The organism is Thauera sp. (assembly GCF_035444905.1).
Classification (GTDB): domain Bacteria; phylum Pseudomonadota; class Gammaproteobacteria; order Burkholderiales; family Rhodocyclaceae; genus Thauera.
In genome coordinates this window covers 1-56,523 of record NZ_DAOMPS010000022.1, presented here as the reverse complement: position 1 = coordinate 56,523, position 56,523 = coordinate 1, and the positions used below count along the sequence as shown (strand labels likewise).

At 67.3% G+C, this 56,523-nt stretch carries 51 protein-coding genes and 1 tRNA gene (1 of these 52 only partly in view); 33 read left to right on the top strand and 19 right to left on the bottom strand.

Features of this window, described 5'->3' with window-relative positions:
• Both PLC66_RS11585 and cysQ read right to left on the bottom strand, forming a co-directional pair.
• A protein-coding gene (locus PLC66_RS11585) for an SLC13 family permease (RefSeq protein ID WP_324540509.1) crosses the window boundary here: on the bottom strand, positions 1-1,462 show its 5' portion. Its footprint begins 275 nt before the window's first position; 1,462 of the gene's 1,737 nt are visible here — the first part of the coding sequence; it begins with the start codon at positions 1,460-1,462; its stop codon lies off the left edge, out of view.
• A gap of 42 nt (positions 1,463-1,504) precedes the next feature.
• Entirely contained in the window at positions 1,505-2,275 is a 771-nt protein-coding gene (cysQ, locus tag PLC66_RS11580; protein ID WP_324540507.1) for a 3'(2'),5'-bisphosphate nucleotidase CysQ, read from the bottom strand.
• 226 nt (positions 2,276-2,501) lie between these two features.
• Here cysQ and cysD point away from each other — a divergent pair, with 226 nt between their 5' ends.
• Entirely contained in the window at positions 2,502-3,425 is a 924-nt protein-coding gene (gene cysD, locus PLC66_RS11575) for a sulfate adenylyltransferase subunit CysD (RefSeq protein ID WP_324540504.1), read from the top strand.
• Complete coding sequence (gene cysN / locus PLC66_RS11570) at positions 3,426-5,333, top strand: sulfate adenylyltransferase subunit CysN (RefSeq protein ID WP_324540502.1); 1,908 nt, start codon at positions 3,426-3,428, stop codon at positions 5,331-5,333.
• On the opposite strand, the gene PLC66_RS11565 is transcribed toward cysN, so the two are convergent.
• Positions 5,219-5,656, bottom strand: a complete 438-nt coding sequence (locus PLC66_RS11565; protein ID WP_324540500.1) for a Uma2 family endonuclease — start codon at positions 5,654-5,656, stop codon at positions 5,219-5,221. The genes cysN and PLC66_RS11565 overlap by 115 nt on opposite strands.
• 65 nt (positions 5,657-5,721) lie before the next feature.
• Positions 5,722-6,999, bottom strand: coding sequence for a cyclopropane fatty acyl phospholipid synthase (cfa, locus tag PLC66_RS11560; protein WP_324540498.1), 1,278 nt, complete (start codon positions 6,997-6,999; stop codon positions 5,722-5,724).
• 93 nt (positions 7,000-7,092) lie between these two features.
• Between cfa and dnaX the strand changes: the two genes are divergently transcribed.
• The 9 genes from dnaX (at position 7,093) to PLC66_RS11515 (ending at position 14,658) form a co-directional block, all read left to right on the top strand.
• The gene (gene dnaX, locus PLC66_RS11555) at positions 7,093-9,123 is read left to right on the top strand and encodes a DNA polymerase III subunit gamma/tau (RefSeq protein WP_324540496.1); all 2,031 of its coding nucleotides are present in this window, start codon (positions 7,093-7,095) and stop codon (positions 9,121-9,123) included.
• A 109-nt stretch (positions 9,124-9,232) separates the two neighbouring features.
• Positions 9,233-9,556, top strand: a complete 324-nt coding sequence (locus tag PLC66_RS11550; protein WP_324540494.1) for a YbaB/EbfC family nucleoid-associated protein — start codon at positions 9,233-9,235, stop codon at positions 9,554-9,556.
• 13 nt (positions 9,557-9,569) lie between these two features.
• Positions 9,570-10,163 carry a recombination mediator RecR gene (gene recR / locus PLC66_RS11545; RefSeq protein WP_324540492.1) on the top strand — a complete coding sequence of 198 codons (594 nt, stop codon included), beginning with the start codon at positions 9,570-9,572 and terminating at the stop codon, positions 10,161-10,163.
• Between the two features lie 207 nt (positions 10,164-10,370).
• Positions 10,371-10,964, top strand: coding sequence for a ubiquinol-cytochrome c reductase iron-sulfur subunit (gene petA, locus PLC66_RS11540; RefSeq protein WP_324540490.1), 594 nt, complete (start codon positions 10,371-10,373; stop codon positions 10,962-10,964).
• Between the two features lie 3 nt (positions 10,965-10,967).
• Positions 10,968-12,236: a cytochrome b gene (locus tag PLC66_RS11535; protein ID WP_324540488.1), complete on the top strand. Its 1,269-nt coding sequence runs from the start codon at positions 10,968-10,970 to the stop codon at positions 12,234-12,236.
• On the top strand, positions 12,233-12,988 hold the full coding sequence (locus tag PLC66_RS11530) for a cytochrome c1 (RefSeq protein WP_324540486.1): 756 nt from the start codon (positions 12,233-12,235) through the stop codon (positions 12,986-12,988). Before PLC66_RS11535 ends, PLC66_RS11530 begins: the two co-directional genes overlap by 4 nt.
• A 107-nt stretch (positions 12,989-13,095) precedes the next feature.
• A complete protein-coding gene (locus tag PLC66_RS11525) occupies positions 13,096-13,692 on the top strand; it encodes a glutathione S-transferase N-terminal domain-containing protein (protein WP_004377664.1) in 597 nt (198 codons plus the stop codon).
• A 28-nt stretch (positions 13,693-13,720) separates the two neighbouring features.
• Positions 13,721-14,185 (top strand): ClpXP protease specificity-enhancing factor, encoded by a 465-nt coding sequence (locus PLC66_RS11520; protein ID WP_324540483.1) that lies wholly within the window; start codon positions 13,721-13,723, stop codon positions 14,183-14,185.
• An 11-nt stretch (positions 14,186-14,196) separates the two neighbouring features.
• On the top strand, positions 14,197-14,658 hold the full coding sequence (locus tag PLC66_RS11515) for a hemerythrin domain-containing protein (RefSeq protein WP_324540481.1): 462 nt from the start codon (positions 14,197-14,199) through the stop codon (positions 14,656-14,658).
• Here the strand turns inward: PLC66_RS11515 and PLC66_RS11510 are convergent.
• Positions 14,646-15,905, bottom strand: coding sequence for a D-amino acid dehydrogenase (locus PLC66_RS11510; protein ID WP_324540479.1), 1,260 nt, complete (start codon positions 15,903-15,905; stop codon positions 14,646-14,648). The genes PLC66_RS11515 and PLC66_RS11510 overlap by 13 nt on opposite strands.
• A 180-nt stretch (positions 15,906-16,085) precedes the next feature.
• On the opposite strand from PLC66_RS11510, the gene PLC66_RS11505 reads away from it, so the two are divergent.
• From PLC66_RS11505 to PLC66_RS11490, 4 genes are all read left to right on the top strand, one after another.
• On the top strand, positions 16,086-17,087 hold the full coding sequence (locus PLC66_RS11505; RefSeq protein ID WP_324540478.1) for a class 1 fructose-bisphosphatase: 1,002 nt from the start codon (positions 16,086-16,088) through the stop codon (positions 17,085-17,087).
• Positions 17,088-17,146: 59 nt separating this feature from the next.
• The gene (locus PLC66_RS11500; protein ID WP_324540477.1) at positions 17,147-18,880 is read left to right on the top strand and encodes an autotransporter assembly complex protein TamA; all 1,734 of its coding nucleotides are present in this window, start codon (positions 17,147-17,149) and stop codon (positions 18,878-18,880) included.
• Between the two features lie 275 nt (positions 18,881-19,155).
• Complete coding sequence (locus PLC66_RS11495; RefSeq protein ID WP_324540476.1) at positions 19,156-19,722, top strand: phosphoribosyltransferase family protein; 567 nt, start codon at positions 19,156-19,158, stop codon at positions 19,720-19,722.
• 31 nt (positions 19,723-19,753) lie between these two features.
• On the top strand, positions 19,754-20,395 hold the full coding sequence (locus PLC66_RS11490) for a phosphoribosyltransferase (protein WP_324540475.1): 642 nt from the start codon (positions 19,754-19,756) through the stop codon (positions 20,393-20,395).
• Positions 20,396-20,589: 194 nt separating this feature from the next.
• On the opposite strand, the gene PLC66_RS11485 is transcribed toward PLC66_RS11490, so the two are convergent.
• The 3 genes from PLC66_RS11485 to PLC66_RS11475 form a co-directional block, all read right to left on the bottom strand.
• Entirely contained in the window at positions 20,590-20,922 is a 333-nt protein-coding gene (locus PLC66_RS11485) for a YMGG-like glycine zipper-containing protein (RefSeq protein ID WP_324540474.1), read from the bottom strand.
• A gap of 261 nt (positions 20,923-21,183) precedes the next feature.
• On the bottom strand, positions 21,184-23,616 hold the full coding sequence (locus tag PLC66_RS11480) for a Lon protease family protein (protein ID WP_324540473.1): 2,433 nt from the start codon (positions 23,614-23,616) through the stop codon (positions 21,184-21,186).
• 327 nt (positions 23,617-23,943) lie between these two features.
• Positions 23,944-25,116, bottom strand: coding sequence for a glycoside hydrolase family 2 TIM barrel-domain containing protein (locus PLC66_RS11475; RefSeq protein WP_324540530.1), 1,173 nt, complete (start codon positions 25,114-25,116; stop codon positions 23,944-23,946).
• Between the two features lie 251 nt (positions 25,117-25,367).
• On the opposite strand from PLC66_RS11475, the gene groES reads away from it, so the two are divergent.
• The 9 genes from groES (at position 25,368) to grxD (ending at position 33,838) form a co-directional block, all read left to right on the top strand.
• Positions 25,368-25,658: a co-chaperone GroES gene (gene groES, locus PLC66_RS11470; protein WP_002926786.1), complete on the top strand. Its 291-nt coding sequence runs from the start codon at positions 25,368-25,370 to the stop codon at positions 25,656-25,658.
• A gap of 53 nt (positions 25,659-25,711) precedes the next feature.
• The gene (groL, locus tag PLC66_RS11465; protein ID WP_324540469.1) at positions 25,712-27,361 is read left to right on the top strand and encodes a chaperonin GroEL; all 1,650 of its coding nucleotides are present in this window, start codon (positions 25,712-25,714) and stop codon (positions 27,359-27,361) included.
• Between the two features lie 312 nt (positions 27,362-27,673).
• Positions 27,674-28,360 carry a response regulator transcription factor gene (locus PLC66_RS11460; protein ID WP_324540467.1) on the top strand — a complete coding sequence of 229 codons (687 nt, stop codon included), beginning with the start codon at positions 27,674-27,676 and terminating at the stop codon, positions 28,358-28,360.
• Positions 28,335-29,831: a sensor histidine kinase N-terminal domain-containing protein gene (locus PLC66_RS11455; protein WP_324540465.1), complete on the top strand. Its 1,497-nt coding sequence runs from the start codon at positions 28,335-28,337 to the stop codon at positions 29,829-29,831. Before PLC66_RS11460 ends, PLC66_RS11455 begins: the two co-directional genes overlap by 26 nt.
• A 108-nt stretch (positions 29,832-29,939) precedes the next feature.
• Positions 29,940-30,015: transfer RNA gene (locus tag PLC66_RS11450), tRNA-Phe, on the top strand.
• 144 nt (positions 30,016-30,159) lie between these two features.
• A complete protein-coding gene (gene hemA / locus PLC66_RS11445) occupies positions 30,160-31,416 on the top strand; it encodes a glutamyl-tRNA reductase (protein ID WP_324540463.1) in 1,257 nt (418 codons plus the stop codon).
• A gap of 58 nt (positions 31,417-31,474) precedes the next feature.
• Positions 31,475-32,554, top strand: coding sequence for a peptide chain release factor 1 (gene prfA, locus PLC66_RS11440; RefSeq protein WP_324540528.1), 1,080 nt, complete (start codon positions 31,475-31,477; stop codon positions 32,552-32,554).
• The gene (gene prmC / locus PLC66_RS11435; RefSeq protein ID WP_324540461.1) at positions 32,554-33,426 is read left to right on the top strand and encodes a peptide chain release factor N(5)-glutamine methyltransferase; all 873 of its coding nucleotides are present in this window, start codon (positions 32,554-32,556) and stop codon (positions 33,424-33,426) included. Before prfA ends, prmC begins: the two co-directional genes overlap by 1 nt.
• A gap of 88 nt (positions 33,427-33,514) precedes the next feature.
• Positions 33,515-33,838 (top strand): Grx4 family monothiol glutaredoxin, encoded by a 324-nt coding sequence (gene grxD / locus PLC66_RS11430; protein ID WP_324540459.1) that lies wholly within the window; start codon positions 33,515-33,517, stop codon positions 33,836-33,838.
• An 11-nt stretch (positions 33,839-33,849) separates the two neighbouring features.
• On the opposite strand, the gene PLC66_RS11425 is transcribed toward grxD, so the two are convergent.
• From PLC66_RS11425 to PLC66_RS11385, 9 genes are all read right to left on the bottom strand, one after another.
• On the bottom strand, positions 33,850-34,965 hold the full coding sequence (locus tag PLC66_RS11425; RefSeq protein ID WP_324540457.1) for a nucleotidyltransferase domain-containing protein: 1,116 nt from the start codon (positions 34,963-34,965) through the stop codon (positions 33,850-33,852).
• Positions 34,962-35,831: an HprK-related kinase A gene (locus PLC66_RS11420; RefSeq protein ID WP_324540455.1), complete on the bottom strand. Its 870-nt coding sequence runs from the start codon at positions 35,829-35,831 to the stop codon at positions 34,962-34,964. The genes PLC66_RS11425 and PLC66_RS11420 overlap by 4 nt, the downstream gene beginning before the upstream one ends.
• 2 nt (positions 35,832-35,833) lie before the next feature.
• A complete protein-coding gene (locus PLC66_RS11415; RefSeq protein ID WP_324540453.1) occupies positions 35,834-36,157 on the bottom strand; it encodes a hypothetical protein in 324 nt (107 codons plus the stop codon).
• Between the two features lie 15 nt (positions 36,158-36,172).
• Positions 36,173-36,880, bottom strand: coding sequence for a hypothetical protein (locus PLC66_RS11410; RefSeq protein WP_324540451.1), 708 nt, complete (start codon positions 36,878-36,880; stop codon positions 36,173-36,175).
• Positions 36,881-37,147: 267 nt separating this feature from the next.
• The gene (locus PLC66_RS11405; protein ID WP_324540449.1) at positions 37,148-38,113 is read right to left on the bottom strand and encodes a fructosamine kinase family protein; all 966 of its coding nucleotides are present in this window, start codon (positions 38,111-38,113) and stop codon (positions 37,148-37,150) included.
• Positions 38,110-39,420, bottom strand: coding sequence for a protein kinase domain-containing protein (locus tag PLC66_RS11400; protein WP_324540447.1), 1,311 nt, complete (start codon positions 39,418-39,420; stop codon positions 38,110-38,112). The genes PLC66_RS11405 and PLC66_RS11400 overlap by 4 nt, the downstream gene beginning before the upstream one ends.
• Positions 39,421-39,473: 53 nt before the next feature.
• Positions 39,474-40,892 (bottom strand): argininosuccinate lyase, encoded by a 1,419-nt coding sequence (gene argH, locus PLC66_RS11395; protein WP_324540445.1) that lies wholly within the window; start codon positions 40,890-40,892, stop codon positions 39,474-39,476.
• A 97-nt stretch (positions 40,893-40,989) separates the two neighbouring features.
• Positions 40,990-41,712, bottom strand: a complete 723-nt coding sequence (locus tag PLC66_RS11390; protein WP_324540443.1) for a LytR/AlgR family response regulator transcription factor — start codon at positions 41,710-41,712, stop codon at positions 40,990-40,992.
• Positions 41,713-41,716: 4 nt separating this feature from the next.
• Positions 41,717-42,712, bottom strand: coding sequence for a sensor histidine kinase (locus tag PLC66_RS11385; protein WP_324540440.1), 996 nt, complete (start codon positions 42,710-42,712; stop codon positions 41,717-41,719).
• Positions 42,713-42,811: 99 nt separating this feature from the next.
• Between PLC66_RS11385 and PLC66_RS11380 the strand changes: the two genes are divergently transcribed.
• Genes PLC66_RS11380 through PLC66_RS11355 form a run of 6 tightly spaced genes read left to right on the top strand, consistent with a single transcriptional unit; the run spans position 42,812 to position 50,042 of the window.
• On the top strand, positions 42,812-43,348 hold the full coding sequence (locus PLC66_RS11380) for a GspH/FimT family pseudopilin (RefSeq protein ID WP_324540438.1): 537 nt from the start codon (positions 42,812-42,814) through the stop codon (positions 43,346-43,348).
• The gene (gene pilV / locus PLC66_RS11375) at positions 43,338-43,802 is read left to right on the top strand and encodes a type IV pilus modification protein PilV (RefSeq protein WP_324540436.1); all 465 of its coding nucleotides are present in this window, start codon (positions 43,338-43,340) and stop codon (positions 43,800-43,802) included. The genes PLC66_RS11380 and pilV overlap by 11 nt, the downstream gene beginning before the upstream one ends.
• Entirely contained in the window at positions 43,799-44,788 is a 990-nt protein-coding gene (locus tag PLC66_RS11370) for a PilW family protein (RefSeq protein WP_324540434.1), read from the top strand. The genes pilV and PLC66_RS11370 overlap by 4 nt, the downstream gene beginning before the upstream one ends.
• Entirely contained in the window at positions 44,785-45,357 is a 573-nt protein-coding gene (locus PLC66_RS11365) for a pilus assembly PilX family protein (protein ID WP_324540432.1), read from the top strand. Before PLC66_RS11370 ends, PLC66_RS11365 begins: the two co-directional genes overlap by 4 nt.
• A 10-nt stretch (positions 45,358-45,367) precedes the next feature.
• A complete protein-coding gene (locus PLC66_RS11360; protein ID WP_324540429.1) occupies positions 45,368-49,645 on the top strand; it encodes a pilus assembly protein in 4,278 nt (1,425 codons plus the stop codon).
• A gap of 1 nt (position 49,646) precedes the next feature.
• Complete coding sequence (locus PLC66_RS11355) at positions 49,647-50,042, top strand: type IV pilin protein (protein ID WP_324540427.1); 396 nt, start codon at positions 49,647-49,649, stop codon at positions 50,040-50,042.
• A 59-nt stretch (positions 50,043-50,101) separates the two neighbouring features.
• Here PLC66_RS11355 and ppc read toward each other — a convergent pair whose 3' ends face one another.
• Both ppc and PLC66_RS11345 read right to left on the bottom strand, forming a co-directional pair.
• A complete protein-coding gene (gene ppc / locus PLC66_RS11350) occupies positions 50,102-52,855 on the bottom strand; it encodes a phosphoenolpyruvate carboxylase (protein WP_324540425.1) in 2,754 nt (917 codons plus the stop codon).
• Between the two features lie 85 nt (positions 52,856-52,940).
• Positions 52,941-53,375, bottom strand: coding sequence for a thioredoxin fold domain-containing protein (locus PLC66_RS11345; RefSeq protein WP_324540423.1), 435 nt, complete (start codon positions 53,373-53,375; stop codon positions 52,941-52,943).
• 114 nt (positions 53,376-53,489) lie between these two features.
• Between PLC66_RS11345 and hemC the strand changes: the two genes are divergently transcribed.
• The 3 genes from hemC to PLC66_RS11330 form a co-directional block, all read left to right on the top strand.
• A complete protein-coding gene (hemC, locus tag PLC66_RS11340) occupies positions 53,490-54,422 on the top strand; it encodes a hydroxymethylbilane synthase (RefSeq protein WP_324540421.1) in 933 nt (310 codons plus the stop codon).
• Positions 54,423-54,538: 116 nt separating this feature from the next.
• The gene (locus tag PLC66_RS11335; RefSeq protein ID WP_324540526.1) at positions 54,539-55,273 is read left to right on the top strand and encodes a uroporphyrinogen-III synthase; all 735 of its coding nucleotides are present in this window, start codon (positions 54,539-54,541) and stop codon (positions 55,271-55,273) included.
• Between the two features lie 9 nt (positions 55,274-55,282).
• Positions 55,283-56,523: uroporphyrinogen-III C-methyltransferase (locus tag PLC66_RS11330; protein WP_324540419.1), on the top strand; the 1,241-nt coding region annotated here is incomplete at its 3' end.

The window sequence follows — 56,523 nt, the reverse complement described above, 5'->3', positions numbered from 1 at the left end:
CCAGCTCGGTCAGCACCAGGGTGATCAGATAGACCCCGACCAGCGCGGCATGCACGCCGTAGCCATCGAACAGGGCGCGCATCCAGCCCGCCATCAGCGCCGCCGCGCCCGAGCGCTCGACCACGCCGGCGATGGTGAGGGCCGAGCCGATCACGACCAGCAGCTCGAACGGGAAGCGCCGGCGCATCTCGCTCAGCGTCAGCAGGCCGGAGGCGAGCAGGCCGGCCAGCAGCAGCAGCAGCCCGGCAAACAGGGGTAGCCAGCCGAGCGCGGCGAGCAGGATGACGAGGCCGAAGGCCGACAGCGACGCGGTGCTCTGCGGCGTGGACATCCTGGGCCGTACCCCGGAGCCGTTGAGGACGTGGAAGTTGCGGTCGAGATTGCGGTGCTGGAAGAAGTCCGGCCCCGCCGCCAGCAGCAGGCTGTCGCCGACGTGCAGCGGGATGCGGCCCAATTGACCGGTGAGGCGCTTGTCGCCACGGCGGATGCCGACCACGCCGGCGTCGAACATGGTGCGGAAGTCGACCTCGCGCAAGGTGCGGTTGGCAATATCCGACTCGTTCGACAGCACGACTTCGACCAGGTTGGACTTGAGCAGCGCATCGGCACCGGCGCCAAACACCTCGAGGCCGGCGAAGCGCTGCAGCGCCTGGACCTTGCCGACCTCGCCGGTGAACACGAGCACGTCGCCCGCGCGCAGCACCTCGGCGGGGCCGACGGGCGAGATCAGCCGGCCCTCGCGCTCGATCTCGAGCAGGAACAGGCCGTCGAGGCTGCGCAGGCGGTTGTCCTCGATGCTGCGCCCGATCATGGGCGAGCCGGGCATGACGCGCGCTTCGAGGAAGTAGGTGGAGCGCGCCTCGCTGTCGGTCGAGCGGTTGGCCGGCAGCAGGCGCGAGCTGAGCGCCAGCACGACGATGCAGGCGAGCGCCACCGGCAGCCCGACCAGGGTGAACTGGAACATGTGCAGCGCCGGCAGGCCGGCCTCGACCGCGAAGGAGTTGACCACGAGGTTGGTGGACGTGCCCACCAGCGTGGTGATGCCGCCCAGGATCGAGGCGTAGGAGAGCGGAATCAGCAGCTTGGAAGCCGGGTGGCGGCGCTGGCGGGTGACCGTGCCGAGCAGCGCGCCCACCACGGCGGTGTTGTTCATGAAGGCCGAGGCGAGGCAGGTGAAGCTGGCGAGCTTGAGGGTGGCGAAGGCGGTGCGACCCTTGAGCAGCAGGTCGGACAGATGGTCAAGGAAGGGCGAGCGCTCGAGCGCGAGCGACACCAGCAGGAGCAGGATCAGCGTGGCCAGCGCCGGGTTGGAGAAGCTCGACAGCACCGCTTGCTGGCTGGCCAGGCCGAGCAGGTGGTAGGCCCCCGCCCAGCTCGCGAACAGGATCGCGGGGCTGATGCGGCCATGGATGAGCAGGGCGAGCAGCAGCCCGATCGAGCCGAGGACGAGGTAGGCCGTCATGCGCGGGGCGGTGGCTTGAGACCTGAGACCGGCGGCCGGCGCTCAGGCCGCCCCGCTGGCGACGAAATGCGGGTTGTCCAGCCCGGGCTTACCGTAGCGCAGGGCTTCGCCGGCGAGGGTGCGCACCTGGCCACCGGCGGCGGCGAGCACCGCATGGCCGGCGGCGATGTCCCACTCCATGGTGCGCCCCAGGCGCGGGTAGAGGTCGGCGTCGCCGCTGGCGACCAGGCACAGTTTGAGCGATGAGCCGGCGTTCTTGAGCGCGGCCACGGTGCGACCAGCGAGGAAGGCGTCGAGCGCGGCGGCGTCGCCGTGCGAGCGGCTGGCGACCACGGTGAGGCCTTCGGCGGGGACCGGGCGACAACGGATGGGCTTGCGCACCTGGCCCTGTTCGACGAAGGCGCCGACGCCGCGGGCGCCGAGGAAGAGGCGGTCGATGGCCGGTGCCAGCACGGCGCCGAGCACTGGCGCGCCGTCCTCGACGAGGGCGATATTGACGGTGAACTCGCCGTTGCGGCTGATGAACTCCTTGGTGCCGTCGAGCGGATCGACGAGCCAGAACAGGCGGCCGATCTCGGGCAGGCGGCCGGCGGCGACGGCCTCTTCGGCGATCACCGGCACGCCTGGCAGCAGGCGCTCGAGGGCGGGCACGATCAGCGCTTCGGCGCCCTCGTCGGCGGCGGTGACGGGCGAGGCGTCGTCCTTGCCGCGGACGCTGAAGTTGGTCCGGTAGATGTCCATGACCACCTCGCCCGCGGCGCGGATGACGGGAACGAGATCTTCGAGCAGCGCGGCGAGGGGAAGAGCGGGCACGAGGTGGATTCCTTGCTTGAGGCCGGGGTGGGCGTGGGACCGGACGCCACGGGGGCGCATGTTGCCATGACGAGTGGCGTAGTTTAGCGGTCGCCTATATATTGCGTCGTCCTCGCGCGGGGTGAATTTGCTGCCGACCGCGCATTTTTTCCGCCCGCGGCCGCGAATGCGCGCACAAGGCCGTGGCGAACGCGCGATCATTCGTCTCCATGTCCCTGTCCTTGCGATGCCCATGTCCAGTTCCGCTCCGATCAGTTTGACCCACCTGCAACGGCTCGAGGCCGAAAGCATCCACATCCTGCGCGAAGTCGTGGCCGAGGCCGACAACCCGGTCATGCTGTACTCGATCGGCAAGGACAGCGCGGTGATGCTGCATCTGGCGATGAAGGCCTTCTACCCGGCCGTGCCGCCGTTTCCGCTGCTGCATGTGGATACGCGCTGGAAGTTCCGCGACATGTATGTGTTTCGCGACCGCATGGCCAAGGAAAGCGGCATGGACCTGCTGGTGCACATCAACCCGGATGGCATCGAGAAGGACATCAACCCGTTCACCCACGGCTCCGCGATCCATACCGACATCATGAAGACCGAGGGCCTGAAACAGGCGCTGGACAAGTACGGTTTCGACGTCGCCTTCGGCGGCGCGCGCCGCGACGAGGAGAAGTCGCGCGCCAAAGAGCGCGTGTTCTCGTTCCGCACCGGGCAGCACCGCTGGGACCCCAAGAACCAGCGCCCCGAGCTGTGGAAGCTGTACAACGCCAGAAAGCACAAGGGCGAGTCGATCCGCGTGTTTCCGCTGTCGAACTGGACCGAGCTCGACATCTGGCAATACATCTACCTCGAGAACATCCCCATCGTGCCCCTGTATTACTCCGCCGTGCGTCCGGTGGTGGAGCGCGACGGCACGCTGATCATGGTCGATGACGAGCGCATGCCGCTGCATCCGGGCGAGGTGCCGATGCTGCGCAGCGTGCGTTTCCGCACCCTGGGCTGCTATCCGCTGACCGGGGCGATCGAGTCCACCGCCGCGACGCTGCCGGCGATCATCCAGGAGATGCTGCTGACGCGCACGTCCGAGCGCCAGGGGCGGGTCATCGACCACGATTCGGCGGGCTCGATGGAGAAGAAGAAGCAGGAGGGGTACTTCTAAATGGCACACGTTTCCGATCTCATCGCCAGCGACATCGAGCAGTATCTGAAGACGCACGAGAAGAAGGGCCTGCTGCGCTTCATCACCTGCGGCAGCGTGGACGACGGCAAGAGTACGCTGATTGGCCGCCTGCTCTATGAATCGAAAATGCTGTTCGAGGACCAGCTCGCCGCGGTCGAGGCCGATTCGAAGAAGTGGGGCACACAGGGCGAGGAGATCGACTTCGCGCTGCTGGTCGACGGGCTGGCGGCCGAGCGCGAGCAGGGCATCACGATCGACGTGGCCTACCGCTTCTTCTCCACCGACAAGCGCAAGTTCATCGTCGCCGACACCCCGGGCCACGAGCAGTACACCCGCAACATGGTCACCGGCGCCTCGACCGCCGACGTCGCGGTGGTGATGGTCGATGCACGCAAGGGCGTGCTGACGCAAACCCGGCGCCACAGCTACCTGGTGTCCCTGCTCGGCATCCGCCGCATCGTGGTGGCGATCAACAAGATGGACCTCGTCGGCTATGCGGAAGGCGTGTATCGCCGCATCGTCGACGACTACAGCGCGTTCGCGCAGCAGATCGGCCTGGAGGGCGTCACCTTCATCCCGATGTCGGCCTTCAAGGGCGACAACATCACCGCGCCGAGCGACGCCATGCCGTGGTACCACGGCACCACGCTGATGGGCTATCTGGAGACGGTCGAGGTCGATGACACGGTGATGCAGCGCGCGCCCTTCCGGCTGCCGGTGCAGTGGGTGAATCGGCCCAACCTGGATTTCCGCGGTTTTGCCGGCGCGGTTGCGAGCGGGGTGGTCCGGCCCGGTGATCGCGTGCGGGTGCAGCCCTCCGGGCGCGAGAGCACGGTGGCGCGCATCGTCACCCGCGATGGCGACCTGGCGCAGGCGGTGGCCGGGCAGTCGGTGACGCTGACCCTGACCGACGAGATCGACATCTCGCGCGGCGACGTGATCTCGACCGTGGCGGCGCCGGCCGAGGTGGCCGACCAGTTCGAATGCACGGTCATCTGGATGCACGACGAGCCGATGCTCGCCGGGCGGCCCTACCTGCTCAAGATCGGTGCGCGCACGGTGACGGCGACGGTGACCGACATCAAGTACCAGGTGAACGTGAATACGCTCGAGCATGTGGCGGCGAAGAAGCTCGAGCTCAACGCCATCGCCGTGTGCAACCTGAGCATGGATCGCGCCGTCGCCTTCGATCCCTACCGCGTCAATCGCGACACCGGCGGCTTCATCCTCATCGACCGCCTGTCCAACAACACGGTCGGCGCCGGCCTGCTGCACTTTGCACTGCGCCGCGCGCACAACATCCACGTGCAGCATGTGGATGTGAACAAGCAGGCGCGCGCCGCGCTCAAGCACCAGCGCGGCTGCGTGGTGTGGTTCACCGGCCTGTCGGGCGCGGGCAAGTCCTCGATCGCCAACCTGGTCGAGAAGAAGCTGCACGCGATGGGCCACCATACCTACCTGCTCGACGGCGACAACGTGCGCCATGGGCTGAACAAGGATCTGGGCTTCACCGATGCCGACCGCGTCGAGAACATCCGCCGCGTGGCCGAGGTCGCGAAGCTGATGGTCGATGCCGGCCTGATCGTGCTCACCGCCTTCATCTCGCCGTTCAAGTCCGAGCGGCGCATGGCGCGTGCCCTGGTCGAGGGCGGCGAGTTCGTCGAGGTCTTCGTCGATACGCCGCTCGAGGTGGCCGAGGCGCGCGACGTGAAGGGGCTCTACAAGAAGGCCCGCCGCGGCGAGCTGAAGAACTTCACCGGCATCGACTCGCCTTACGAAGCTCCGGAGGAGCCTGAGCTGCGCCTGGACACCACCCAGCTGGATCTCGACGCCGCAGCCAACGCGGTGCTCGGCTGGCTCGAAGCCAAGGGCATGATCGAGCGTTGAGCCGACGGAGGGTGCGCCGCCGGGCGGTGAGGTGCGGCCCGGCGGTCACGCTCGTCGCAGGTGACCATCACGTCGGGGTAGAAATAGGCGTCGGCCGCGGCGACGAAGAGCTTCATGTCCGCCACATAGGTGTGGCAGCGGCTGCCCTTTAGGTGCGATCGCAGGCGTGCGTATAGAGCGCCGCCGACCAGCGCATGCTCACGGCGTACCCCGACCATCGCGAACACTTCGCCGGCGATGTACTCGTGCTTGTCGGGTTGCTCCGCTTCCCAGTCGAGATAGGCCTGGCGGGCGATCGACGCGGCTTCCTGTGCGTGTCCCATCGAGAGGCTCCTGGTGGCGTGCCGGTATTGTGGGCGAGCCGGGAGCATCCATCAATCCGGGGAGCTCACGCCGGCCGCCGGTATCCGCCCGCCACGCCGCGTGGCGACAGCACGATCTGCCACAGCTGGTTGGTGCGCGCGCGGAAGGTGCCGGCGCAGGCGAGCAGGTAGTAGCGCCACATGCGGTAGAAGCGCTCGCCGTAGCGTGCGGCGAACTGCGGCCAGGCGGTCTCGAAGCGGGCATGCCAGGCCATCAGCGTGCGGTCGTAGTCGGCGCCGAAGTTGTGCACGTCCTCGACGATGAAGCAGTCCTCCGCCGCGTCGGCGATCTGGCCGAGCGCGGGCAGGTCGCCGTTGGGGAAGATGTAGCGGTCGATCCAGGGGTCGGTAGGGGTGCGACGCAGGTTCTTGCCGATGGTGTGGAGCAGGAACAGGCCGCCCTCGTCGAGGCTGCGCCGCGCCATCTCGAAGAAGGCGCCGTGGTTCTTGGCGCCGACGTGCTCGAACATGCCGACCGAGGCGATGCGCTCGAAGCGCTCGCTGCCGTCACGGTTGAACTGGCGGTAGTCCTGCAGGCGGAAGCTCACCGGCAGCCCGGCGCAGCGGGCCTGGCCGTGCTCGGCCTGTTCGCGCGAGATGGTGAGGCCGACGCATTCGACGCCGTAGTGCTCGGCGGCGAACTTCATCAGGCTGCCCCAGCCGCAACCGATGTCGAGCAGGCGCATGCCCGGTTCGAGCCCGAGCTTGCGGCAGATGAGGTCGAGCTTGGCGGTCTGCGCGTCGTCCAGGTTGTCGGCCTGCGCCCAATAGCCGCAGGTGTAGGCGAGGTGGCCGTCGAGCATGGCCTCGAAGAAGTCGTTGCCGAGGTCGTAGTGCATCTCGCCGACCTGCCAGGTGCGGCGCAGGTTCTGCAGGTTGAAGAGCCGGGCGCGCAGGCCTTGCACCACCAGCGCGCTGGTGCCGACCTTCTCGTCGAGGCGGGCGGTCAGGATGCGGGCGATGAATTCATCGAGCTGCGCACAATCCCACCAGCCCTCCATGTAGCTCTCGCCCAGCCCGAGGCTGCCACGGGCGAGGATGCGGTCGGCGGTCTGGCGCTCGTGGATCACCATGTCCCAGGGCCGCTCGCCATTGAGCTCGATGTCTGCCTCGGCCAGCAGTTGCCCCAGCGCCCGCAGCGACGGGTCCTGCAGCGACGCGCTCGGCAGCGGACGCAGGCTGCGCCGACCGCCTTGATGGCGGGGGCTGCGCTGCAGTGCGTGCGGCGCAGAGCTGCGCGCAAGCCCGGGCACGGACGGGGCGCTGCGGTCGTCGGGCGAGGGGCTTTCGGCTGGGGTCTCCATGCTGTACTCCGCTGTCGATGGCGCAGATTAAAGCAGTCTGACCGCATTGATTCGTTCCGGGGGGCGGAGTTCGCTCTGCTAGAATCGCCCGCCATGAGCTATCAGGTCCTTGCGCGCAAGTGGCGGCCGAAGTCCTTCGGTACGCTGGTCGGTCAGGAGCACGTCGTGCGGGCGTTGTCGCACGCGCTGGCGACCGGCCGGCTGCACCATGCGTGGCTGTTTACCGGCACGCGCGGGGTGGGCAAGACGACGATCAGCCGCATCCTGGCCAAGGCCCTCAACTGCGAGACCGGGGTCACGCCCGAGCCCTGCAACGTGTGCGATGCCTGCCGCGCGATCGATGCCGACCGCTTCCCCGATTATGTCGAGATGGACGCGGCGTCCAACCGCGGTGTCGACGACATGGCGGCGCTGCTCGACAAGGCGGTGTATGCGCCGGTGCAGGGGCGCTACAAGGTCTACATGATCGACGAAGTGCACATGCTCACCGGGCACGCCTTCAACGCCATGCTGAAGACGCTGGAAGAGCCGCCCGAGCACGTCAAGTTCATCCTCGCCACCACCGATCCGCAGAAGATCCCGGTGACGGTGCTGTCGCGCTGCCTGCAGTTCAACCTCAAACAGATGCCGCAGGGCCACATCGTCGAGCACCTGACGCGCATCCTGCAGGCCGAGGACGTGGCCTTCGAGCCGGGCGCGCTGCGCCACCTGGCCAAGGCGGCGAGCGGGTCGATGCGCGACGCGCTGTCGCTGCTCGATCAGGCGATCGCGCACGGCGCCGGCAAGGTCGAGGAGGAGCAGGTCACCCACATGCTGGGTACGGTGGGCGACGACCACCTGTATGCGGTGCTCGATGCGCTGGCCGCGGGCGACGTGCGCGGGCTGCTGATGGTGGCCGACGCGATGGAGGCGCGCAGCCTGGCCTTCGATGCCGCGCTGCAGTCGCTCGCGACCCTGGTGCACCGCATCGCGCTGGCGCAGTTTGCGCCCGAGGCGATCGCCGACGAGGCCGAGCGCGCGCGCATCGCCGCCTACGTGGGCGCCTTCGACGCCGAATACCTGCAGCTTGCCTACCAGATCGCCATCCACGGTCGGGACGAGCTGCCGCTGGCGCCGGACGAGTACACCGGATTCACGATGACGCTGCTGCGCCTGCACGCGTTCCGCCCCGAGCAGCCCGCCGCGCTGGGTGGCGCGGGCGTGGCGCCGGCGGCGGGCGGTCGTGCGCGCGCGGTGGGTGAGGCGCCGGCGGTGCCGGCTCGCGCCGCGGCCGAATCGCGTGCGGCGCCGTCGCCGGGGGCCGCTGCCGGGCCTGCAGCCGGGGTCACGCCGGGTACGGTGCCGCGCGTCGGGCGCCCCGCCGACTCCGTTCCGCCCGCGCCGCCGGTCCCGTCTGCGCCGCCAGCTCGGCCCGCCCCGCCTGCCTCGGCGGCAGCTGCCCCCGCGCCTGTTGCGACCGCAGCGGCGGCGTCCGAGCCATCTACCGTCAGCGGGTACGACGTGCCGCCCTGGGAGGACCTGCCGCCCGAGGCTTACGCCGACCAGGAGGTGGCACCCGCGCGGCGGGCCGCGCCGCCGCCGGCCGCGCTAGAGCCGAGCCCGGTTGCACAGGGTGCGGCTGCACCGAACACGGCCGCACGGAGTTCCGTCGCACCGAATCCGGTCGCACCGGCGTCGGGCAGGGCCGAGCCGCAGCCGGATCCCGTCGCATCGCCGCGCGGTGACGCCGCCGCCTTGCTCGCGCTGGGCGACTGGCGCGGCCTCATCCGCTCGCTCGAGCTCGGCGGTCTCGTGCGCGAGCTGGCGCAGCATTGCGAATGGGTCGACTGCAGCGCGGACGGCCTCAAGTTGCGCCTGTCGCTCGCGCACCGGCATCTGCTGGACATGAACCCGGGTGCAATCGACCGCCTGCAGGATCAGCTTGCGGCGGCGCTCGGGCGCCCGCTGAAGGTGCGCATCGACGTCGGCGACATTGCCGGCGAGACGCCCGCCCAGCGCGATGCGATCGAGCGTCGCGCGCGCCATGCCGAGGCGGTGGCCGCGCTCGAGGCGGATCCTTTCGTGCGCGAGCTGATCGAACGTTTCGATGCCACGCTGGTGGAGAGCAGCGTCAGGCCCCTGTGAGCGGGCGACGGGCGCGGTCGGCCCTCAGCCCAGTTGCCACGCCGGTCGCCATCCCTGTAGCCAAACTTTTCCCCATCCCTTGTTCTAGAGACTCAACGGAGCGCACACCATGATGAAAGGCGGTATTGCCGGCCTGATGAAGCAGGCCCAGCAGATGCAGGAAAACATGAAGAAGATGCAGGACCAGCTGGCCGCGGTCGAGGTCGAGGGCCAGGCCGGTGCCGGCATGGTCAAGGTGCAGATGACCTGCAAGTACGACGTGCGCCGGGTGTCGATCGACGACTCGGTGATGGACGACAAGGAAATGCTCGAGGACCTGGTCGCCGCCGCGCTCAACGACGCGGTGCGCAAGGTCGAGACGGCGACGCAGGAGAAGATGGCCAGCGTCACCGCCGGGCTCAACCTGCCGCCGGGCATGAAGCTGCCGTTCTGAGCGCGGTGCGACGATGTCGCCGTCCAGCCTCGACGAGCTGATCGAGGCCTTGCGCTGCCTGCCCGGCGTGGGGCCGAAGTCCGCCCAGCGCATGGCCTACCACCTGCTGCAACGCGATCAGCGTGGCGCGGCGCGGCTGGGCCGTGCGCTCACGCATGCGCTCGAGGCGCTGCGTCCGTGTGCGCGCTGCAACAGCTTCACCGAGGACGAGATCTGCCAGCGCTGCGCCAACCCGCGTCGCGATGCCTCGCTGCTGTGCGTGGTGGAGATGCCGGCGGACCTGGCGATGATCGAGCAGACGCAGTCCTACAACGGCCTGTACTACGTGCTGATGGGCCGCTTGTCGCCGCTGGACGGAATCGGCCCGCGCGAGCTCAGGTTCGACAAGCTGATTGCGCGCGCGACCGAGGAGGGGGTGCGCGAGGTGATCCTCGCCACCAACTTCACCAACGAGGGCGAGGCCACCGCGCACACGGTCGCCACCCTGCTGGCGGCGCGCGGCGTGAAGGTGACGCGCCTGTCGCGCGGCGTGCCGGTCGGTGGCGAGCTCGAACATACCGATACCGGCACCATCGCGCAGGCCCTGGTGGAGCGGCGCGCCCTCTGAGCATGGACGGGGCAAACCGGCCGACGGGCTTGCTGCAGTGCGGCAATTTTGCGCTTCCGACGGCCCTCCGCGAGTGCGGTTTTGGCGTTGAAAGCCTTGTTCCAGAAGGCGATCCGAGCTTTGCGCTTTCTCTGCTGCAGCGTCTCCGGTATAATTCGCGGGTTATTTGTATCCAGGTCTTTCGTTTTCCTTTCTGGGAAGAGGGTCATGAGCGTTGATCAAAAGATGGACAGCAGCCGCCGCACCCTGCTGCTGGCAACGTCCGCCGCTGGCGGCGTGGCCGCAGTGGCGACCGCGGTGCCGTTTGTTGCCAGCCTCACGCCGTCCGAGCGTGCCAAGGCAGCCGGTGCGCCGGTCGAAGTCGATGTGAGCAAGCTCGCTCCGGGCGAGATGATGACGGTGGAGTGGCGCGGCAAGCCCGTGTGGGTGCTGCGTCGCACGCCCGAGATGCTCGCGTCGCTGGACACCACCGACAGCCGGGTCAGCGATCCGGAGTCGAACAAGCCGATGCAGCCGGACTACGCCAGGAACAAGCACCGCTCGATCAAGCCCGAGTACCTCGTCGCCGTCGGCATCTGCACCCACCTCGGCTGTTCGCCGTCCGAGAAGTTCAAGATGGGCGCCGAGAGCGGCATGGGCGCCGACTGGCCGGGTGGCTTCCTGTGCCCCTGCCATGGCTCGCTCTTCGATCTGGCTGGTCGTGTCTACAGCAGCATGCCGGCGCCGGACAATCTCGAAGTGCCACCGCACCAGTACCTCGCGGATTCCACCATTCTTGTTGGCGAAGACGGGAAGGCCTAAGCGATGACGACCAAATCACAAGCCCTGCTCAACTGGATCGACGAGCGCTTCCCGCTCACGTCGTCGATCAAGGGGCACCTCACCGAGTACTACGCGCCGAAGAACTTCAACTTCTGGTACTTCTTCGGTTCGCTGGCGCTGATGGTGCTGGTGATCCAGATCCTGACCGGCATCTTCCTGGTCATGCACTACAAGCCCGACGCCTCGCTCAACGCTTCTGGCGTGCCCGTGGCCTTCGCCAGCGTCGAGTACATCATGCGTGAGGTGCCGGGTGGCTGGCTGATCCGCTATCTGCACTCGACCGGCGCCTCGGCCTTCTTCGTCGTGGTCTACCTGCACATGTTCCGTGGCCTGCTCTACGGTTCCTACCGCAAGCCGCGCGAACTCATCTGGATCTTCGGCACCCTGATCTTCCTGGTGCTGATGGCTGAAGCCTTCATGGGCTACCTGCTGCCATGGGGCCAGATGTCGTTCTGGGGCGCGCAGGTGATCGTGAACCTGTTCTCGGCGATCCCGATCATCGGGCCGGACCTGTCGCTGGTCATCCGTGGTGACTACGTCGTGTCCGACGCCACGCTGAACCGCTTCTTCTCCTTCCACGTCATCGCCGTGCCGCTGGTGCTGATCGGCCTCGTCGCCGCGCACATCATCGCGCTGCACGAAGTCGGCTCGAACAACCCCGACGGCGTCGAGATCAAGAAGCGCAAGGACGCGTCGGGCAAGCCGCTCGATGGCATCCCCTTCCATCCGTACTACACGGTGAAGGACATCGTCGGCGTGGTGGTCTTCCTGTTCTTCTTCAGCGCGGTGGTGTTCTTCGCGCCTGAAGGCGGCGGCTACTTCCTCGAGTTCAACAACTTCCTGCCGGCCGACCCGCTGACCACGCCGCCGCACATCGCGCCGGTCTGGTACTTCACCCCGTTCTATTCGGTGCTGCGCGCGGTGACCTATCCGCTGTTCGGCCTCGATGCCAAGTTCTGGGGCGTGGTGGCGATGGGAGCGTCGGTGGTGATCATCGCCTTCCTGCCCTGGCTGGACCGCAGCCCGGTGAAGTCGATCCGCTACAAGGGTCCGATCTTCAAGACCGCGCTGGTGATCTTCGTGATCTCCTTCTTCATCCTGGGCTACCTGGGCGTGCTGCCCCCGACCCCGGGTCGTACGCTGGTGTCGCAGATCTGCTCGGTGCTGTACTTCGCCTTCTTCCTGCTGATGCCGTGGTACAGCAAGCTCGACAAGTGCAAAGCCGAACCGGAAAGGGTGAACTTCAAATGACAATGCGCGTGATCAACCTCATCAAGCGGGCGGCAGCGGTGCTGCTGTTCGCGCCGGCCGTGGCGATGGCGGCAGCCGCCTCGGTGCAGCTCGACAAGGCGCCGGTCAGCACGGACCCGGCTGCGTTGCAGCACGGCGCCAAACTGTTCGTCAATTACTGCCTGAACTGCCACAGCGCCAGCTTCACGCGCTACAACCAGCTGCAGAACATCGGGCTGTCCGAGCAGTCGATCCGTGACAACCTGATGTTCACCGGCGAGCGCGTCGGCGACCTGATGAAGATCGCCATGCGCCCGGCGGAGTCCAAGATCTGGTTCGGCAAGGCGCCGCCCGATCTGACCCTGGTTGCACGTGCGCGCTCCTCCGGCGACGGCAGCGGTGCAGACTGGCTCTATACCTACATGCGCCAGTTCTACCGCGATACCGAGCGCCCCTCGGGCTGGAACAACGTCGTCTTCGCCAACGTCGGCATGCCGCACGTATTCTGGGAGCTGCAGGGCGAGCAGGTGGCCAACATCACCGAGAACGCCGATGGCACGAGCAAGGTCGAATTGTCGCTGGCCAAGCCGGGCAAGCTGAGCGTCCAGGAGTACGACAAGGCGGTGGCCGATCTGGTCTCCTTCCTGGTCTGGATGGGCGAGCCGGTGGCCGAAAAGCGCAAGACGATCGGCACCTTCGTGCTGATCTTCCTGGCCGGCATGTTCGTGCTCACCTATGCGTTGAAAAAGAACTACTGGAAGGACATTCATTGACCCCAGTCGCGGCAGGCCGCAAGGCCGGTTAGCGCGGTCCGACCCCAGACGCACCACGCGCTGTCGCGTGGTGCGCTTTTGCTTTTGAATTCCGGAGTGGCAACACCATGATGAACCTTTATTCCGGCACGACCGATCCCTTCAGTCACCGCTGCCGGATCGTCTTGTTCGAGAAGGGCATGGATTTCGAAGTCATCGACGTCGATCTCTACAACAAGCCCGAAGACATCGCCGTCATCAACCCCTACAACCGCGTGCCGGTGCTGGTGGATCGCGACCTCGTGCTGTACGAGGCCAACATCATCAACGAGTACATCGACGAGCGCTTCCCGCATCCGCAGCTGATGCCGCCTGACCCGATCATGCGTGCGCGCGCCCGCCAGCTGCTGCACACCTTCGAGCAGGAGCTGTTCACCCACCTCGAGGCCCTCGAGGCTGCGCAGAAGGGCGTGGACAAGGTGCGCGCGCACGTGCGCGACCACCTGACCCAGCTCGCGCCGGTGTTCACCAAGCAGAAGTACATGCTGGGCGACGAGTTCTCCATGCTCGACGTCGCCATCGCGCCGCTGCTGTGGCGCCTCGAGCACTACGGCATCGAGCTGCCCAAGGCGGCTGCGCCGTTGATGAAGTACGCCGAGCGCATCTTCAGTCGCCAGGGCTTCATCGACGCCCTGACCCCGTCCGAAAAGGTCATGCGCCGCTGAGCGCGCCGACCACTGCGCAGGAGCATCGATGAGCGCCGTCTCGACCAAGCCTTACCTGCTGCGCGCCATCTGGCAATGGTGCATCGACCAGGGCTTCACGCCTTATCTTGCGACCCTGGTCGATGACCAGACACGGGTGCCGCCGGGCTATGCGCGGGACGGCCAGATCGTGCTCAACCTGTCGCCCGATGCCACCGGGCAGCTGCAGATGGACAACGACTACATCAGCTTCCAGGCCCGCTTCGGCGGCGCTGCGCATTCGCTGGTGATCCCGGTGGTGAACGTGGTCGCGATCTACGCGCGCGAGAACGGGCAGGGCATGGCCTTCGAGCCCGAGTTCGACGAGACCGAGGCGGGCGCGGAAGACAGCGAGGATGCGTCGGTCGACGACCTGGCCGCCACCCATGCCGAACCGCTCGCCCCGCGCGGCGACGCGCCGGCCGATGCGCCGCCGCGTCCGCCGCGCGGCAGCCACCTCAAGGTCGTCAAGTAAGGAAGCCCCTCATGTCCGGTCTGGTCTGGAGCGATGCGCTCGCCAACGACCTCGCGCCGATGGATGAAACCCATCGCGAGTTCGTGGATTGTTACAACGCAGTGGCCTCGGCGACGGCCGATCAGTTGCTGCCTGCCTTCGATGCACTGATTGCGCACACCGAGGCCCACTTTGGCCTGGAGAACCGCTGGATGGAAGCGGTGGATTTTCCTGGCTGCCATCGTGCCGAGCATGACCGCGTGCTGGCCGTGATGCACGACATTCGGCGTCGCGTGGCGGCGGGCGACACCTTCTTCTGCAAGCGTCTGGTCGAGGAGTTGCCGGCCTGGTTCCGCAACCACGTCGATGGCATGGACGCCGCGCTCGCCTTTCACCTGCAGAGCATCGGCTTCGATTTCGATACCGGCACGCTACCCGCGGCGACCGACGGTCGCACGCCGGCGCCGGCTGCCGCCTGCACTCACGCCGGCTGACGGAAGGGAAACGCGATCGGCGGCGGCTGGCCGCTCATCAGTTGCGCCAGGGCAGCGGCCGAGCCGCAGGCGAGCGTCCATCCCAGCGTGCCGTGCCCGGTGTTGAACCACAGCCCGGGTGTGCGGCCGCGGCCGATGACCGGGACGTTGCCGGGCGTCGCCGGTCGCAGACCGGCCCAGGCTTCGACGCTGCTCACGTCGATCGCACCGGGAAAGCGGCTGCACGCCCATTCGAGGATGGCCGCGACCCGCTCCGGCCGCACCCGGGTGTCGAAGCCGTTGAGCTCCGCCGTGCCGGCGATGCGCAGACGCTCGCCGAGGCGGGAGCAGACGATGCGGCGTGACTCGTCGGTGAGACTGACGCTCGGCGCGCGACTGGCGTCGATGACCCGTGCGGTGATCGAGTAGCCCTTGACCGGGTAGATCGGCAAGTCCTCGCCCAGCGCTGACACCAGACGCGGCCCATAGCTGCCGAGGCAGACGACGAAGGCATCGGCCTGCAGCCACTGGTGCTGCCCTTGGGCATCGCGCACCTCCACCGCCTCCACCCCACTCGCGCCGCGGCGCAGCCGCTGTATCGCCTGCTGCCAGTGAAAGCACACGCCCTCGTCCTGCAGGCGCGTGGCCAGGGCCTGGGTGAAGCGATGGGCATCGCCCGACTCGTCGGTCGGCGCATACAGGCCGCCTGCCAGGGTCGCTGCCTGGGCGGCGAGCGCGGGCTCGATGCGCAGGCACGCGTCCACGTCGCACACCTGCGCGGCGATGCCGAATCCGCCCAGTTGCCGCGCGCGCGCCGGGGCGTGGGCGAACTCGGCGCGGCTGTGGAACAGGTGCAGGATGCCGCGCTCGAGTTGGTCGTAGTGCAGGCCGGTCGCGCTGCGCAGGGCGCGCAACTGCTCGCCGCTCCAGCGCCCGAGCGCGGCGATGGCGGCGGTGTTGCGCTGCGTGCGCGAGGGCAGGCATTCGAGCAGGAAGCGCGCACCCCAGCGCCATTGTGCGGGGTCGCGCGTGGGGCGGAACTTGAGCGGCGCGTCGTCGCGGCCGAGCCAGCGCAGCACCTGCAAGGGCGCGGCCGGATTGGCCCAGGGCTCGGGATGGCTGATCGAGATCTGGCCGCCGTTGGCGAAACTGGTCTCGAGCCCGGCGGCGGGCTGGCGGTCGACGACGCTGACGTCGAACCCGGCCCGGTGCAGATACCAGGCGGTCGTGACGCCGGACAGGCCGGCGCCGAGAACCAGAACGTGCATGTGAGGGCGTTGCGCGAGGGTGAGGGTGGAGGGGCGGGAGCCGTCGATGATAACCGCGCACGCGCCGCACCGGGAAACGGCGCCACCGCGGCGCGCGCTCGGCGCATAGTCCGTGCGCTGGCGGCGCGGAACCGCGATAATCGCGGCTTGTCCGTAATCTTCGTCGATTGGAGTGCCTTCATGCGCCGTGTCACCCTTACCCAATTCCTCATCGAGCAGCAGCGGGCGGGCCGCATCAGTGCCGATCTGCGCCTGCTGATCGAGGTCGTCGCGCGCGCGGTCAAGGCGATCGGCGTGAATGTGTCGAAAGGGGCGCTGGCCGGCGTGCTGGGCGAGGCGGGTACCGACAACGTGCAGGGCGAGGCGCAGAAGAAGCTCGACGTGATCGCCAACGAGATCCTGCTGCAGGCCAACGAATGGGGCGGGCACCTGGCGGCGATGGCCTCGGAAGAGGTCGAGACGGTGCATCAGATCCCCTTCGACTATCCCAAGGGCGGCTTCCTGCTGCTGTTCGATCCGCTCGACGGCTCCTCGAACATCGACGTCAATATCTCGGTGGGCACCATCTTCTCGGTGCTGCGCAATCCGCCCGACCACACCGAGCCGACCGAAGAGGACTTCCTGCAGCCCGGTCGCGACCAGGTCGCTGCCGGCTATGCGGTGTATGGGCCCTCGACCCAGTTCGTGCTGACGGTGGGCAAGGGCGTGCATGCCTTCACCCTCGACCGCGAAATGGGCAGCTTCATCTACACCCAGCCCTATATGACGATTCCGGTCGATACCCAGGAGTTCGCGATCAATGCTTCCAACGCGCGCTTCTGGGAGGCGCCGGTGAAGCGCTATGTCGACGAGATGCAGATGGGCAAGGGCGGTCCGCTGGGCAAGGACTACAACATGCGCTGGGTGGCGTCGATGGTGGCGGACGTGCACCGCATCCTCACCCGTGGGGGCATCTTCATGTATCCGATGGACGAGAAGTGCCGCGCCATGGGCGGCAAGCTGCGGCTGATGTACGAGGCCAACCCGATGGCCATGCTGGTCGAGCAGGCCGGCGGGGCGGCCTCGACCGGGCGCGAGCGCATCCTCGATATGCAGCCCACCAAGCTGCATCAGCGCGTGCCGGTGATCCTGGGCTCGAAGAACGAAGTGGAGCGGGTGGTCTCGTACCACCTCGAGGGCTGAGGCGGGTGCTGGGAACGGGCCCGCGCCGACACGCCACGACCCGCAGGCGCGCCTGGGTTGTGCGCCTGGCGGCGCTGGCGGGCGGTGTCGTGGCGCTGGCGAGCGCGCCGCTCGCGGCCCAGCAGCCGCTCGAGGTTCGGCTGGAGGCCCCCGATGCGGTGCGTCCGGTGCTCGAGCGCCATGTGCGCCTGCTGCGGCGCGAGAACCTGGTCCTGCCCGAGGAGGCGGCCGACCGTGCCGCGATGACGCGGCGGACGCGGCGCGAGATCGCCGATCTGCTCGCCACCGAGGGCTACTTCACGCCGCGCGTGCGCTTCGACCGTGCGGACGCGGGGCGCTGGGTGATTGAGGTCGAGCCGGGGCCGCGCACCACGATCAGTGCGGTCAGCATCGAGTTCGAGGGCGAGCTGAGCAGCCCCGCCAGCGACGGCGGCGCCGAACACCTCGAGCTGCTGCGCGCGGGCTGGCGCCTGCCGGTGGGCGAGCCCTTCAGCCAGGCGGGCTGGGATGGCGCCAAGCAGCAGCTGCTCGATGCGGTCAGCGCGCGCCGCTACGCAGCCGCCCGCATCGCGCGCAGCCGCGCCGAGATCGACCCCGAGACGGCGACCGCGACGCTCAGCGTGACGCTCGACAGCGGCCCCGCCTTTTATCTTGGCGAGCTGCAGGTCGAAGGCCTGGAGCATCTGCCCGCGGATCTCGTGCAGCGCTACAGCCTGCTGCGGCCGGGTTCGCCCTATGACCGCGAGGAGCTGCTCGCCTTCCAGACCGGGCTGCAGAACACGCCGCATTTTGGCTCGGTGATCGTCGACGTCGATCGCGACCCGGCGCTCGCGGCCGCGGTGCCGGTGCGGGTGCAGGTGACCGAGGCCCTGCCCAAGTACCTGGGATTCGGCGTCGGTTTCTCGACCAACACCGGTGCCCGCGTCGAGACCACCTACCGCGACTCCAACCTGCGCGGCCGCGGCTGGGAGTTCGCCACCGGGCTGCGCCTGGAGCAGCGTCGCCAGGCCCTCTACGCCGACATCTTCCTGCCGCCGAAGGGCAGGCATCGCGACAGCTTCGGCGCGCTGATCGACCGCAGCGACCTCGAGGGCCTCAAGGTCACCTCTCAGGCGCTGGGGGCCACGCGCAGCGCGGTGCGCGGTGACATCGAGACCCAGCTCGCGCTGCGCCTGCAGCATGAAAAGATCGAGCCCTCGGGTGCCGAATCACGCACGAGCAACACGCTGACGGCCAACTGGACCTGGGTCAAGCGCGCGGTGGACGACCTGCTCGACCCGACCCGGGGCTACGTCTTCGAGTACCAGGTCGGCGGTGGTGCGGCGGTGGCGCTGGCCGAGCGCGATTTCCTGCGCCTGTACTCGCGCTTCGTGCGCTACCAGCCGGTGCGCAGCACCGACGTCTTCATCCTGCGCGCCGAGGGGGGCGTCACCCTGGCCGACAGCCGCGAGGGCATTCCGCAGGACTTCCTGTTCCGCACCGGCGGCGCGCAGACGGTGCGCGGCTACGACTATCAGAGCCTGGGCGTCAAGGAAGGCAATGCCACGGTCGGCGGCCGCTATCTCGCGGTGGCAAGCGCGGAGTACGTACGCTGGTTCCAGCCGCAGTGGGGCGCGGCCTTCTTCGTCGATGCCGGCGATGCGGCCGACACGCGCGACGATTTCGATCTGCGCGTGGGCTATGGCATCGGGGCGCGCTGGCGCAGCCCGGCGGGCCCGCTCGCGCTCGACCTTGCCTGGGGGCATCAGGAACGCAGCCTGCGCCTGCACTTCGGCGTGGCGATCGCGTTCTGAGCGAGCGCGGGCTTCGGGCATCGGGCGCATCCCCTGGGGCGGCGCTGCGACGCGCCTTCGATGCGACGGACGGTCGAGCCGGGCAGCGAGCGCATCGTGCAGCCGCCACACCTGCCTGGCGTCTCGCCCGCAGCCGCGCCCATCGAGGGCTGGCCGGCGCCGGGTGACAGGAGTAACGTCTGGCTGCGCCGATCGCCATGCTGTTATCAGGGTAGTCCGATCGGCGCTTCCCGGTGACGACCAAGGCCCCGCGCTGCGGGGCAGGCGAGGCGAACATGGATCGACCGCCCGGCATGCGAACCTGCCTGTACGAGGGCGATGCCCTCGACGGCGTGATCGACGACATGGCCTGCCGCGCGGCGGCGCTCCTCGCCGGTCGCGCGCGCGTCGCAGTGATCGGCATCCTTCGCCGCGGCGCGCCGCTCGCCGACCGCCTGTGCGAACGCCTGGTGCGCCGGCATGGGCTGGCGCCGCCGCTGCGCCTCGACCTGCAGGTCAAGCGCTACGCGGACGACCTCACCCTGCTGCACCCCGAGACCCGGCTCACCGAGGACGTCGCCCACGCCGCGCTCGACCTCGAAGGCCGCAGCCTGCTGGTGGTGGACGACGTGCTCTACAGCGGGCATTCGCTGCTGCGCGTGCTCGAATACCTCGCGCGCCGGCAGCCGACGGAGATCCGCGTGGCGATGCTGGTCGATCGCGGCGTGTGCACCCTGCCGGTCCATGCGGACGTCGTGGGGCGTCGGCTGGAGATCGCGGCGGGCGACATCATCGAGTGCAACGTGCCGCCCTACGAACCCGACTTTCGCATCGAACTGCTGCGGCCGCTGCGCGGGGCTTGAGCGCGGCCGCCGCCGACCATGGAGGTGCATGATGTTTCGTGATCGACTGGATGCCGCTGCGCAACTTGCGAAGGCGCTCGACCCCTGGCGCGGCAAGAACCCGCTGGTGCTGGCGATTCCGCGCGGCGCGGTACCGATGGGCGCGGCGCTGGCCGAGGCGCTGGGCGGCGAGCTCGACGTGGTGCTGGTGCACAAGCTCAGCTCGCGCTGGAATCCGGAGTACGCGATCGGCGCGGTCGACGAGGGCGGCTGGTCCTTCGTGTCCGACGCCTCCGAGGACGACGAGGCCTGGGTCGAGGCGGAGAAGGCGCGCCGCGTGCAGCAGCTGCGCGAGCGCCGCGCGCTGTATTCGCCCGAACGGCCGCCGGTCGATGCGCGCGGGCGGGTAGTGATCGTCGTCGATGACGGGCTGGCCACCGGCGCGACCATGGTCGCCGCGCTGCATGCGGTGCGTGCGCAGTCGCCGCAGCGATTGATTTGCGCGCTGCCGGTCGCCGCGCCCGACAGCCTGGCCCGCGTCGAGCCTTACGCCGATGAAATCGTGTGCCTGGACAAGCCCTTTGGCTTTCGTGCCGTCGGCCAGTTCTACCAGCACTTCGACCAGGTCGAGGACGAGGAGGTGGTCGACTGCCTGCGCCGCTTCGTCAGGCGTCCTGGGAGCGGTGGCGCATGATCGGCGGCGCAGAGGGGCGCGATGCTGCGCGGCAGACCGCCGGGCTTGCGCGCAAGGTGGCGCGGCTGCGGCCGCGGGTCCGCATCAAGGGGTGAGGACGGGCGCGGCAGAAGGCTTGCGCGAGGGCGGCCGGGGCAGGCCGCGAGGTTGGTGAGGAGCACGGCGCGCGGCGCGCGGCCGCGGACCGGTCGTGCTCAGCAGCGGCCCTTCTTGGCCTGGCCCGGCGGGCAGAAGTCGCTCTCGCGGTGGTAACGGCGGCCGTCCTCGTGATGGTAGCCGCGCTCTTCGTAACGCACGCCGTCGCGGTGGCGGCGGCCATCGCGCTCATTGTCGTAGCCGACTGCGGCACCGACGCCACCGCCGAGGGCGCCGCCGATGATCGCGCCTTCGCGGCCGCCGACGGCTTCACCGATCAATGCACCGGCGGCGCCACCCACGCCTCCGCCGAGGGCGGTCGAGCCGCCGGCGTGCGCGGCACCGGCGAAGGAAAGGGCGAGGAGGGCAGAGGCGAGGAGTCGGGTCTTCATGGGGAGTGGTTCCGTTCTTGTTGGATGGCAGCGATCTTAAACGTCGCTCCGCGCGACTGTCGAATGCGACTTGTCAGAGAATGTTGCCCCTTGAATGGCGCCGGGGCGCGCCGCTTGACGAGGGTGGGAGCGGGCTTGCCCGCGGAATGAGCCTGCCTGTGCCAGACGCGATGCGCCGCCTCGCCCGCGCCCCGGCGATGGCTCGGTGCCGCTAGCGATTGCCGTGGCCAGCGAAGGCCTCCGCGATCATTCATCTCCTGATTACGACGTTGCGCTGCCGGCGCCCTCGCTGCGGTCTTTGTGGTCTCTGCCGAAGGCGCGGCGCAGCTGTGCGAGCCTCTTCAGCCCGGCGATCGCCCGCCCGTTGACCGAGTCCTCCGCCATCGTCCCGTCGGCGGCCGGCGTGCCGGCGGGCAGGCCGGTGAGCAGCTCGAGCGCTTCGTCCACATCGGCCACTGCCCAGATGGTGAAGCGGCCGGCCCGCACGGCGTCTGCCACTTCCTGGCGCAGCATCAGGTTGCACACGTTGGCCTGCGGGATCAGTACGCCTTGTTCGCCGTCCAGTCCGCGTGCCTCGCACAGCTCGAAGAAGCCCTCGATCTTCTCGTTGATGCCGCCGACCGGCTGCACCACGCCGAACTGGTTGACCGAGCCCGTCACCGCGCGCGCCTGTGACAGCGGTACGCGCGCCAACGCCGACAGCAGGGCGCACAGTTCGGCGAGCGAGGCGCTGTCGCCCTCGACGCCGCCGTAGGACTGCTCGAACACCAGGCTCGCCTTCAGCGACAGCGGCATCAGCCAGCCGAAGCGCGCGGCGAGGAAGGCCGACAGGATCAGCACGCCCTTGGAGTGGATCGGCCCGGCCAGTTTGACCTCGCGCTCGATGTCGATGATCTCGCCTTCGCCGACGCGCACCGTGGCGGTGATGCGCACCGGATGGGCGAAGCTGCCGTCGCCCAGCGGCACCACGGCAAGCCCATTGACCTGGCCGACGTGGCTGCCGCTGCTGTCGACCAGCCACTGGCCGCGCAGGATGGCGTCCTGGTGGGCAAGGCGCAGGCGCTCGTGGCGGCGGCGATGGGCGGCGAGCGCAGCCTCGACATGCTCGCGCTCGATCAGCGCCGACCCGGCCGCGGCGGCGAAGTGCTCGGCTTCGTGCATGCGATCGTCGAGCGGCTGGGTCTGGGTGCTGAGGCGCTCGGCATCCCCAGCCAGGCGCGCGGCGTGCTCGATGAGGCGCGCCACCGCGCCGGCTGACAAGGGGCGCAGCCCCTCGCGGCGGGCAAGGGTGGCGAACAGGCGGGCGTAGCGTGCGGTGCTGTCGGGCGTGCGCACGATCTCGCTGTCCATGTCGGCGTTGATCTTGAACAGGGCCGCAAACTCGGGGTCGAGACGCGACAGCAGGTAGTAGAGCAGGCGCTCGCCGATCAGCACCACCTTGAGCTCGAGCGGCATCGGCTCGGGTTCGAGCTGCACCGTGCCGGTGACGCCGATGAGTTCGGCGAGTGACTCCACGCGCAGCTTGCCCGCCATCAGCGCGCGCTTGAGGCCCTCCCAGGCGAAGGGCTGGGCGAGCAGCTTGAGCGCGTCGAGCACCAGGAAACCGCCATTGGCGCGGTGCAGGGCGCCCGCGCGAATCAGCGTGAAATTGCTGACCAGGGTGCCCATGTGCACCACGTGGTCGATGCGCCCGACCAGGTTCTGCAGTGTCGGGTGGTCCTCGTACACCATCGGCCGCGTGCCGTCGGCGGGGTTCTCCACCAGCAGGTTGATCTGGTAGCGCTGCACCGCGAGCGTGCCGGAGAAGGTGATGCCCTCGCTGTCCTCGTCGGCGTGCGGCGCGGCACGCAGCGACTCGCCGCTGGCGAGGATGTCGCGATGCACCGCGTCGAGGTGATCGAGCACGGCGGGCAGGTCGGCATGGCGCGCCTTGAGCTCGTCGATCATGTGCGCGACGGTGGCGCCGAGCGCGTCTTGGCCGGCTTCGCGGATGCGGTTCTGCAGCTCGCGACGCCAGCGTGGAAACTCCGCCATCAGGTGCTGCATGCGATCGTGCAGCGCTCGGATGTGCTCGCCGAGTTCCTTCTGGCGCGCCTCCGGGAGCTGGTCGAACTCCTCCTTGGTGAGGGTGTCGTCCTCGCCCTTCATCGGCACGAAGGCGAAGCCATGCGGGGTGCGCAACAGGGCGACGCCGCGCGCGCGGGCCTCGTCGCCGAGTTCGCGCAACGCATGCTCCTCGCGCTGCTTGGCCTCGTCCTGCAGCGCTTCGAGCCGGGCGCGGTAGTCGTCGCTCTCGAACACCGCGCCGATGGCGGGGATCAGCTCCTCGACGAAGCGGTTCATGTCGTCGCGCAGACCGGGCCCGCGGCCGCAGGGCAGGCGCAGGATGCGGGGCTGCGAAGGGTGGCCGAAGTTCCACACATAGCACCAGTCGGACGCCGCGCCGCCCTGGCCGCGCTCGGCCTCGAGCAGGTGGCTGACGATGGCGTGGCGTCCGCTGCCCGTGTCGCCGAGCACGAACAGGTTGTAGCCCTCGTGCGGGATGTCGAGCGCCAGGCGGATCGCTTCTACCGCGCGCGGATGCAGCAGCTCGGTGTCGGCGTCGGCAAGCTCGGCGGTGGTCGCGAAGCCCAGTTCGGCCGGGTCGCAGGGGCTGTGGAGCCGCTCGGGCGGCAATGCGGGGACGGGGCACATCGGCGTGGCCTCTTCGGTCTTGTAGGCAGAGGATGAATGTCGAGCCGCACTGAGTTCTGATGAGCCCAGCCCAGCAAATCAAGCCTTGACAAACGACTGGGTCAAGGTGTTCTGACCCGCTGAATCGTTCACTTCTGAATTATCGGTACTTTGACGCACTCAGTTCAGAGTTTTCCGGCGGTCATCATCCTTGGCGTCGGGCCTGGCGAAGCGCGCGGCCAGGACCGCCCTCGGGTCGGCTGCAATTCGCGGCATGCGGAGGCATCTTGCAGCGCCGACCGAGGACGTGCCCGATAGCGAGGCGCGCCGTGCAAGCCACGGTTGCGGCTAGCGGACCTTGAAGGGCAGATTGGCAGTCGCCGCCTTGCCGTCTTGGTCGCGTGTCGTGATGAACAGGCGGTAGGCACCGGGCACGGTCGGCGCCACGAAGCGCACCGTGGCCGCGTCCGCATGCAGCACGCGCACGTCGACACGCGGCGGCGGCGTCTCGGCGTCGCCGCCCTTGCGCAGGTCGGTTGCCTCGGCGCGGACCGTCCATTCGGTCGTCAGCTCAGAGCCGTCATGGGCGACGGCGTCGATGCCGGCGGAGATCTCCGCGCCGGGCGCGAATTCGTCCGCGCCGATGCCGATGCCGCGGATGACTGGCGCTGGCTTGGCCACCGGACGCCCCCAGGCCGCGGCGAGGGCGTCGGTCATCGCGGTCTGACTGCGGTCGGCGAGGAGCAGGCCGTGCCAGGTCGCGGTCTGCTCCTGCTTGGCGCCCCACAAGAAGGGGAAGGCGCCGCGGATCTGTGGCTGGTCCTTCAGGAAGGCCAGCGCCTCGGTGAAGAAGCGTGCTTTCTCGGTACTGGTGAGTTCCACCGGTGCGCCCCAGGGCTTGCGGCCGGCTTGCCACTGGCCTAGCGGGCCGAGCTCGGCGACCACCACCGGCTTGGTGATGCCGGCTTCGCGCAGCCGCTGCGGCAGGTCGAAGATTGCGCCGGCGTAGACGTTGATGCCGAGCAGGTCCACGTTCGGGCAGCACCCGGCCAGCGTGCGGAAAGCGTCCATGCCGGTGTCGGCCACCACCATCAGGGTCGGATGGTTGGGGTCGAGTTGCTCGATGAGGCCGGCGAGGCGATCGACCTCGCGCCACAGCGGCAGCGGGTCGGCGACACCGGTTTCGATCTCGTTGCCGACGCCCCAGGCGAGCAGTGCGGGGTGGTCGCGGTAGCGCACGACGGTTTCCAGCACTGCCTCCTCCTGAGCGCGCAGCGCCGCGGCGTCCGCGTAATCGAAGCCGTGGCGCGGATGCTCCAGCCACAGGCCCATTACCACCTTCATGCCTAGCTGCTGCGCTTCATCGAGCACCCAGGCGTCGCTCGCGCGATAGGTGCGGACGACCTTAGCCCCGGCTTCGGCCAGGCGAGCGAGGCTCGCGCGGTCGCCCTCGAAAGCTGCGCCCCGCCAGGTTTCGCTTGCCGTGGCAGCAGCGTGGCCCAGGAGGATGAGCGCGGAGATGAGCAACCTGGGGATGGCGCGGCGCAAGAGAGGGGAGAACGGCACGAGGCACCAAATGCAGTCGACGAAAAAATCGCCCCTTGAAATCCCCGAGGGGCGTCCCTATTATTAGCACTCGTTGGCAGTGAGTGCTAACAAGCTTCCAGACCGCCTTCGATCGGGTCGCGGAAGCGCACTGCGAATTTGTCCCGCGGGCCGTGCCCGCAAGTCAATCAACCCAAGCAGTTGAATCCTGGATAGGAGAGAACTCAATGAAGATTCGTCCCCTGCACGATCGCGTGATCGTCAAGCGTCTGGAAGCCGAGCGCAAGACCGCCAGCGGCATCGTGATCCCGGACAGCGCCGGCGAGAAGCCCGATCAGGGCGAGGTCCTGGCTGTCGGTAACGGCAAGATCCTGGACGACGGCAAGGTCCGTCCGATGGCCGTCAAGGTGGGCGACAAGGTGCTGTTCGGCAAGTATGCCGGCCAGACCGTGAAGGTCGAAGGCGAAGAGCTCCTCGTGATGCGCGAGGAAGACATCATGGGCGTGGTCGAGGCCTGAGCCTCCTGCAAGCCCCTGCAACGCTAATCGAAACAATTCAGGAGTTCTGAAGAATGGCAGCTAAAGAAGTCAAGTTTGGTGATTCCGCCCGCGAGCGCATGGTCGCCGGCATCAACATCCTCGCCAACGCGGTCAAGGTGACCCTGGGCCCGAAGGGCCGCAACGTGGTGCTCGAGCGCTCCTTCGGCGCCCCCACCGTGACCAAGGACGGGGTCTCGGTCGCCAAGGAAATCGAGCTGAAGGACAAGTTCGAGAACATGGGCGCGCAGATGGTCAAGGAAGTCGCTTCCAAGACCTCGGACATCGCCGGTGACGGTACCACCACCGCCACCGTGCTGGCGCAGTCGATCGTGCGTGAAGGCATGAAGTACGTCGCCGCCGGCATGAACCCGATGGACCTCAAGCGCGGCATCGACAAGGCCGTCATCGCCACCATCGAAGAGCTGAAGAAGCTGTCCAAGCCCTGCTCGACCAACAAGGAAATCGCCCAGGTCGGCTCGATCTCGGCCAACTCCGACAGCGACATCGGCGACATCATCGCCCGTGCCATGGACAAGGTCGGCAAGGAAGGCGTGATCACCGTCGAAGACGGCAAGTCGCTGCAGAACGAGCTCGACGTCGTCGAGGGCATGCAGTTCGACCGCGGCTACCTGTCGCCCTACTTCATCAACAACCCGGACAAGCAGGTCGCCATCCTCGAGCAGCCCTTCGTCCTGCTGTTCGACAAGAAGATCTCGAACATCCGTGACCTGCTGCCGGTGCTCGAGCAGGTCGCCAAGGCCGGCCGTCCGCTGCTGATCATCGCCGAGGACGTCGAAGGCGAGGCCCTGGCCACCCTGGTGGTGAACAACATCCGCGGCATCCTCAAGACCTGCGCCGTCAAGGCCCCGGGCTTCGGCGACCGTCGCAAGGCCATGCTGGAAGACATCGCCATCCTGACCGGTGGCCAGGTCATCGCCGAAGAAGTCGGCCTGACCCTCGAGAAGGCTACCCTGGACGACCTCGGCCAGGCTGCCCGCATCGAGATCGGCAAGGAAAACACCATCATCATCGACGGTGCTGGCCAGGGCGATCGCATCGAAGCCCGCGTCAAGCAGATCCGCGTGCAGATCGAGGAAGCCACCTCCGACTACGACCGCGAGAAGCTGCAGGAGCGCGTGGCCAAGCTGGCTGGCGGTGTTGCGGTGATCAAGGTCGGCGCCGCCACCGAAGTCGAGATGAAGGAGAAGAAGGCCCGTGTCGAAGACGCCCTGCACGCCACCCGCGCTGCAGTGGAAGAGGGCATCGTCCCCGGCGGCGGTGTTGCGCTGCTGCGCGCCCGTGCTGCACTGGGCGAGCTGAAGGGCGACAACCACGACCAGGACGCCGGCATCAAGATCGTGCTGCGCGCGATGGAGCAGCCGCTGCGCGAGATCGTCGCCAACGCCGGTGACGAGCCGAGCGTGGTGGTGAACAAGGTTGTCGAGGGTTCCGGCAACTACGGCTTCAACGCCGCCACCGGCGAGTACGGTGACATGGTCGAGATGGGCGTGCTGGATCCGACCAAGGTCACCCGCACCGCGCTGCAGAACGCCGCGTCCGTCGCCGGCCTGATGCTGACCACCGACTGCATGGTCGGCGAGCTGGCCGAAGACAAGCCGGCCGGTGGTATGCCCGACATGGGCGGCATGGGTGGCATGGGCGGCATGGGCATGGGCATGTAATTCGCCCGCCCGTGATCCGGCGGCGCCGGATCACGGCTGCTGCATCGTCAATCGGCCCCGCTTCGGCGGGGCCGATTGCGTTCACGGCGTTGGCGCGTGCGTGTGCATCGCCCTGCGCGAAGCGTGGCGAAGCGTGGGATAATCCAGTCGGTTCGTGGGGAAGAAAAGTCGGCGGGGAGCGTGCGCGCGTTGGTCACAGCCTCCCCGGAACGGTGCCGCGCGAGCGGCAGCATTCCCCGGGGCCGAGCAAAAGGAGAACAGCGGCTCCACTCTAGGCAGGCTCGCTTACATTTCACTTACATCCTCGACCCTATGCGTATTCTGTTGGCGGAAGACGATCCGGTGATTGCCGACGGCATCTGCCGGGCCCTGAGACGTGGCGGCTATGCGGTGGATCACGTGGCCGACGGCGCAGAGGCCGATGCCGCGCTGGCGACCCAGTCCTACGACCTGCTCATCCTCGATCTGGGCCTGCCGCGCATGAACGGCATCGACGTGCTCAAGCGCCTGCGCGCGCGCAAGTCGGTGCAGCCGGTGCTGATCCTGACCGCGCAGGACGGCGTGGACGACCGCGTGCGCGGCCTCGATGCCGGTGCCGACGACTACCTGACCAAGCCCTTCGCGTTGCCCGAGCTCGAGGCTCGCGTGCGTGCGCTCACCCGCCGCGGCACCGGCCAGCCGCGCTGCATCGAGATCGGCCAGCTCAGCTACGATCAGGCCGACCGCGTGGTCAAGATCGGTGGCCAGCTGGTCGATCTGTCGGCGCGCGAGATCGGCCTGCTCGAGGTCTTCCTGCTGCGGGTCGGGCGACTGGTGAGCAAGGACCAGCTGGTGGATCACCTGTGCGGCTGGGGCGAGGAGGTGTCGAGCAATGCGATCGAGGTGTACGTGCACCGCCTGCGCAAGAAGCTCGAGGACAGCGGCGTGCGCATCGTGACCGTGCGCGGCCTGGGGTACTGCCTGGAAAACCCAGATGCTGCCCCTGCGGCGAAAGTCTGAGAAGGCGAGTTCGCCGCGCAAGGCTTCGTCGCGCAAGTCCGGGCCGCCAAATTCGCTGTTCGGCGAGATCCTCGACTGGATGCTCGCGCCCCTGCTGTTCCTGTGGCCGATCTCGATCATCGTCACCCACAACGTTGCCGACAACATCGCCAACCAGCCCTATGACCTGGCGCTGGCAGACAGCGTGCGTGCGCTGGCGCGCCTGGTATCGGTGCAGGAGGGCGAGGTGGTGGTGCACTTTCCGGCGCCGCCGCGGGCCCTGTTCCGCGCCGACCAGGACGATGCGGTGTACTTCCAGGTCGCCGACGCCAAGGGCGTCATCGTCACCGGCGACGCCGAGATCCTGCCCGCGCCGATGCCGGCGTCCCTGCTGGGCGAGGAGGTCCTGTTCCGCGACGAGCTGATCCATGGCGAGGATGTGCGGGTGGCCTACCGCTTCCTGCGCCCCGAGCCGTCGATGCCCGACCTGCTGGTGCAGGTGCAGGTGGCGGAGACGCGCAACAAGCGCACCGATCTGGCCTCGCGCGTCGTCACCGGCGTGCTGCTGCCGCAGTTCGCCATCATTCCGCTGGCGGTCATTCTGGTATGGGTGGGGTTGAGCCGCGGCATTGCGCCGCTCAACCGGCTGCAGAGCCTGATCCGCCGCCGCCGCCCCACCGACCTGTCGCCGGTCGCCCCGGCGAGCGTGCCCGAGGAGGTGCGGCCGCTGATCGTCGCCTTCAACGACATGATGGTGCGCCTGGAAGAGAACCTGCAGGCGCAGCAGCGCTTCATTGCCGACGCCGCCCATCAGATGCGCACCCCGCTCACCGGCCTGAAGATGCAGACCGACCTGGCGATGCACGAGACGGATCCCGAGCAGTTGCGCGAATCGCTGGCGCGCATCGCCGAGAGCACCGACCGCGCCGCGCACCTGATCAACCAGCTGCTGTCGCTGGCGCGCGCCGAGGCGAGCTTCGAGAAGCTGTACACCGTCGAGCCGATCAGCCTCGACGCGGTAGTGCGCGAGGTGGCGCTCGAACTTTATCCGCGCGCCCAGGCCAAGCAGATCGACCTCGGTGTCGAGGCCGGCGAGACCGAGCTGATGATCGAAGGCAATCCAGTGCTGCTGCGCGAGATGATCAAGAACCTGGTCGACAACGCGGTGAAGTACACCCCGCGCGGCGGCAGCGTGACCGCCCGCACGCGCTTTGCCGGCTCGCCCATCCTGGAGGTGGAGGACACCGGCCCCGGCATCCCCGATGCAGACCGCGAGCGCGTGTTCGAGCGCTTCTACCGCGTACTGGGCAGCGGTGTCGACGGCTCCGGCCTCGGCCTGCCGATCGTGCGCGAGATTGCCGAGCTGCATCGCGCCACGGTCACCCTCGACGCCAACCCGGCCGGCCAGGGCACGCTTGCGCGCGTGGTCTTTCCGCGCAGCAATCTGCAGCCGCCGCCCATCGTGCAGGGCGATCATTACCCGCTGGGCTGAAGCGGGCGCGGATGATCGCTGCGGGGCGGGCGGCGAAGAGGTCTGAATGCCAGTGCCTTGAATTTCTTTTGACACGCTCGAGGTTTTCACTATAATGGCGACCTCGTTGGCCAGTTAGCTCAGTTGGTAGAGCAGCGGATTGAAAATCCGCGTGTCCGTGGTTCGATTCCGCGACTGGCCACCAAAGCACACCCAGACGGGCCGACCTTGTGTCGGCCCGTTTGCTTTCGGGGCCTCGGTTCTGGTCAGAAGTGGCTGATTCTGCTCAAGTTTTGACGCTGTTTCGCGATGCTATAATGCGCCACGCCCAGAAGGACCCGTCTTCCGCATGCAACTCTTCGCCCTTGGCCTGAACCACCACACCGCGCCGCTCGCGATCCGCGAGCGTGTGGCGTTCCAGCCCGAGCGGCTGGATCAGGCCCTGCACGACCTGGCGCATGCCGATTCGGTGCGCGAAGCGGCGATCCTGTCCACCTGTAACCGCACCGAGCTCTACTTCGCGGCCGAGCAGCCGCAGCATGCGGCCGACTGGCTGGCGCGCTTCCACCGCCTGCCGCTGACCGAGGTGTCGCCCTACCTGTATTCCTACCCGCAGCGCGACGCCATCCGCCATGTCTTCCGCGTCGCCAGCGGGCTCGACTCGATGGTCATCGGCGAGCCGCAGATCCTCGGCCAGGTCAAGGATGCGGTGCGCCACGCCGAAGAGGCGGGCACGATGGGTGTGCTGCTGCACAAGCTGTTCCAGAACACCTTCGCGGTGGCCAAGGAAGTGCGCTCGACCACCGCCATCGGCGCCAACACGGTGTCGATGGCCGCAGCGGCGGTGCATCTGACGGCGCGCATCTTCGAGCGCGTGTCCGACCAGCATGTGCTGTTCATAGGTGCCGGCGAGATGATCGAGCTCTGTGCCGCGCACTTCGGTGGCGCCAAACCAAAGTCGATGACCGTGGCCAACCGGACCGAGGAGCGCGCCCGGGCGCTCGCCAACCGCTTCGGCGCGAGCACCATGCGCATCGACCAGATCGGCGAGGCGCTGCCGCGCTTCGACGTGGTCGTGTCCTGTACCGCCGCGCCGCTGCCGATCGTGGGCCTGGGCATGGTCGAACGCGCGGTCAAGGCCCGCCGCCACCGCCCGATGGTGATGGTCGATCTCGCCGTGCCGCGCGACATCGAACCCGAGATTTCCGAGCTCGACGACATCTTCCTGTACACCGTCGACGATCTCGCCCAGGTCGTCGAGGCCGGCATGGAGTCGCGCCAGCAGGCCGTGGTCGAGGCCGAGCAGATCATCGACACGCGGGTCGACGGCTTCCTGCACTGGATGTCGGCGCGCGAGGCGGTGCCGGCGATCCGCGCCCTGCGCGAGCATGCCGAAGCGCTGCGCCAGGCCGAGCTCGAACGCGCGGTGCGCCTGCTCGCCAAGGGCGAGGACCCGCAGCGCGTGCTCGATGCCTTGTCGCACGGCCTCACCAACAAGCTGATGCACGGCCCCACCCGCTTCCTCAACCAGGCTGAAGGCGAGCACAAGGCCGAAGCCGGCCGGGTGGTGCGCGAGCTCTTCAACCTGTCCCGCGACCACCACTAGGCCCCTGGCGTGCGTCCGGCCGCCCGCGCGGGCGGCGCGTGCGCATCCGCCCATGACGATGAAGCAGAGCATCCGCGACAAACTCGAACACCTCGCCAACCGGCTCGAAGAGCTCGATCGCGCGCTCGCGGCCGAGGACGCGGCGCGCGACATGAATGCCTTTCGCGAGCTGTCGCGCGAGCGTGCCGAGATCGAGCCGGTGGTAGGCCTGTATCGCGACTTCCGCCAGGCCGAGGCCGACTGCGCGACCGCGCGCGAGCTGATCGCCGAGCCGGAGATGCGCGAACTGGGCGAGATGGAGCTCGCGGCGGGCGAGGCGCGCATCGGCGAACTCGACGCCGAGCTGCAGCACGCCCTGCTGCCGCGCGACCCCAAGGACGAGCGCAACCTCTTCCTCGAGATCCGCGCCGGCACCGGCGGCGACGAGGCGGCGCTGTTCGCCGGCGACCTGCTGCGCATGTATACCCGCTACGCCGAGCGCCAGCGCTGGAAGGTGGAGATCGTGTCGGCGAGCGAGTCCGACCTCGGCGGCTACAAGGAAGTCATCGCCCGCGTGGTCGGCAATGGCGCCTATTCGAAGCTCAAGTTCGAGTCCGGCGGCCACCGCGTGCAGCGCATCCCGGTCACCGAGACCCAGGGCCGCATCCACACCTCGGCCTGTACGGTGGCCGTGCTGCCGGAGGCCGACGAGGTCGAGGCGGTGGACATCAACCCCGCCGATCTGCGCATCGACACCTACCGCGCCTCGGGCGCCGGCGGCCAGCACATCAACAAGACCGACTCCGCGGTGCGCATCACACACATCCCCACCGGCATCGTCGTCGAATGCCAGGACGACCGCTCGCAGCACCGCAACAAGGCGCAGGCGATGGCGGTGCTCGCCGCGCGCCTGTACGACGCCAAGGTGCGCGCGCAGCAGAGCGCCGAGGCCGCGCAGCGCAAGAGCCTGGTCGGCAGCGGCGACCGCTCGGAACGCATCCGCACCTACAACTTCCCGCAGGGTCGCATCACCGACCATCGCATCAACCTCACGCTGTACAAGCTCGATGCGGTGATGCAGGGCGAGCTCGACGAGCTGGTCGCGGCGCTGACGCTCGAGCACCAGGCCAGCCTGCTCGCCGCCCTGGCCGACGACTGATGAAGCCGCACGCGCAACCGCCCGCGGGCGAGGTCGACATCGCCGGTGCGCTCGCCTGGGCGCGTGCGCGCATCGACCAGATGGACGCGCGCGTGCTGCTGCGTCATGTGCTGCAATGCCCGGCGGCGCGCCTGGTGGCCTGGCCCGAGCAGCGCCTCGATGGCGCGGACTGGGCCAGCTATCGCGCCCTCGTCGAGCGCCGCGTCGCCGGCGAGCCGGTCGCCTACCTCACCGGCAGCCGCGAGTTCTTCGGTCGCGAGTTCATGGTCACGCCCGCGGTGCTGATCCCGCGGCCCGACACCGAGCTGCTGGTCGAGCTGGCGCTGGCGCACTTCGCCGGCCAGCGCGCCGTGCGCGTGCTCGACATGGGCACGGGCAGCGGCGCCCTTGCCGTGACCCTCGCGCTCGAGCTGGAGGCGGCCGACGTGGTGGCGCTCGACCGTTCGCGCGAGGCCCTGTGGGTGGCGATGGCCAATGCCGCGCGCCTGGGCGCGAGCGTTTCTTTCGTGCAGAGTGACTGGTTTGACACGCTGGGCGACGAGCGCTTCCAGCTCATCGTCGCCAATCCGCCCTATATCGCCGCGGCCGATCCGCACCTGGAGCAGGGCGACGTGCGCTTCGAACCGCGCGCCGCGCTGGCCTCCGGCCCCCAGGGGCTGGACGATCTGGCCGAGATCATCACCGGCGCGCCGACCCGCCTGGAGTCGGGCGGCTGGCTCTTTCTCGAGCATGGCTACGACCAGGCCTCGGCTGCGCGCGGCCTGCTCGCCGACGCCGGATTTGCGCAGATCGCGTCGTGGAAGGACCTTGCCGGCATCGAGCGCGTATCGGGCGGGCGCTGGCTCGGGCGGGGCCCCGGTCGGGGCGCCTGAACGGACACTTGAAGGCGGTGCTTGACGCTGTTCGTGGGCATCCCTAGAATTCTCCGACTGTTTTACTCAACTTTTATCGGGCTTCACTATGGACATCCAGGACGTCATCCGCGAACAGGTCAGCACCAACGACGTGGTGCTCTACATGAAGGGCTCGCCGCAGTTCCCGCAGTGCGGCTTTTCCTCGACTGCGGTGCAGATCCTCAAGGCCTGTGGCGTACGTGAGGTGCTGGCGGTCAACGTGCTCGCGGACGCCGAAATCCGCCAGGGCATCAAGGACTTCTCGAGCTGGCCCACCATCCCGCAGCTCTACATCAAGGGCGAGTTCGTCGGCGGCAGCGACATCATGCGCGAGATGTACGAGAGCGGCGAGCTGCTGCAGATGCTGAAGGATGCGGGGCTGGTCGAGTAAGCTGCAGCGCCTCAGGCCACTCGATCGTCGGCAGGATCGGGCGGGCTTTGCGAGATCCTGGCCTGCCTGCGCATCAACATCTTGCGGCTGAGGTGCCTGATGAGCTGCCCAACAGGCATGCGAAGCGCATGAGCGCGCACATATAGAAGCTGGCGAGCAAGCCAGCTCTGGCCGAAGGCTGTGGGCTGCTCGGGGGTAAGTGCGTTCGCATAAGCCCAATTCAGGACGGGCGAGAGGGCAGCCTTGCTGTCGTGGTGCTGGAGTGAGGCGACGACAGCCGCCGGCACGGGGGTCGAAAACACCGATGAGCTCAGTGCAAGCCCTTGCGCGACGGGAACGGCGAGGTCATGGCCGATCGCATACTTGACCAGCCTCTCCCAGAACCCGGCGCGGACGCCGAAGTGCCGCAACAGCCCGTCGATGTCGTGCAGGTCGCGCAAGCCGTTGTCCATTTCACCTTCATGCATGAAATGGGTGATGCAGTGAATCGCAAGGTCTTCCGGTGAGGGAATGCGAAATGGCGCGAACCCTTCCAGAACGCCGGCCCGTTCGAGGATGGCGGTCGGGTCGGGGCGCCGCAGGGCAGTAAGGGGAAGGATGCTATGGTGAATGTCCAGCACCGTTCCGCGGCGGACATGCGTCATGGGCGGTAGCTCGTGCATCCATTTCCGGTAGTACTCCTGGTCGTAAGGGTCCGTCTTGGCCGAGATCCAACCCTTGAGCATCAGTTGCATCTCGATGCGACCAAGTTCTTCACGCGGCACCAGGATATCGATGTCCCCAAACAGGCGCCCGTGGCTGATCGGCAGGTCCGCCAGGGCATAGGCAGCGCCCTTGAGCAAGGTCACGGCGACACCGAGTGGTGCCAGCGCGCGCCTGAGTTCGTGTGCCTCCCACCGCACTGATTGTCTCTGCCGTTGGCTAAGCTGGCGGGCGCCAAGCAGGTGTCGCGCTGCTTCCGGGTTGGGGCAGGCGGTGCCGGCGTGGTCTAGCCTTTCTGCAAGTGCGCCCAGTAGATTTGCGGATCGGGCTGTCCTGATGAGCGCCGACCATTCGGCTGCTGAGCATCTGAGGGTGATGCTTGGTTCCCTCAGCGCAAGGATCAGACGCGCCTGCGCGGCGCTCACGACGGGTCTCCGCAGATTGCCCGGATCAACTCGACTCCGTCATTCGTGGTTCCGAAGTCGATTTCGTGGCAGGTGGCGCCATCGAGCATTCGACAAAGGCCGTGAAATCCAGCCTCGCCCATGCGTTCCTTGTTGAAGGACTGCTCGGAGATGAGCATGAAGGCCTCGGCACGGCTGATGGCCTCGCGGCGTGGCAGCGCGCCGGCCTCGAATCGAGGAAAGACGATCCAGCGGCAGCGTGCCGTCTCTTCGGCGGCGAGGCGGGACCTGGGCGTCACTTCCGCGTGTGAGATCGTGCCCTTTCGTGTGTCCCGGTAGCTCGGCCCCAGGCGTGCGCCTGCGAACTGCCCCACCACGTCGATCGAGGCGTTCTTCAGGCTGATGGGCCGTGGGTTTGGAAGCAGTCTGGCGCTTTCGGGCTGCAGGATCGCGAGCTCGTCCGAGAGCAATCGCCAGTCGTCCAGCAACATCAGCGAGGCGCAAAGTGTGCTTTTCCCTGCGCCAGGAAAGCCCGGCAACACGATGGCCTGGTCGTCCTTGGCCAATACTGCTGCGTGCAAGACGAGGTAACCGAGCGAACGGCTTGCGATGCTCCAGTTGAGACCCCACTCGAACAAGGGCGCAGCCTGATTCGCAGGCAAGGGCAAAAAGGGTTCGACGCCGTCCAGCAGGAACCTTGCCTGCGGACGCAGCCACCGGCGGGAGCCTTCGCCGGGCAGGACCTGGATATCGAAATCCACGAACATGTTGTCCGCATTGCCGCCCAGGTTGCCGGCGTAGAAGCGTTCGACGTGCTCCCGGACGCCGGCATAAGGGGAACGCAGTCTGATGTTGAACGGGGCAATGCGCAGAACGACGTCGAGCACAGTCAGTCGGCTTGGGTGGTTGTGAGGCGGGTCGGCGTTGCCTCGGCGTCGCCTCGGCCCTCCAGCAGCCCTGCTTGCTCGAGGCTTCGGATCAGGGCGCTTGAATCATCGTCATCGGACTCGGCCGCCCGCATCGGCACGCCGTTCGGGTTGTCCGCGACGGCCTGCAGGAGCGCACGAGCCTGCTTCGTCACAATCCAGAAATCCCCTGAGTTGCGATCGAACACAACGGAACCATGCCCGTCGTCCCAGGCAGGTGAGAAGCAGAGCGAACGACCGTCAAGCAGTTTGAGGGCGCATTCACCCTGTGGGGGCAACGGGTCCACGCTACGAATCGGCGGTCAGTCTTTGACTTTGCAGAGGTTGGGGACCTCGGCGTTGTAGTCGTACATGCCTTCGATGTATGCGATGACTTGCTGTTCGGTCCAGCCGTCCGAACCGCAGTTCTGCGTCGGGCAGTACCGTCCGGTGAATCTCAGGTCGTTCCACATGGCCAGGATCTGGGTCCGGCTGAGGGGGTAGTACTCGAAATATCCGGCGTTGAGCCAGGCTGCCGAGAGGTGTCTCAGAAGCTGCTGCTTGTCCCCAAACAGCGGCTCGTTCGGGAAGGCGATGACGGCCCACAGGCCGTAATCGACCGTCACGGCGTTAGGGAACACGTTGTTGATGAGCGTTCCGGGGTTGGTGATGTCCTCGAGCTTCAGCTTGCCCTTGCCGCTCGTGCAATCGACGACCAATCCATTGAACTCCGGCGGCATCTCACCCGCTTGGCGCCAGTGGGGGAACTTCTGCGGCTGCGCCCAGAAACCGGGGGAGAGCCCCCCTGTGCAGTTGCCGTCGTTGGGCCGCGGGCTCGCGTTGCCGCTCATCATCGCCGAAGGGCTTTGGCAATGCGTGGCGCCGAGGGCGGTCCGCGATGTGACGGTGAGCAGCACCCCGCCGCTCGCCGCGGTGATGAGGCGACGTCGGGTGTTGCTGGAGGAGCTGGCCGGGGTCGTTTCGCTGTGCTCCAGTGAAGCGGCCCCGCGTTCTTGATCGGAACTTTTCATGTCGATTCTCAATGATGGCTCGAGTTTAAACTAGCCCTCGGTGCCAAGCTTTATAAGCAAAATTCATGCCGCTGTCTATTGAGCTGTAAATGCATGAAAAACATGAAGTTCTTTGCGGCGGCTTGCGAGCGGGCTCTCGAGGTGTAAAAAAAACCGACAGACTCATTCGAAATCCGGTCGCGGCCTACTACGCGGCAGCCTAGCACTGGTCCGCGCTCGCCGGGCCTCGATGCTACCTTGAACGTGACCTAGTTCGCGAATGCAGGCTCAGGCCCTTCGGGCCGCCAGCTCCTCATTCAGCTTCGTCACCAGCCGCAGCGCCTCGCCCAGATACCCGCGGCCGAACAGGTTCAGGTGGTTGAGCACGTGGTACAGGCTGTACAGCAGCTTGCGCTGCTCGTAGTCCTCGTGCAGCGGCCAGGCCTTGCGGTAGGCGGCGTAGAAACTCGCCGGAAAACCGCCGAACAGTTCGCTCATGGCGAGATCGGATTCGCGGTCGCCGTGGTGGATCGCGGGGTCGAACAGCACCGGCGTGCCGTCGCCGAGCATGGCCGCGTTGCCGTGCCACAGGTCGCCATGCACCAGGCTCTCGCGCGGGCGGTAGTCGAGGAACATCGCGGGGATGCGCGGCAGCAGGCGCTCGCCCTGTTTGTGCAGCTCGCCGCCGAAGCCCTTGTCGCGCGCCAGCGCGAGTTGCGGGCGCAGGCGGTGTTCGGCAAAGAAATGTGCCCAGTTGGCATGCGGGGTGTTGTGCTGCGGGCTGCGGCCGATGAAGTTGTCGCGCGGCCAGCCGAAGGTCTCGCCGGTGCGGCGGTGCATCGCGACCAGGGCCTCGGCAAAGCGGGCGCCGTCGGTGGCGGACTGCACCGGATGCAGCTCGAGGTGCTCGAGCACCAGGAAGGCGTGGCCGCCGGGCTCGCTGGCTGCGTCCTGCTCGCCCTCCACGCCGAGGGCGACTACCGCGGGGGTGCGGAAGCTGTCGCTGGCGGCGATCGCGGCCAGGCCGTCGGCTTCGGCGGCGAACATCGGCGCGCAGTGTGCCGGGCCGAGCTTGACGAAGTAGCGCGTGCCGGCGGCGTCGCTTACCGTCATCGCGGTGTGGATGCAGCCGCCGCTGGCCGGCGCGGTGTGCGTGATGCGGAAGGCGTTGCCGTGGTGGGCGCGGATCGCGTCCTCGACGGCGGGCAGGGCAGGGTGGGCCGGGTGGGCGGCGGGCGGGCGGGGTGTGCTCATAGGTTGGCGATGCGGGCGCTGGCCTGCGACAGGCGGGTGGCCAGCACTTCGAGGAAGGCCTGGTAGAAGTGCATGCGGCAGGTGTCGCTGGCGCGTTTCAGGGCGGCGGCGCGGATGGTGATGAGCGCGGTGTCGGTGGCCGCTTCGACCGAGGCCGAGCGCACGCCGGCCGCGGCCGAGAACACCGCGACCTCGCCAAAGCATTCGCCGGTGCTCATCACGTTGAGCAGGCGGCCGTGCTTCTTGACGCGCGCCTCGCCCTCGAGCACGAAGCACACCGCGTCGCCGCGTTCGCCTTCCTTCATGATCACCGTGCCGGCGCGGGCGCGGCTGAAGCGCGACAGGCCGATCACCTCCCACAGCTCGGCGTCGGAGAAGCGGCGGAAAAAGCGCATCGCGCGCAAGGCCTCGAACTTCTCGGCGTCGGGCACGGTGTCGGCCGCCGGGCGGATGCTCTCGTTGCGAAACGCCAGCGCCAGGTCGTGCGAGAACGCGCTCCAGTCCTGGTAGCGGCGGTCGATGTCTTTCTCGGTGGCGCGCCGCACGATGGCGTCTAGCGCCTCGGGCACCTCGGGGCGCAGCTCGGAGGGCGGCGGCGGGGTGTCGTGGGCGATGCTGTAGAGCAGGCTGTAGTTGTTGTCGTGCTCGAAGGGCAGGTGGCCGGTGAGCAGCTGGAACATCACCACGCCCAGCGAGTAGATGTCGGTGCGGTGGTCCAGCGGCACTTCGCGCACCTGCTGCGGCGACATGTAGGCCGGCGAGCCCACGCCGGCGATCTGCGTGGTCTCGCGCGCGGTATGCAGCGCGGCGCCGAAGTCGGTGAGGCGGATGTCGCTGCCGCCCGGCTCCATCAGCAGGATGTTGGCGGGCTTGATGTCGCGGTGGGTGATGCCCTGGTGGAAGGCGTAGTCGAGCGCGCGCGTGGCCTTGAAGATGATCTCGATGACGCGCTCGAAGGGCGCCAGCGTGTCGGGCCGGCCGATGTCGTCGAGCGTGCCGCCGGGCACGTAATCCATCACCAGCCAGGCGTCCTCGTCATCGACCATGGCATCGTGGATGCGCACGATGTGCGGGTGGCTGAGCTTGCCGGCGAAGGCGGCCTCGTTGAGGAAGAGCTGGCGCAGCAGCCGGCCGCGCTGCGGATCGCGCACGATCTCGCGGCGCAGGCGCTTGATCGCGACCTCGGTCTGGCGGAACGGGTCCCAAGCGAGGTAGACGCTGCTCGTGGCACCCTGGCCGATCAGGCGGCGAAGCTCGTACTTGCCGATGCGTTCGGTGCCGATGCCGTCGGCCGCCTTCGTGTTCATGGTCGCCGGCCTAGCATCGTCGTACCGGGTTCATCGGGGTGCGCGCATCCGCTTCAGCCGAGCCGGCTGCGGGCGCGCGCAACCGCGGCGCGCACCTGCTCGGGGGCGGTGCCGCCCACGTGCTGGCGCGAGGCGAGCGAGCCTTCGACCGTGAGCACGCCGAACACGTCCTCGCCCACGCGCTCGGCCGCGCCCGGCACGTGGGCCATGGCGATGCGCAGCTCATCCAGCGAGAACTGCGGCAGGTCGCAGCCCTTGACGTCGGCCGCGCGCACCGCCAGCGCCACCGCCTCGTGCGCATCGCGGAAGGGCAGGCCCTTCTTGACCAGGTAGTCGGCCAGATCGGTGGCGGTGGCGTAGCCCTGGCTCAGCGCGCCGCGCATCGCCTCGGCCTTCACCTTGATGCCGGTGATCATGTCGGCGTAGATGCGCAGGGTGTCGATCACCGTGTCGGCGGTGTCGAACAAGGGCTCCTTGTCTTCCTGGTTGTCCTTGTTGTAGGCCAGCGGCTGGCCCTTCATCAGGGTCAGCAGCGCGATCAGGCTGCCGTTGACGCGGCCGGTCTTGCCGCGCACCAGCTCGGGCACGTCGGGGTTCTTCTTCTGCGGCATGATCGAACTGCCGGTGCAGAAGCGGTCGGCGAGGTCGATGAAGCCCACGCGCGGGCTCATCCACAAGATCAGCTCTTCGGACAGGCGCGACAGGTGCGTCATCAGCAGCGCGCTGGCGGCGCAGAATTCGATCGCGAAGTCGCGGTCGCTGACCGCATCGAGCGAGTTGTAGCAGACCTCGTCGAAGCCGAGTTCAGAAGCGACGAACTCGCGGTCGATCGGGTAACTGGTGCCGGCGAGCGCCGCCGAGCCGAGCGGCAGGCGGTTGACGCGGCGGCGGCAGTCGGCAAAGCGCTCGGCGTCGCGCCGGCTCATCTCGTAATAGGCCATCAGGTGGTGGCCGAAGGTGACCGGCTGCGCCACCTGCAGGTGGGTGAAGCCGGGCATCGGCGTGTCGGCGTTGGCCTCGGCCACATCCAGCAGGTTGCGCTGGAACTCGGTGATCAGCGCCAGGATCTGGTCGATCGCGTCGCGCAGCCACAGGCGGATGTCGGTGGCGACCTGGTCGTTGCGGCTGCGGCCGGTGTGCAGGCGCTTGCCCGCGTCGCCCACCAGCGCCGTGAGGCGCTTTTCGATGTTGAGGTGCACGTCCTCGTCGTCGAGGCTCCAGGCGAACTCGCCGCGCTCGATCTCGCCGGCGATCTGCGCCATGCCGCGCTCGATGTCGGCCAGATCCTGGGCGCCGATGATGCCCTGCCTGGCCAGCATCTTCGCGTGGGCGAGCGAGCCGCGGATGTCCTGCTTCGCCATGCGCTGGTCGAAGAACACGCTGGCGGTATAGCGCTTGACGAGCTCGGAGACGGGTTCGGTAAAGCGGCCGGACCAGGCTTTGGCGGGCTGCGGGGAAGAAGAGGCGGTCATGGTGGCGGCAGGGGCGTGCAGGGGGGCTGAAGAGAGGCTGGCGACGAGCCTGAGTCAGGCTCTGCCCAGGACGCGCCAGTATAAAGGAAGGCCGCCCTCAGCGCCGCAGCCGGGCCTGAACGCGGCCGAGCTGGCGCCGGCTCACCGGCACCGGCTCGGCCAGCCCGCGCAGGTTCAGCCAATGGTGGCCGATGGCGTCGCGCTCGATCGAGCCGATGCCCGCCTGCGCCACCAACCACGCGCGGTGCACCCGCACAAAGCCCGCCGGCTCGAAGCGCAACTCGAGCTCCTTCAGGCTGCCGTCCACAAAGAACTGCTCGCCGCGCACGAACACCGTCACCCCCTTGTCCTCGGCGCGAAAGGCCAGGATCTCGCTGGCCGCCAGCAGGCGCTCGCGCCGCCCGGCGCTCACCTTCAGCAGCGGCTGCGGCCTCGGCTCCTGGGACAGGCGGGCCGCCCGCGTCGGTCGCCGCGCCGCCTCGATCGCCTCGCCCAGTTGCTCGGCACTCACCGGCTTCAACAGGTAGCCGTCGGCGTGGGCCGAGAAGGCCTCCAGCGCAAACTGCGGGTGGGCGGTGACAAAGATCAGCGCCGGCGGGTTGGGCTGCTCGGCCAGCCAGCGCCCCACCGACAGGCCGTCCTCGCCCTGCATCTCGATGTCCAGGATCACCAGGTGGGGCACCTGGCGCTCGAGCAGATCGCGCAGCGCGGCCGCGCTGGCGGCCTCGCCCGTCACCCGGGCCTCCGGGTGGGCGGCGAGCAGGCGGCGCAGGCGTGCGCGCGCAAGCGGTTCGTCGTCGACGATCACGATGTCGAGCATGGTTTCAACCTTGTTTGGGCAGGGGCAGGCTCAGGCGCGCCAGATAGCGGCCCTGGCTGCGTGCGGTCTCGAGGCTGGCGTTGAGGCCGAACTGGTCGCGCAGCCGGGCACGGGTGCTGGCAAGGCCCACGCCCGCGCCGTCGCTCTTCGGGTCATCGTCGCCCGGCGGCAGGTCGTTGGCAACCGTCAGCGCCAGGCGCAGCCCCTCTTCGCGCACGGTGATGCACAGCTCGCCGCCGCCGGGGCAGCGGGCAATGCCGTGGCGCACCGCATTTTCCACCAGGGTCTGCAGGCACAGCGCCGGCACCGTCAGCGGCGGCAGCGGCTCGGCCATCTCCCAGCGGATGCGCAGGCGGCTGTCCAGGCGCATCGACTCCAGCGCCAGGTAGTCGCGCACCAGCGCCAGCTCGCTGCTCAGCGGCACGCTCGCCTCGGCCCGCATCGACGCCCGCAGGATGCGCGACAAGGCCTCGATCATGCGCTCGGCGCGCGCCGCGTCGGTGGCCACCAGCTCGCTGATGCCATTGAGGCTGTTGAACAGGAAGTGCGGCTGCAGGCGCGCGGTCCACGCCTCGGCCTCGGCCGCCGACGAGCGGCTGCGCCAGTGCCACAGCCGCGACGCCTGCCAGCCCGCCAGGCTCAGCGAGCCGACGAGGATGCCGCCCACCATGGCGATGTCGAGCAGGAACTCGCCGCGCGCCACATCGATCACGCCCAGCGGCGCCATCAGCTCGAAGGCGATCCGCCCCACCGCCAGCGACCAGCCGAACAGCAACAGCAGCGCCAGCGCCGCCTTCGCCCGCGCCCGCATCTGCCACCGCCGCAGCACCCCGCACACCAGCAAAAACCACGGCAGCACGATCCACAGGGCGAAAAAACCGAACAGCCCGAAGCGTTCCCAGCGGCTGCCCGGTGCGCCGGGCGCGACCGCCAGCAGGGCGGCGACGCCGATGGCGAGGGCGATGCAGATGAGCAGGCCCTCCACGCGGCATCCGGTCATCCAGATCGACCCCTGCCGCTCATCGTACGAATCTGACCGTCCATCCATTGGGTGTTTGCCTGTGTCCACACGCCCGCGCTAACGTGAGGGCAAGGTGCCATGGTAGATCGAACCCTAATGTCAGCAAAATCCATTCTGGGCAACGGCCCACGCAGTGAGCGGCGCAGCGGCCCCAGGGGCGTGCGCGGCATCACCCTCATCGAGGCGATGGTCGTCGTGGCGATCATCGCAATTCTGGCCGGGATTGCCGCGCCATCCTTCCAGGGCATGATGGCGAACAGCCGCCTGAATACGGCTGCCAATGACGTGTTCTCGGGCCTGCATCTGGCAAAGAGCGAGGCAATCCGTCAAAACACCTCGATCCGTTTTTGCGTCAATTCCACCTCGCGCGCCTGGATGGTCGAAAACACGGCAGGGACGGACATCCGCGTGGGTCAGTTGAACGCAACGGTCGGGCTTGTGTTCGCAGGCGTTGATACGACCACAGTCGCAGGTCATGGCTGTGTGCGCTTCCGGCCCGATGGGGTTTCCTATGGCTCTGGCGGTGGGCTCATCTCCGCAGGGAGCATCACGCTGAACCTCGGCGGAAGCACGCGGGTGATCAATATCAGGACGGGAGCGATTCATGCTGGCTAGTCGAGGCAATTCGCGCGCGTCGAAACGGAATCAGACCGGTTTCAGCCTGCTTGAAGTTCTGATTGCCGTGCTGGTGCTGTCTGTTGGTTTGCTGGGAATGGCCGCACTCCAGATCAATGCGATGAAGAACAATCAGAGTAGCTACCAGCGCACTCAGGCCGTCATGCTCAGCTACTTCATGCTCGATGCGATGCGCACCAATCGCGGTGACGTCGCAGACGGCAACTACGACATGGCCAAGACCTGTGCCGTGCCCGTGGCCGGCGGTTCCCTGGTGTCGGGTGATCAGCATTTCTGGATGCAGGCACTCAAGGACAATCTCGGTAATGACAATGCCACCTGTGGCGAGATTGATTGCACCGGCATGACATGCACGGTGCGAATCTACTGGCGTGACGACCGCGGCACGGGCGGCGCGGCCGAGCAAATGTTCGAGACGGCGAGCGGGCTATGAAACAGTTCTTGAGGCCGAAAGGAAAGGGCCAGGGCGGGGTCACGTTGATCGAGCTCATGATCGCCATGGTGCTCGGGCTGCTCCTGATCCTGGGTTTGAGCAATGTCTATCTCGCCCAACGTCAGTCCTTCCGCGTGAACGATAACCTTGCACGCATGCAGGACAATGCGCGTATTGCTTTCGAGTTGATGGCGCGTGAACTGCGCGAGGCGGGGGGGAATGCCTGTGGCACGCCGGTGGTCAAGGACTTGATCAGCGGGCCTGGTGGTACGCACATATCCGAATGGAACGTTGGTGGTGTTCAGGGCTACGGCCCTAACAGTACACTCCCAGGCGTCGCTACGGGAAATGCAACGGCTCAACGTGTCGCGAATACGGATGCCTTGATGATTCGGACGGGGTCGCTTGGCACGCAATTGATCATCAGCAGTTATGACCCGTCGACGGCGGAGTTCAAGCTCAGCGCTCCTCCTGTCAGCGTTGACGTTGGGGATGTCTTGATGGCCTGTGATTACCGGCAGGCGGCGATTCTCGAGGTGGCTAGCAAGTCAGACGTTAACAGCTCGATCGTGCATACAACAACGGCCGGAGAAGTCGTCAATTTGGAAGGTAACGGCTTCCTGAGTCCTATGCTGGTTACGAGGTGGTACATCGGAAATAACGCTCGAGGAGGACGATCGCTTTTCCGGGCCCAAAATGGGAAGCCGCCACAAGAGGTGGCTGAGGGGGTTGTCGCCATGGAGCTTAGGTATCTGACGCGAACCGGTACAAGCCCAGATAGCTATAGGTCTGCCTCTGATATTGAGAGTCTCGGGACTACTGCCCCGTGGGGCAATGCCGCTACACGATTGGTGATTGCGGTGCGCGTGGTATTGGGACTGGAGTCGCTTGCTGCGGTCGGAACGGACGCGGCGAATTCCAGTGCAGTCCTCAAACGGCAATTGGTTCATCTTGTTAGCCTCAGACATCGGGAGGCCCTGCAATGAGCAATGCCTCTCCCTGGACGCAGCAAAGCGGCGCAGCTCTTATCGTGGCCCTAATTCTGCTGGTGATAATGACATTGCTTGGTTTGTCGAGCGTGCGTACGGTTGCGCTCGAGGAGCGGATGACGGCAAACACCTACGACCGCAGCCTGGCCTTCCAGGCTGCTGAGGCCGGACTGCGCGCGGGAGAAATCGTAGCGCAGGCCCAGGCGAACAGTGGTAATGCTGGATTCAACAATGGGGGGCTATACAGTGACACCGATGCGACTTGCCCCGATCCGGCTTCAGCTTCACCCTGTCAAAATGGGCTTTGCTCTATTCCGGATAAGGATTGCCCTGTGCGCTGGGAGATTCCCGATCCCGGCGTTTGGGAGGACGCGACAGGCTTAGGGCTTGGGGCGCTAGCGACTACGCCTCAATACATCGTTGAGTTTCTGGGTGCAAACTTTCCATGCAGAATCGAAGATCCATCGACAATGGGGTGCAAACGCTATCGCGTAACTTCACGCAGTAATGATGGTACTGAAGGTCGTGCGATGGTAATCCTACAGTCAGTTTATGCTGCGGATTGAGAGGTGTACGATGACTTTTCAAAGGGCGGTCGGTCCGATCGCAGATACACTAAGATCTGCGTGGCGTGCGTTTGCGGTGGGCGTCGCTTGTTCTTTCGCGTACATCCCTGCCAACGCAGCGCCAGCCATTCCTGAAACGCCACTTGTTGCGACGCAGGCGGCGGTTCCGCTGAGTATGTTGACCGTCGGGCGCGATCACACGCTCTTCTACGAGGCTTACAACGATGCGAGTGATATCGATGGCGACGGCACGCTGGATGTGCGCTTCAAGCCGGAGATTACCTATTACGGTTTATTCGACTCCACCGTCTGTTATTCCTATTCCGGCACGCATGGGCGCGGAGATAATACGGGATTGTTCTCACCCGCGGCGGCGGCAGATGCGCGGGGGCGGTGCGCGGGAAGTGGGTGGTCGGGCAACTGGCTCAATTATGTGACGACAAGTCGCATAGATGCGTTGCGAAAGGTTTTCTACGGTGGGCATCGCGAGGTCGATACCGATGCGCAGACCATTCTGCGTCGTAGCTACATTCCGCAGGATGCGCACTCTTGGGCCAAGGAATATACCAGCATAGATCATGACGGCTATGACATTCGCGAGTTCACGACGCTGTCACTCCCAAGCGCTGACAGACGCCATTTCTTCGGCAACCTTACCGACACTGTAGGGAGGAATTGCAGCACCTTGAGCGACTGCAGCAATCGTCCACCCTTGATGCGGGTAATTGTGGACAGCCAGGGTACACGCGTATGGCAGTGGGCCTCTTCAGAGCGCCCAGTCTTGCATCATAATGACAATCACAATGGTAGTCGCACTGATTACACCGTCCGCGTATTGGTTTGTGCGCCGCAATACACGAGTGGCTGCAAGCGCTACCCTAATGGGAATCTGAAGCCTTACGGTTTATTGCACGAGTATGGCGAGAACGAATCGATGTATTTTGGGTTGCTGACGGGCAGTTACAACAAGAACATGTCGGGCGGCGTATTGCGTAGGGTCGTCTCGTCCTTCAAGGCGGAGGTTGACCAAACGACGGGGCGATTCACCGCTAATGCCACGATCGTTAATGCGCTCAACAGTTTGCGTATTCGCGACTTCAACAACGGCAACACCTCAGATCAGTACCGTGGCGGATGGGTGACGACGCGGCCGATGACTGAAGGCGAGTTTGTCGATTGGGGTAATCCGATCGGCGAGATCATGTACGAGGCGCTGCGCTATTTTGCGGGCAAGAAGGCGGCAACGTCCGCGTTCCAGACCTCGGGTGGCCACGATGAGCATCTCGGCTTACCGGTGGCGACCTGGGACGACCCCTACGAGGCGGGGAGTGCGGCCAGCGCGCAATGGTGTGCGCGGCCGAACATGCTGGTCGTGTCAGGTATCAACCCGTCGTTCGATTCGGATCAACTGCCGGGCTCTGCCTTTGGCTCTTTCTCCGGGGATCTGAGTGGTCTCAATGTGGCGGATATTGCCCAGACCATTACGTCTCATGAGCCCAACATCGTGGGGCCTCGTTACATCGGGCAGGTGGGCACCGATTATGACGGTGCGCCCACTGCGAAGAATGTGACTTCGCTGGGCAACATTCGGGGCCTGGCACCTGAAGAGCCGACGAAGCAGGGCAGTTTCTACTCGGCCTCAGTGGCCCATTTCGGCAAGACCACAGATTTGCGACCGAGCCTGACCGGACAGCAGTCGGTCGATACTTACGCCGTGGTGTTGAGTTCGCCCCTGCCTCGGATCGAGGTGCCGGTGGGTGGCCGCACCATCACCGTGGTGCCGTTCGCCAAGTCCATCGGCGGCTCCAGCATCAGTAATGCCAAAGGCGATTTCCAGCCGACCAACCAGATCGTGGACTTCTACGTCGACACGATCGCCAATTCGTCTAAGGCAGATGAGGACTCGACGGTCAATGGCGGACGCTACTATGCACGTTTCCGCATCAACTTCGAAGACGTAGAGCAAGGCGCCGACCATGACATGGACGCGATCGTGGTCTACGAGGTGGCGGCGACAGCAAACAACACCTTGCGTGTGCGCCTGACGCCGGAATATCAGGCTGGTGGCATCCAGCACAGTATGGGTTATGTGATTTCCGGTACCACCAGCGACGGCATCTATTTGGTGGTGCAGGACGAGAATGTCGAGCGGCACTATCACCTCAATGTGCCGCCGGGCCTCAATCCGGGCGCATGCGACGTCACGAACCCCCCGACAGCGTGCAGGAAGCTGCCTTACACCAACGGTCCCCTCAATCCGACGAATCTGCGCTATAGCGAACGTTTATTCTCCCCGGGTGCATCGTCGGCGAGCCTCCTCAGGGACCCGTTGTGGTACGCCGCGAAGTGGGGCGGATTTGTCGATCGCAATGGCAACAATCGCCCGGACTTGCCACTGGAATGGGATGCGAACGGCGATGGCGTTCCCGATACCTATTTCCTTGTGCAGAACCCCCTCAAGTTGCGCCAGGCGCTCAAGCGAAGTTTCGACACGATTGTGGATCGCAGCGCCAGTGCCGGCAACATTACGTCCAACGGCCAGCAGTTGCAGGCAGAGAGCCGCATCTTCCAGACCCAATTCAGCAGCGCAAACTGGGACGGCGAGCTTTTCTCTTACGCTGTGACTTCGTCCGGCGTCAGTGCTATTCCGACATGGCGTGCTTCGACGATGATCCCCGCTTTCGCGTCACGCAAGATACTCACTTGGGATGCTGAAAACGGCGGCGGCGTGAGTTTCGTGTGGAGTGACTTGCCAACCCTGCAGAAGGCGACACTGGGGCAATCGGCAGTGCTTGACTACCTGCGCGGAGACCGGAGCAATGAAATCTTGCAAGGGGGAACGTTCCGGACGCGCAGTCGCTTGCTGGGAGACGTCGTGCATTCCTCGCCCTACTTCGTGAAAGACAACAACACGGTTTTCGTCGGTGCGAACGACGGCATGCTCCACGCTTTTTCCGCGAACACGGGGGCGGAGCTGTTTGCCTACATACCGGGGCTGGTGTTTAACAAGCTGCCCGCTTTGGCGTCGCCGGCCTATGCCCATACCTTCTTCGTCGATGGCGATATTGCGGTATCCACGCGTTCGCAGACTCCAGGGAAGAACATCCTGGTGGGGGCGACCGGTCGCGGAGCAAAGGGCCTTTTCGCACTGGACGTCACTGACCCGGCAAGCGTCAGCGCTGCGAACGTGCTCTGGGAGTATGGTGACACGACCGACAATGATCTGGGTTACATGCTCGGTCGGCCGCAGATTGCCACACTTGAGAACGGTGAGAAGGTTGTTCTGGTGGGCAACGGGCACAACAGCGCGAATGAACGGGCGGTGCTTTACGTTTTCGGCCTTGAGGATGGGACCTTGCTGCAGAGAATAGACACGGGCGTTGGTGGGGGAGCTGCCTCGAACGGGCTCTCGACTCCCGCACTATTCGACAGCGACGGCAACGGCAGAGTCGACACCGTCTATGCTGGTGACCTGCTTGGAAACGTCTGGCGCTTCGACTTGAGCGGTAGCAACGCCACCGACTGGCAGTCGCACTATCGCAGTGGCAGTACACCTCTCCCTCTCTTCAGTGCACGCGACCCTGACGGTAATCCGCAGCCGATTACGGCGCAGGTTACAGTCGCAAAGAACACGGTCGCGACCGACACCGTAAACTACCTCAAGACTTTCGTGTTCTTTGGCACGGGCAGCTACGTCTATGCGAGCGATGTGACCAGCATGCAGGTGCAGTCGTGGTATGGGCTGATCGACGAGGGGCAAATCACCGGCGGTCGGCCCGATCTGAGGCAGAGATCGATCGATTTGCGTGGGACGGTCGGCATGTTCCAGACGCGGGTCTTCTCTGAGGGGAGCAACGGCGACATGAACGGGATGAAGGGTTGGTTCGTCGATTTGAAGGACCCGACGGCGCGCGGCGAGCGGATCGTGACGAGTTCTATCGTTGAGCGGTTCCTGGAGCCCATCCTGCTTGCGAGCAGCATCATCCCCGACCCTGACCCGTGCGAGGGGGGGGGTAGCGGCTATGTCAATGCGTTAAACCCGTTTACCGGTGCACGACTTGCCTACTCGCCTTTCGATCTGAACAACGATGGACGCTTCGATGACAGCGACAAGCTGGTAGACAAAGTGATTGGTTCGTTTGATCCGAATGTTGGAATGCCCGGTGAGCCGACAATTGTTGGTGATCGTGTGGTTGTTGGGGGATCGGATGGCGGCAGGCGCGAAGTGGAGATCAATCTAGGTGCGCAGCGTAGTCGTATCTCGTGGCGCGAGATCGTGAGGGATTGAGATGAAGCGAGGAAGCGGTTTTACCTTGATCGAGGTGATGATCGTCGTGGCGATCGTCGGGATCCTCGCAGCGGTGGCCTATCCAAACTACCAGGAGCATGTGCGCAAGACGCGGCGTGCCGCTGCTGCGGGTTGTTTGCTCGAGTTGGCGCAGTTCATGGAGCGCCACTACACGACCAACATGAGTTATGCGGGGGCCGTATTGCCGAACACGGCATGCCGGACTGATCTGGCCGCCTTCTATACGTTCGGCTTCTCGGCGAATCCGGTTACGGCTTCGACTTTCGAACTCGAAGCGGATCCTGGGACAGGGGATCCGCGCTGCGATGTCCTGGGCATCAACCAGGCGGGCGCTCGTACCGAGACCGGCACGGGCAGCGTGGCGGACTGCTGGTAGCAAAGGCTTGAACCGCGGTTGGCGGGCGCCGAGCTGGCTGCCCGCCAACCGCGGCCTGCTTACCCGCTATTGCGCAGCCCCGCCGCAATCCCGTTGATCGAGATGTGGATGCCGTTGCGGATGCGCTGGTCGCTGCCGTCGCTGTCGCGGTGGCGGCGCAGCAGCTCGACCTGCACGTGGTTGAGCGGGTCGAGGTAGGGGAAGCGGTTGCGGATCGAGCGCTTGAGCAGCGGATTGCCGTCGAGCAGCTCCTGCTGGCCGGTGATCTGCAGCAGCGCGGCGACCGCCGCCTGATGCTCGGCGCGGATGCGGCCGAAGATCGCGTCGCGCAGCGCCACGTCCTTGACCAGGGCGGCATAGCGGCTGGCGATGGCGAGGTCGGTCTTGGACAGCACCATGTCCATGTTCGACATCAGCGTGGCAAAGAAGGACCACTCGCGGTTCATCTGCTGCAGCAGCGTCAGCCCGTCCTTGGGGCGGGCCGCGAGGAAGGCCTGCACCGCGCTGCCAAAGCCGTACCAGCCCGGCAGCATGATGCGGCACTGTGACCACGAGAACACCCAGGGGATGGCGCGCAGGTCCTCGATCGCGGTGCTCTTCTTGCGCGAGGCGGGGCGCGAGCCGATGTTGAGGGCGGCGATCTCGCTGATCACGGTCGATTCCCAGAAGTAGCGCTCGAAGCCTTCGGTCTCGTACACCAGGCCGCGGTAGGCGGTGAAGGCCGCATCCGACAGCGCCTGCATGGCCTCGAGGAAGGCGGGCGGCGTGGGGCTGGCGCTGGCCGGGCGCAGACTGGTCTCGAGCGTGGCGGCGACCAGTACCTCGAGGTTGCGGCGACCGACTTCCGGGTTGCCATACTTGGCGCCGATGACCTCGCCCTGTTCGGTGAGGCGGATCTGGCCCTGCACCGCCCCGTCGGGCTGGGCGAGGATGGCCTGGTAGCTGGGGCCGCCGCCGCGGCCGACCGAGCCGCCGCGACCGTGGAACAGGCGCAGACGCACGTCGTGGCGGGCGAAGGTGTCGACCAGCTCGCCCTCGGCCTTGTACAGCGCCCAGCCCGAGGTCAGGAAGCCGCCGTCCTTGTTGCTGTCCGAGTAGCCCAGCATCACCTCCTGGGTGTGGTCGCGGCCTTCGAGCAGGCCGCGGTAGGCGGGCAGCGAGAAGATGCGGTCCATCACCCCGGCGGCGTTCTCGAGGTCGCCGATGGTCTCGAACAGCGGCACGATGTTGACGTCGAGCGCGTTCTCGAGCGGGCGCAGGATGCCGGCTTCCTTGAGCAGCACGGCCAGTTCGAGCAGGTCGGAGACGTCGTCGGTCTTGGAGATGATGCAGTTGCGGATCGCCGCCTGGCCGTAGCGCAGGTGGATGCTGCGCGCGGCGCGGAAGATCGCCAGCTCGCCTTCAGTCTCGTCCGAGTAGTGCACGTGGGGCGAGGCGAGCGGCCGCGCGGTGGCCAGCTCCTCGAGCAGCAGCGCGCAGCGGCCTTGCTCGTCGAGGCTGGAATAGGCGCTGCCGGGGCGGGCGACTTCGAGCAGCTCGGCCACCACGCGCTCGTGCACGTCGGAGTTCTGGCGCAGGTCCACCGGCGCGAGATGAAAGCCGAACACCTTCACCGCGCGGCGCAGATGGCGCAGCCGGCCACGCGCGAGCGCCGCCGAACCGTTGGCGACCAGCGAGCGGTGCAGGATGTCGAGATCCTCGAGCAGCGCCGCGGCGCTGGCATAGGGCTCGGCCTCGGCCACCGCCGGGCGCGCCGGGGCATGGCCGAGCAACTGCCGGTAGCTCGCCGCCAGCCGCGCGTAGATGCCCGAGATGGCGAGCCGATAGGGCTCGTCGCTGCGATGCGGGGAGTGGTCGGGCGAGCGCCCGGCGAGCGCCAGCAGCGCATCCGAAGCCGACACCAGGCCGAGGCCGAGCGAGAGCTGCGAGCCCAGGGTGTGCAGCTCGCCCAGGTAGTAACCCAGCGCCACCGCCGCCTGCATCGACAGCGCGCGCTCGAGCACCTCGGCGGTGACGAAGGGGTTGCCGTCGCGGTCGCCGCCGATCCAGCTCCCCACCTGCACGAAGGCGGCCAGCTCGGGCGCGCCGAGCGCGGGGTCGGCGGCGGCGAGGCGGTCTTCCAGGCTGGCGTAGAGGCGGGGCAGCTCGCGCAGGAAGGTGGTGTCGAAGTAGGACAGGCCGTTGTTGACCTCGTCGATCACCGACAGCTTGGCGGTGCGCAGCATGCGCGTCTGCCACAGCGTGAGCACGGCGCGGCGCAGGGCCTCGAGGTTGGCCTCGGCCTCCTCGGGAGTGAGCTGCATGCGGTCGCGCTCGTCGAGCAGGCGGGCGAGCACGGTCTCGCAGTTGAGGATGCTCTTTCGCTGGACCTCGGTCGGGTGGGCGGTGAGCACCGGTGACACCAGCGCGGTGTCGAAGAATTCGACCAGCCCGGCGGCGTCGATCACGCCGCTGTCGAACACCGTCTGCAGCGCGTGCGGCAGGCTGCCCTCGCGCGGCGCGGAGCCGGCCACCAGGTGCGCGCGCGAGCGGCGGATGTGGTGCTGATCCTCGGCGATGTTGGCGAGGTGCGAGAAGTAGCTGAAGGCGCGCACGACCTGGATGGTCTGGTCGCGCGACAGGGCGTCGAGGATGTCCTCGAGCTCGCGGCGGGCGGCGATGTCGTCGTCGCGGCGAAAGCGCACCGAGTTCTGGCGGATGCGTTCGATCAGCTCGAAGGCGGCTGCGCCTTGCTGGTCGCGCACGGTGTCGCCGAGCAGGCGCCCGAGCAGTCGGATGTCTTCACGCAGCGGGGCGTCCTTGTCCTGGGTCATGTGAGTGTCTGGTCCGTCGTCGTAGGTTGTCTGGGCGGGTTGTCGGGGTGCTGCTTGCTGCCGGCAGGCGCTCCGCGGGCCGGGCTCAGTCCGGCGCGCCGAGCGCCCGGCGTGCGTCGTCGATCGCATTCTCGATGTACTGGCCGTAGAAGTCTGCCAGGCGCATGCCGATGATCGGTTCGCCCAGCGTGCGGCCATCGGCGTCGAGCACCACCACGGTCGGGGTGAACTGTGCCTTCAGCTCGCGCGACAGGCTGCGATGCGTGCCCGGCCGTCCGCCAAAGTCGGTCAGCCGGGCGTCCGAGTCGATGTCGATCTGGCGGAACAGGGCGCGCCGGGTCGTGGCCGGGTCGTGCGCCATCGGGCCCAGGTAGCGGCGCGCCTGCTCGCAGTAGCTGCAATTGGCCTGGCTGTAGAGCACGACCATCGGCATGTTGTCCGCGCGCATCAGCGCGGCATCGCGGGCGAGGTCGTCGGCCTTGGGCAGTGCATCGGGCGCTGCGGCGAGTGCGATCGGCACGCATGCTAGAATCCAGGCCACTTTGCGCACCATTGGTGCGAACCCTGATGCTGCAGTGCGGCGAAACGCGGCCGTGTTCAGCATGTTCCTTCCTGTTACGTGAGTTTATTCATCGTGAGCCAAGCGACCCCCGAGCGTATCGTCATCGCCACCCGTGAGAGCCGCCTCGCCCTGTGGCAAGCCGAACACATCAAGGCCCGGCTCGAGGGATTGTATCCCGGCTGCAGCGTCGAGCTTCTCGGCATGACTACGCGGGGCGACCAGATTCTCGATCGTCCGCTGGCGAAGGTCGGCGGCAAGGGCCTGTTCGTCAAGGAACTCGAGACCGCGCTGCTCGACGGCCGCGCCGACATCGCCGTGCATTCGATGAAGGACGTGCCGATGGAAATGGGCGCCGACTTCATGCTGCCCTGCATCACCGAGCGCGAGGTGCCGCTCGATGCCTTCGTCTCCAACCGCTACGAGAGCCTCGCCGACATGCCGCCCGGTGCGGTGGTGGGCACCTCCTCGCTGCGCCGCGAATCGCAGATCCACGCCCAGTACCCCTTCCTCGGCGTGACCAGCCTGCGCGGCAACCTCGACACCCGCCTGCGCAAGCTCGACGAAGGGCAGTACGACGCCATCATCCTCGCCGCGGCTGGCCTGACCCGGCTCGGGCTGGGCGAGCGCATCCGCTCGGTGATGCCGGCTGAGGTTTCGCTGCCGGCGCCGGGGCAGGGCGCGCTCGGCATCGAGTGCCTGGCCGCGCGCCAGGACGTGATCGGCTGGCTGCAGCCGCTGGTCGACGCCGACACCCGCGCCTGCGTGCTCGCCGAGCGTGCCGTGGCCCGCGCGCTGGCCGGCAGTTGCGAAGTGCCGCTGGGCGCCTACGCCATCATGCGCGAGGGGCAGCTGTGGCTGCGCGGCTTCGTCGCCCGCCCCGACGGCAGCGAGATCGTGCGCGCCGAGCGCGAGGGGGATCCGGCGGCAGCCGAGGCGCTCGGACGCGCCCTGGCCGACGACCTGCGCGCCCAGGGCGCCGAGTTGATCCTGGCCGATCTCGGCTGACGGCGCCGCGGGCTCCGATGTCGTCGCCGCTGTCGTCCTCACCCTCGCCCCAGTCTGCCGCCGCTGCCATGTCCGGCGCGGCCGGGCATTGCCTGGCCGGACGTACGCTGGTGGTGATGCGCCCGCGCGAGCAGGCCGACAGCCTGTGCCGCCGCATCGAGGCCGCCGGTGGCCGCGCGCTGCGCTTTCCGGTCATCGCCATCGGCCCGGCGCTCGACCCCGGCCCGCTCGAGGCGATCGTGCCGCGCCTGGACGAGTTCGACCTGGCCTTCTTCGTCAGCCCCAACGCGGTCGACCATGCGATGCAGTTCATCCTGCCGCGCCGTGCGTGGCCGCCAAGCCTGCGCCTGAGCACGGTCGGCAAGGGCAGCGAGCGCGTGCTGCACGGCTATGGCTTTGCCGACGTGATCGCGCCGCAGTCCGGCTTCGACAGCGAGGCCGTGATCGCCCTGCCCGAGTTTGCGCCGGATGCGGTCGCCGGGCGCAAGGTGCTCATCTTCCGCGGCGATGGCGGGCGCGAACTGCTGGCCGATACCCTGCGCGAGCGCGGCGCGAGCGTCGACTATGTGACCTGCTACCGGCGCTACTGCCCCGATCTCGACCCCGAGCTGCTGCTGCAGCCGGTCGCCCGCGGCGAGGTCGATGCGCTGCTGCTGACCAGCAGCGAGGGCGTGCGCAACCTCGAGCAGATGCTGGGCGCGGACGGGCTTGCCGCCTTGCGCCCGGTGACCGTGTTTGCCACCCATCCGCGCATCGTCGCCCAGGCGCATGCCGCGGGTTTTGCCCATGTGGTCGAGGCGCCTGCGGGCGATGACGGTCTGATGCAGGCACTTGAGAACCACTTTGGTTAAACTGAGGCCATGAAAGAAGAGATCCCCGCCCTCATCCAGCCGCCGGCGTCCGCTCAGTCCGTGCGCAAGGACGACATTCCTTCCGGGTCCAACGCCGAGCGCGAGCCTGCCGCCACGGCGGGCGATCCGCCGCCCGAGTCTGCGCTGGCCTCGGCCTCCGTCTCCAGCTCGGATCCCGTCTCGCCGCCGCCCGCGGGCGCCGCCAGCGAGGCGGCCGAGCCAGGCCGTAGTCCGGCGGCATGGTGGGCCCTGCTGCTTGCCCTGATCGCGATCGCGGCGGCGGGCTGGGCGCTGTGGCAGGCGCGCGAAACCCAGATCGGCGCGATCACCCTGCGCGAAGAGCTCGCGCAACGCCTGTCCGAGGGCGAGACCATCGCCACCGAGGCGCGCGGCATCGTCCGCCAGCAGCAGGAGGTGATCGCCTCGCTGCAGGGCAAGCTCGGTGTGCTCGATGCCAAGGTCGAGGCCACCGAGGGCCAGGCGGCGGCGCTCGAGGCCATGTACCAGGAATTTTCGCGCACCCGCGAGGACGGCGTGCTCGCCGAGGTCGAGCAGGCGGTGGCGCTGGCCGCGCAGCAGCTGCAGATCGCCGGCAATGTCGGTGCGGCCTTGATCGCGCTGCAGGAGGCCGAGGCGCGGCTGGCGATCCACGATCGCGGCCAGCTTGCCGGCCTGCGCCGTGCGCTGGCGAGCGACATCGACGAACTGAAGCTGCAGCCGGTGCTCGATGTGTCGGGCCTGAGCCTGCGCCTCGAGCGCCTGCTCGAGCGTGCCGACGCCTTGCCGCTGGCCTTCGAGGGCCAGTTGCCGATCGAGGCGGCCGTGGGGCGCGACCTCGCCACCGGCGACAGCGGCGGCCTGGCGGGCTGGATGGCGGGGGCGTGGCGCTTCACGCAGGCGCTGGCCGCCGATGTGTGGCACGAGGTGCGCACGCTGGTCCGTGTCGAACGCCTTGACCAGACCGAGCCGGTGCTGCTGGCGCCGGCGCAGAACACCTTCCTGCGCGAGAACCTCAAGATCCGCCTGCTCACCGCGCGCCTGGCGCTGCTGGCGCGCGACGGCCGCACCTACGAGGCCGACCTGGCCCAGGCGCGGGTGTGGATGGAGCGCTTCTTCAATCTGCGCGACGAGCGCGTGCAGGCCGCGCTCAATGAAATCAAGGCGCTCGAAGCGGTGCGCGTGCGCTACGAGCCGCCCAACCTGGCCCAGACCTTCAGCGCCCTGCGGACCGCGCAGGCGCGCAGCGGCCG

Bases quoted from the DNA above. Each gene is read 5' to 3' on its own strand.
- PLC66_RS11405 (WP_324540449.1), bottom strand. From the start codon at position 38,113: ATGAGCACACCCCGCCCGCCCGCCGCCCACCCGGCCCACCCTGCCCTG.
- PLC66_RS11480 (WP_324540473.1), bottom strand. From the start codon at position 23,616: ATGTGCCCCGTCCCCGCATTGCCGCCCGAGCGGCTCCACAGCCCCTGC.
- groL (WP_324540469.1), top strand. From the start codon at position 25,712: ATGGCAGCTAAAGAAGTCAAGTTTGGTGATTCCGCCCGCGAGCGCATG.
- PLC66_RS11510 (WP_324540479.1), bottom strand. From the start codon at position 15,905: ATGCACGTTCTGGTTCTCGGCGCCGGCCTGTCCGGCGTCACGACCGCC.
- PLC66_RS11485 (WP_324540474.1), bottom strand. From the start codon at position 20,922: ATGAAGACCCGACTCCTCGCCTCTGCCCTCCTCGCCCTTTCCTTCGCC.
- PLC66_RS11505 (WP_324540478.1), top strand. From the start codon at position 16,086: ATGCGCCGTGTCACCCTTACCCAATTCCTCATCGAGCAGCAGCGGGCG.
- prmC (WP_324540461.1), top strand. From the start codon at position 32,554: ATGAAGCCGCACGCGCAACCGCCCGCGGGCGAGGTCGACATCGCCGGT.
- PLC66_RS11380 (WP_324540438.1), top strand. From the start codon at position 42,812: ATGGTAGATCGAACCCTAATGTCAGCAAAATCCATTCTGGGCAACGGC.
- PLC66_RS11460 (WP_324540467.1), top strand. From the start codon at position 27,674: ATGCGTATTCTGTTGGCGGAAGACGATCCGGTGATTGCCGACGGCATC.
- PLC66_RS11515 (WP_324540481.1), top strand. From the start codon at position 14,197: ATGTCCGGTCTGGTCTGGAGCGATGCGCTCGCCAACGACCTCGCGCCG.
- cysN (WP_324540502.1), top strand. From the start codon at position 3,426: ATGGCACACGTTTCCGATCTCATCGCCAGCGACATCGAGCAGTATCTG.
- cysD (WP_324540504.1), top strand. From the start codon at position 2,502: ATGCCCATGTCCAGTTCCGCTCCGATCAGTTTGACCCACCTGCAACGG.
- PLC66_RS11385 (WP_324540440.1), bottom strand. From the start codon at position 42,712: ATGACCGGATGCCGCGTGGAGGGCCTGCTCATCTGCATCGCCCTCGCC.
- PLC66_RS11335 (WP_324540526.1), top strand. From the start codon at position 54,539: ATGCGCCCGCGCGAGCAGGCCGACAGCCTGTGCCGCCGCATCGAGGCC.
- pilV (WP_324540436.1), top strand. From the start codon at position 43,338: ATGCTGGCTAGTCGAGGCAATTCGCGCGCGTCGAAACGGAATCAGACC.
- dnaX (WP_324540496.1), top strand. From the start codon at position 7,093: ATGAGCTATCAGGTCCTTGCGCGCAAGTGGCGGCCGAAGTCCTTCGGT.
- PLC66_RS11495 (WP_324540476.1), top strand. From the start codon at position 19,156: ATGGATCGACCGCCCGGCATGCGAACCTGCCTGTACGAGGGCGATGCC.
- PLC66_RS11565 (WP_324540500.1), bottom strand. From the start codon at position 5,656: ATGGGACACGCACAGGAAGCCGCGTCGATCGCCCGCCAGGCCTATCTC.
- PLC66_RS11535 (WP_324540488.1), top strand. From the start codon at position 10,968: ATGACGACCAAATCACAAGCCCTGCTCAACTGGATCGACGAGCGCTTC.
- argH (WP_324540445.1), bottom strand. From the start codon at position 40,892: ATGACCGCCTCTTCTTCCCCGCAGCCCGCCAAAGCCTGGTCCGGCCGC.
- PLC66_RS11410 (WP_324540451.1), bottom strand. From the start codon at position 36,880: ATGAAAAGTTCCGATCAAGAACGCGGGGCCGCTTCACTGGAGCACAGC.
- PLC66_RS11530 (WP_324540486.1), top strand. From the start codon at position 12,233: ATGACAATGCGCGTGATCAACCTCATCAAGCGGGCGGCAGCGGTGCTG.
- grxD (WP_324540459.1), top strand. From the start codon at position 33,515: ATGGACATCCAGGACGTCATCCGCGAACAGGTCAGCACCAACGACGTG.
- PLC66_RS11455 (WP_324540465.1), top strand. From the start codon at position 28,335: ATGCTGCCCCTGCGGCGAAAGTCTGAGAAGGCGAGTTCGCCGCGCAAG.
- PLC66_RS11365 (WP_324540432.1), top strand. From the start codon at position 44,785: ATGAGCAATGCCTCTCCCTGGACGCAGCAAAGCGGCGCAGCTCTTATC.
- ppc (WP_324540425.1), bottom strand. From the start codon at position 52,855: ATGACCCAGGACAAGGACGCCCCGCTGCGTGAAGACATCCGACTGCTC.
- PLC66_RS11520 (WP_324540483.1), top strand. From the start codon at position 13,721: ATGAGCGCCGTCTCGACCAAGCCTTACCTGCTGCGCGCCATCTGGCAA.
- groES (WP_002926786.1), top strand. From the start codon at position 25,368: ATGAAGATTCGTCCCCTGCACGATCGCGTGATCGTCAAGCGTCTGGAA.
- PLC66_RS11525 (WP_004377664.1), top strand. From the start codon at position 13,096: ATGATGAACCTTTATTCCGGCACGACCGATCCCTTCAGTCACCGCTGC.
- PLC66_RS11400 (WP_324540447.1), bottom strand. From the start codon at position 39,420: ATGAACACGAAGGCGGCCGACGGCATCGGCACCGAACGCATCGGCAAG.
- petA (WP_324540490.1), top strand. From the start codon at position 10,371: ATGAGCGTTGATCAAAAGATGGACAGCAGCCGCCGCACCCTGCTGCTG.
- PLC66_RS11360 (WP_324540429.1), top strand. From the start codon at position 45,368: ATGACTTTTCAAAGGGCGGTCGGTCCGATCGCAGATACACTAAGATCT.
- recR (WP_324540492.1), top strand. From the start codon at position 9,570: ATGTCGCCGTCCAGCCTCGACGAGCTGATCGAGGCCTTGCGCTGCCTG.
- PLC66_RS11370 (WP_324540434.1), top strand. From the start codon at position 43,799: ATGAAACAGTTCTTGAGGCCGAAAGGAAAGGGCCAGGGCGGGGTCACG.
- PLC66_RS11355 (WP_324540427.1), top strand. From the start codon at position 49,647: ATGAAGCGAGGAAGCGGTTTTACCTTGATCGAGGTGATGATCGTCGTG.
- PLC66_RS11390 (WP_324540443.1), bottom strand. From the start codon at position 41,712: ATGCTCGACATCGTGATCGTCGACGACGAACCGCTTGCGCGCGCACGC.
- cfa (WP_324540498.1), bottom strand. From the start codon at position 6,999: ATGGAGACCCCAGCCGAAAGCCCCTCGCCCGACGACCGCAGCGCCCCG.
- PLC66_RS11490 (WP_324540475.1), top strand. From the start codon at position 19,754: ATGTTTCGTGATCGACTGGATGCCGCTGCGCAACTTGCGAAGGCGCTC.
- PLC66_RS11550 (WP_324540494.1), top strand. From the start codon at position 9,233: ATGATGAAAGGCGGTATTGCCGGCCTGATGAAGCAGGCCCAGCAGATG.
- hemA (WP_324540463.1), top strand. From the start codon at position 30,160: ATGCAACTCTTCGCCCTTGGCCTGAACCACCACACCGCGCCGCTCGCG.
- prfA (WP_324540528.1), top strand. From the start codon at position 31,475: ATGAAGCAGAGCATCCGCGACAAACTCGAACACCTCGCCAACCGGCTC.